Source organism: Flexivirga sp. B27 (assembly GCF_052905685.1).
On the sequence record NZ_JBPYUM010000005.1, the window covers coordinates 56,387 to 111,617 of the forward strand.

At 68.0% G+C, this 55,231-nt stretch carries 58 protein-coding genes and 2 tRNA genes (2 of these 60 cut by a window edge); 34 read left to right on the plus strand and 26 right to left on the minus strand.

From position 1 onward, the window contains the following. From dnaK to ACSZL9_RS17040, 5 genes are all read right to left on the minus strand, one after another. On the minus strand, nucleotides 1–747 hold the 5' end (the start) of the coding sequence (gene dnaK / locus ACSZL9_RS17020) for a molecular chaperone DnaK (RefSeq protein ID WP_446666711.1). The gene continues 1,146 nt to the left of window position 1, outside the view; only the first 747 of its 1,893 coding nucleotides appear in the window; its start codon is at nucleotides 745–747; the stop codon falls past the left edge of the window. Between the two features lie 312 nt (nucleotides 748–1,059). After that, a complete protein-coding gene (locus ACSZL9_RS17025; protein ID WP_446666712.1) occupies nucleotides 1,060–1,527 on the minus strand; it encodes an N-acetyltransferase family protein in 468 nt (155 codons plus the stop codon). Nucleotides 1,528–1,729: 202 nt separating this feature from the next. After that, nucleotides 1,730–2,197, minus strand: coding sequence for a hypothetical protein (locus tag ACSZL9_RS17030; protein ID WP_446666713.1), 468 nt, complete (start codon nucleotides 2,195–2,197; stop codon nucleotides 1,730–1,732). 39 nt (nucleotides 2,198–2,236) lie between these two features. After that, nucleotides 2,237–2,827, minus strand: coding sequence for a GNAT family N-acetyltransferase (locus ACSZL9_RS17035; RefSeq protein WP_446666714.1), 591 nt, complete (start codon nucleotides 2,825–2,827; stop codon nucleotides 2,237–2,239). Then, nucleotides 2,796–3,788 (minus strand): hypothetical protein, encoded by a 993-nt coding sequence (locus ACSZL9_RS17040; protein ID WP_446666715.1) that lies wholly within the window; start codon nucleotides 3,786–3,788, stop codon nucleotides 2,796–2,798. Before ACSZL9_RS17040 ends, ACSZL9_RS17035 begins: the two co-directional genes overlap by 32 nt. Nucleotides 3,789–4,004: 216 nt before the next feature. Between ACSZL9_RS17040 and ACSZL9_RS17045 the strand changes: the two genes are divergently transcribed. The 6 genes from ACSZL9_RS17045 (at nucleotide 4,005) to ACSZL9_RS17070 (ending at nucleotide 8,692) form a co-directional block, all read left to right on the plus strand. After that, nucleotides 4,005–4,610 carry a CDP-alcohol phosphatidyltransferase family protein gene (locus tag ACSZL9_RS17045; RefSeq protein WP_446666716.1) on the plus strand — a complete coding sequence of 202 codons (606 nt, stop codon included), beginning with the start codon at nucleotides 4,005–4,007 and terminating at the stop codon, nucleotides 4,608–4,610. Continuing rightward, nucleotides 4,607–5,539, plus strand: coding sequence for a phosphatidate cytidylyltransferase (locus tag ACSZL9_RS17050; RefSeq protein ID WP_446666717.1), 933 nt, complete (start codon nucleotides 4,607–4,609; stop codon nucleotides 5,537–5,539). Before ACSZL9_RS17045 ends, ACSZL9_RS17050 begins: the two co-directional genes overlap by 4 nt. 10 nt (nucleotides 5,540–5,549) lie before the next feature. Beyond that, a complete protein-coding gene (locus tag ACSZL9_RS17055) occupies nucleotides 5,550–6,719 on the plus strand; it encodes a 1-acyl-sn-glycerol-3-phosphate acyltransferase (RefSeq protein ID WP_446666718.1) in 1,170 nt (389 codons plus the stop codon). 113 nt (nucleotides 6,720–6,832) lie between these two features. After that, nucleotides 6,833–7,207: a YciI family protein gene (locus ACSZL9_RS17060; protein WP_446666719.1), complete on the plus strand. Its 375-nt coding sequence runs from the start codon at nucleotides 6,833–6,835 to the stop codon at nucleotides 7,205–7,207. A 16-nt stretch (nucleotides 7,208–7,223) separates the two neighbouring features. Continuing rightward, nucleotides 7,224–7,451, plus strand: coding sequence for a YciI family protein (locus ACSZL9_RS17065; RefSeq protein ID WP_446666720.1), 228 nt, complete (start codon nucleotides 7,224–7,226; stop codon nucleotides 7,449–7,451). After that, nucleotides 7,448–8,692, plus strand: a complete 1,245-nt coding sequence (locus ACSZL9_RS17070; RefSeq protein ID WP_446666721.1) for an RNA polymerase sigma factor — start codon at nucleotides 7,448–7,450, stop codon at nucleotides 8,690–8,692. The genes ACSZL9_RS17065 and ACSZL9_RS17070 overlap by 4 nt, the downstream gene beginning before the upstream one ends. Here the strand turns inward: ACSZL9_RS17070 and ACSZL9_RS17075 are convergent. From ACSZL9_RS17075 to erm, 4 genes are all read right to left on the minus strand, one after another. Then, nucleotides 8,661–9,446, minus strand: coding sequence for a M48 family metalloprotease (locus tag ACSZL9_RS17075; RefSeq protein WP_446666722.1), 786 nt, complete (start codon nucleotides 9,444–9,446; stop codon nucleotides 8,661–8,663). The two genes, ACSZL9_RS17070 and ACSZL9_RS17075, sit on opposite strands and share 32 nt — an antisense overlap. Beyond that, nucleotides 9,446–9,799: a BlaI/MecI/CopY family transcriptional regulator gene (locus ACSZL9_RS17080; protein ID WP_446666723.1), complete on the minus strand. Its 354-nt coding sequence runs from the start codon at nucleotides 9,797–9,799 to the stop codon at nucleotides 9,446–9,448. Before ACSZL9_RS17080 ends, ACSZL9_RS17075 begins: the two co-directional genes overlap by 1 nt. Nucleotides 9,800–9,850: 51 nt before the next feature. Further along, the gene (locus ACSZL9_RS17085; RefSeq protein WP_446666724.1) at nucleotides 9,851–11,185 is read right to left on the minus strand and encodes a D-arabinono-1,4-lactone oxidase; all 1,335 of its coding nucleotides are present in this window, start codon (nucleotides 11,183–11,185) and stop codon (nucleotides 9,851–9,853) included. 65 nt (nucleotides 11,186–11,250) lie between these two features. After that, nucleotides 11,251–12,036, minus strand: coding sequence for a 23S ribosomal RNA methyltransferase Erm (gene erm, locus ACSZL9_RS17090; RefSeq protein ID WP_446666725.1), 786 nt, complete (start codon nucleotides 12,034–12,036; stop codon nucleotides 11,251–11,253). Between the two features lie 216 nt (nucleotides 12,037–12,252). Between erm and ACSZL9_RS17095 the strand changes: the two genes are divergently transcribed. From ACSZL9_RS17095 to ACSZL9_RS17130, 8 genes are all read left to right on the plus strand, one after another. Then, complete coding sequence (locus ACSZL9_RS17095) at nucleotides 12,253–12,657, plus strand: nuclear transport factor 2 family protein (protein WP_446666726.1); 405 nt, start codon at nucleotides 12,253–12,255, stop codon at nucleotides 12,655–12,657. A 7-nt stretch (nucleotides 12,658–12,664) separates the two neighbouring features. After that, on the plus strand, nucleotides 12,665–13,102 hold the full coding sequence (locus ACSZL9_RS17100) for an AAA family ATPase (RefSeq protein WP_446666727.1): 438 nt from the start codon (nucleotides 12,665–12,667) through the stop codon (nucleotides 13,100–13,102). 183 nt (nucleotides 13,103–13,285) lie between these two features. After that, nucleotides 13,286–14,938, plus strand: coding sequence for a hypothetical protein (locus ACSZL9_RS17105; RefSeq protein ID WP_446666728.1), 1,653 nt, complete (start codon nucleotides 13,286–13,288; stop codon nucleotides 14,936–14,938). Between the two features lie 21 nt (nucleotides 14,939–14,959). Beyond that, nucleotides 14,960–15,496, plus strand: coding sequence for an NUDIX hydrolase (locus ACSZL9_RS17110; protein WP_446666729.1), 537 nt, complete (start codon nucleotides 14,960–14,962; stop codon nucleotides 15,494–15,496). Between the two features lie 245 nt (nucleotides 15,497–15,741). Beyond that, entirely contained in the window at nucleotides 15,742–16,152 is a 411-nt protein-coding gene (locus ACSZL9_RS17115; protein WP_446666730.1) for a YciI family protein, read from the plus strand. Between the two features lie 21 nt (nucleotides 16,153–16,173). After that, the gene (locus ACSZL9_RS17120) at nucleotides 16,174–17,316 is read left to right on the plus strand and encodes an RNA polymerase sigma factor (protein ID WP_446666731.1); all 1,143 of its coding nucleotides are present in this window, start codon (nucleotides 16,174–16,176) and stop codon (nucleotides 17,314–17,316) included. Between the two features lie 72 nt (nucleotides 17,317–17,388). Further along, nucleotides 17,389–18,093: a class I SAM-dependent methyltransferase gene (locus ACSZL9_RS17125; protein WP_446666732.1), complete on the plus strand. Its 705-nt coding sequence runs from the start codon at nucleotides 17,389–17,391 to the stop codon at nucleotides 18,091–18,093. 81 nt (nucleotides 18,094–18,174) lie between these two features. Continuing rightward, nucleotides 18,175–18,333, plus strand: a complete 159-nt coding sequence (locus tag ACSZL9_RS17130; protein WP_446666733.1) for a hypothetical protein — start codon at nucleotides 18,175–18,177, stop codon at nucleotides 18,331–18,333. 9 nt (nucleotides 18,334–18,342) lie between these two features. Here ACSZL9_RS17130 and tadA read toward each other — a convergent pair whose 3' ends face one another. Further along, the gene (gene tadA / locus ACSZL9_RS17135; protein WP_446666734.1) at nucleotides 18,343–18,837 is read right to left on the minus strand and encodes a tRNA adenosine(34) deaminase TadA; all 495 of its coding nucleotides are present in this window, start codon (nucleotides 18,835–18,837) and stop codon (nucleotides 18,343–18,345) included. Here tadA and upp point away from each other — a divergent pair. Continuing rightward, the gene (gene upp, locus ACSZL9_RS17140; protein WP_446666735.1) at nucleotides 18,836–19,474 is read left to right on the plus strand and encodes a uracil phosphoribosyltransferase; all 639 of its coding nucleotides are present in this window, start codon (nucleotides 18,836–18,838) and stop codon (nucleotides 19,472–19,474) included. The genes tadA and upp overlap by 2 nt on opposite strands. Nucleotides 19,475–19,480: 6 nt before the next feature. On the opposite strand, the gene ACSZL9_RS17145 is transcribed toward upp, so the two are convergent. The 3 genes from ACSZL9_RS17145 to ACSZL9_RS17155 form a co-directional block, all read right to left on the minus strand. Then, entirely contained in the window at nucleotides 19,481–20,731 is a 1,251-nt protein-coding gene (locus ACSZL9_RS17145; RefSeq protein ID WP_446666736.1) for an MFS transporter, read from the minus strand. Beyond that, nucleotides 20,728–21,315, minus strand: coding sequence for an ArsR/SmtB family transcription factor (locus tag ACSZL9_RS17150; RefSeq protein ID WP_446666737.1), 588 nt, complete (start codon nucleotides 21,313–21,315; stop codon nucleotides 20,728–20,730). Before ACSZL9_RS17150 ends, ACSZL9_RS17145 begins: the two co-directional genes overlap by 4 nt. Nucleotides 21,316–21,477: 162 nt before the next feature. Next, entirely contained in the window at nucleotides 21,478–22,374 is an 897-nt protein-coding gene (locus tag ACSZL9_RS17155; protein WP_446666738.1) for a small ribosomal subunit Rsm22 family protein, read from the minus strand. Nucleotides 22,375–22,674: 300 nt separating this feature from the next. On the opposite strand from ACSZL9_RS17155, the gene ACSZL9_RS17160 reads away from it, so the two are divergent. The 7 genes from ACSZL9_RS17160 to ACSZL9_RS17190 all read left to right on the plus strand — a co-directional run bounded on the left by ACSZL9_RS17160 (nucleotide 22,675) and on the right by ACSZL9_RS17190 (nucleotide 29,057). Then, a complete protein-coding gene (locus tag ACSZL9_RS17160; RefSeq protein ID WP_446666739.1) occupies nucleotides 22,675–22,851 on the plus strand; it encodes a hypothetical protein in 177 nt (58 codons plus the stop codon). Nucleotides 22,852–22,862: 11 nt separating this feature from the next. Next, complete coding sequence (locus ACSZL9_RS17165; RefSeq protein ID WP_446666740.1) at nucleotides 22,863–23,720, plus strand: PH domain-containing protein; 858 nt, start codon at nucleotides 22,863–22,865, stop codon at nucleotides 23,718–23,720. 90 nt (nucleotides 23,721–23,810) lie between these two features. Further along, the gene (def, locus tag ACSZL9_RS17170; RefSeq protein WP_446666741.1) at nucleotides 23,811–24,386 is read left to right on the plus strand and encodes a peptide deformylase; all 576 of its coding nucleotides are present in this window, start codon (nucleotides 23,811–23,813) and stop codon (nucleotides 24,384–24,386) included. 166 nt (nucleotides 24,387–24,552) lie between these two features. Next, nucleotides 24,553–25,422 (plus strand): SMP-30/gluconolactonase/LRE family protein, encoded by an 870-nt coding sequence (locus tag ACSZL9_RS17175; RefSeq protein ID WP_446666742.1) that lies wholly within the window; start codon nucleotides 24,553–24,555, stop codon nucleotides 25,420–25,422. A gap of 75 nt (nucleotides 25,423–25,497) precedes the next feature. After that, a tRNA-Arg gene (locus ACSZL9_RS17180) sits at nucleotides 25,498–25,570 on the plus strand. A 180-nt stretch (nucleotides 25,571–25,750) separates the two neighbouring features. Next, the gene (locus ACSZL9_RS17185) at nucleotides 25,751–26,149 is read left to right on the plus strand and encodes a (deoxy)nucleoside triphosphate pyrophosphohydrolase (protein ID WP_446666743.1); all 399 of its coding nucleotides are present in this window, start codon (nucleotides 25,751–25,753) and stop codon (nucleotides 26,147–26,149) included. A 13-nt stretch (nucleotides 26,150–26,162) separates the two neighbouring features. Continuing rightward, nucleotides 26,163–29,057 carry a DUF3427 domain-containing protein gene (locus ACSZL9_RS17190; RefSeq protein WP_446666744.1) on the plus strand — a complete coding sequence of 965 codons (2,895 nt, stop codon included), beginning with the start codon at nucleotides 26,163–26,165 and terminating at the stop codon, nucleotides 29,055–29,057. Nucleotides 29,058–29,096: 39 nt separating this feature from the next. Here ACSZL9_RS17190 and ACSZL9_RS17195 read toward each other — a convergent pair whose 3' ends face one another. Continuing rightward, nucleotides 29,097–30,242: an acyl-CoA dehydrogenase family protein gene (locus ACSZL9_RS17195; RefSeq protein WP_446666745.1), complete on the minus strand. Its 1,146-nt coding sequence runs from the start codon at nucleotides 30,240–30,242 to the stop codon at nucleotides 29,097–29,099. Nucleotides 30,243–30,321: 79 nt separating this feature from the next. Between ACSZL9_RS17195 and ACSZL9_RS17200 the strand changes: the two genes are divergently transcribed. The 4 genes from ACSZL9_RS17200 to ACSZL9_RS17215 are packed head-to-tail and all read left to right on the plus strand — an operon-like array spanning nucleotide 30,322 to nucleotide 36,341. Next, nucleotides 30,322–32,094 (plus strand): acyclic terpene utilization AtuA family protein, encoded by a 1,773-nt coding sequence (locus ACSZL9_RS17200; protein WP_446666746.1) that lies wholly within the window; start codon nucleotides 30,322–30,324, stop codon nucleotides 32,092–32,094. Next, nucleotides 32,091–33,689, plus strand: coding sequence for an acyl-CoA carboxylase subunit beta (locus ACSZL9_RS17205; RefSeq protein ID WP_446666747.1), 1,599 nt, complete (start codon nucleotides 32,091–32,093; stop codon nucleotides 33,687–33,689). Before ACSZL9_RS17200 ends, ACSZL9_RS17205 begins: the two co-directional genes overlap by 4 nt. Nucleotides 33,690–33,699: 10 nt before the next feature. Continuing rightward, nucleotides 33,700–35,736, plus strand: a complete 2,037-nt coding sequence (locus ACSZL9_RS17210; protein ID WP_446666748.1) for an ATP-binding protein — start codon at nucleotides 33,700–33,702, stop codon at nucleotides 35,734–35,736. Beyond that, entirely contained in the window at nucleotides 35,733–36,341 is a 609-nt protein-coding gene (locus ACSZL9_RS17215) for a TetR/AcrR family transcriptional regulator (protein WP_446666749.1), read from the plus strand. The genes ACSZL9_RS17210 and ACSZL9_RS17215 overlap by 4 nt, the downstream gene beginning before the upstream one ends. Nucleotides 36,342–36,347: 6 nt before the next feature. Here the strand turns inward: ACSZL9_RS17215 and ACSZL9_RS17220 are convergent, their stop codons facing one another. Further along, the gene (locus tag ACSZL9_RS17220; protein WP_446666750.1) at nucleotides 36,348–37,907 is read right to left on the minus strand and encodes an acyl-CoA synthetase; all 1,560 of its coding nucleotides are present in this window, start codon (nucleotides 37,905–37,907) and stop codon (nucleotides 36,348–36,350) included. Nucleotides 37,908–38,028: 121 nt separating this feature from the next. On the opposite strand from ACSZL9_RS17220, the gene ACSZL9_RS17225 reads away from it, so the two are divergent. The 3 genes from ACSZL9_RS17225 to ACSZL9_RS17235 all read left to right on the plus strand — a co-directional run bounded on the left by ACSZL9_RS17225 (nucleotide 38,029) and on the right by ACSZL9_RS17235 (nucleotide 40,989). Further along, on the plus strand, nucleotides 38,029–38,820 hold the full coding sequence (locus ACSZL9_RS17225) for a TIGR03084 family metal-binding protein (protein WP_446666751.1): 792 nt from the start codon (nucleotides 38,029–38,031) through the stop codon (nucleotides 38,818–38,820). Continuing rightward, nucleotides 38,817–39,986: an acyl-CoA dehydrogenase family protein gene (locus ACSZL9_RS17230; RefSeq protein WP_446666752.1), complete on the plus strand. Its 1,170-nt coding sequence runs from the start codon at nucleotides 38,817–38,819 to the stop codon at nucleotides 39,984–39,986. Before ACSZL9_RS17225 ends, ACSZL9_RS17230 begins: the two co-directional genes overlap by 4 nt. An 82-nt stretch (nucleotides 39,987–40,068) precedes the next feature. Further along, nucleotides 40,069–40,989, plus strand: coding sequence for a glutaminase (locus ACSZL9_RS17235; protein WP_446666753.1), 921 nt, complete (start codon nucleotides 40,069–40,071; stop codon nucleotides 40,987–40,989). A gap of 77 nt (nucleotides 40,990–41,066) precedes the next feature. On the opposite strand, the gene ACSZL9_RS17240 is transcribed toward ACSZL9_RS17235, so the two are convergent. Continuing rightward, nucleotides 41,067–41,153 (minus strand) — tRNA-Ser (locus tag ACSZL9_RS17240). 144 nt (nucleotides 41,154–41,297) lie between these two features. Here ACSZL9_RS17240 and ACSZL9_RS17245 point away from each other — a divergent pair. Further along, complete coding sequence (locus ACSZL9_RS17245) at nucleotides 41,298–41,696, plus strand: hypothetical protein (protein WP_446666754.1); 399 nt, start codon at nucleotides 41,298–41,300, stop codon at nucleotides 41,694–41,696. 186 nt (nucleotides 41,697–41,882) lie between these two features. After that, nucleotides 41,883–42,161 carry an HU family DNA-binding protein gene (locus tag ACSZL9_RS17250; RefSeq protein WP_188836899.1) on the plus strand — a complete coding sequence of 93 codons (279 nt, stop codon included), beginning with the start codon at nucleotides 41,883–41,885 and terminating at the stop codon, nucleotides 42,159–42,161. Between the two features lie 92 nt (nucleotides 42,162–42,253). Here ACSZL9_RS17250 and ACSZL9_RS17255 read toward each other — a convergent pair whose 3' ends face one another. After that, nucleotides 42,254–42,697, minus strand: coding sequence for an SPW repeat protein (locus tag ACSZL9_RS17255; protein ID WP_446666755.1), 444 nt, complete (start codon nucleotides 42,695–42,697; stop codon nucleotides 42,254–42,256). Between the two features lie 146 nt (nucleotides 42,698–42,843). Between ACSZL9_RS17255 and ACSZL9_RS17260 the strand changes: the two genes are divergently transcribed. Further along, nucleotides 42,844–43,137, plus strand: a complete 294-nt coding sequence (locus ACSZL9_RS17260; protein WP_446666756.1) for a DUF2087 domain-containing protein — start codon at nucleotides 42,844–42,846, stop codon at nucleotides 43,135–43,137. 4 nt (nucleotides 43,138–43,141) lie between these two features. On the opposite strand, the gene ACSZL9_RS17265 is transcribed toward ACSZL9_RS17260, so the two are convergent. From ACSZL9_RS17265 to cysK, 3 genes are all read right to left on the minus strand, one after another. Continuing rightward, nucleotides 43,142–43,906 carry an SDR family oxidoreductase gene (locus tag ACSZL9_RS17265; RefSeq protein ID WP_446666757.1) on the minus strand — a complete coding sequence of 255 codons (765 nt, stop codon included), beginning with the start codon at nucleotides 43,904–43,906 and terminating at the stop codon, nucleotides 43,142–43,144. Nucleotides 43,907–44,093: 187 nt separating this feature from the next. Then, nucleotides 44,094–44,714: a serine O-acetyltransferase EpsC gene (gene epsC, locus ACSZL9_RS17270; protein WP_446666920.1), complete on the minus strand. Its 621-nt coding sequence runs from the start codon at nucleotides 44,712–44,714 to the stop codon at nucleotides 44,094–44,096. A 159-nt stretch (nucleotides 44,715–44,873) separates the two neighbouring features. Next, nucleotides 44,874–45,806 carry a cysteine synthase A gene (gene cysK, locus ACSZL9_RS17275; RefSeq protein WP_446666921.1) on the minus strand — a complete coding sequence of 311 codons (933 nt, stop codon included), beginning with the start codon at nucleotides 45,804–45,806 and terminating at the stop codon, nucleotides 44,874–44,876. Between the two features lie 164 nt (nucleotides 45,807–45,970). Between cysK and ACSZL9_RS17280 the strand changes: the two genes are divergently transcribed. Then, the gene (locus tag ACSZL9_RS17280) at nucleotides 45,971–48,241 is read left to right on the plus strand and encodes a (Fe-S)-binding protein (RefSeq protein WP_446666758.1); all 2,271 of its coding nucleotides are present in this window, start codon (nucleotides 45,971–45,973) and stop codon (nucleotides 48,239–48,241) included. Between the two features lie 170 nt (nucleotides 48,242–48,411). Here ACSZL9_RS17280 and ACSZL9_RS17285 read toward each other — a convergent pair whose 3' ends face one another. From ACSZL9_RS17285 to ACSZL9_RS17305, 5 genes are all read right to left on the minus strand, one after another. Next, complete coding sequence (locus ACSZL9_RS17285; protein WP_446666759.1) at nucleotides 48,412–49,155, minus strand: amino acid ABC transporter ATP-binding protein; 744 nt, start codon at nucleotides 49,153–49,155, stop codon at nucleotides 48,412–48,414. A gap of 4 nt (nucleotides 49,156–49,159) precedes the next feature. After that, entirely contained in the window at nucleotides 49,160–50,254 is a 1,095-nt protein-coding gene (locus ACSZL9_RS17290; protein WP_446666760.1) for an amino acid ABC transporter permease, read from the minus strand. A gap of 49 nt (nucleotides 50,255–50,303) precedes the next feature. Next, nucleotides 50,304–51,179: an ABC transporter substrate-binding protein gene (locus tag ACSZL9_RS17295; protein ID WP_446666761.1), complete on the minus strand. Its 876-nt coding sequence runs from the start codon at nucleotides 51,177–51,179 to the stop codon at nucleotides 50,304–50,306. Between the two features lie 126 nt (nucleotides 51,180–51,305). After that, on the minus strand, nucleotides 51,306–52,370 hold the full coding sequence (locus ACSZL9_RS17300; RefSeq protein ID WP_446666762.1) for a tellurite resistance/C4-dicarboxylate transporter family protein: 1,065 nt from the start codon (nucleotides 52,368–52,370) through the stop codon (nucleotides 51,306–51,308). Nucleotides 52,371–52,399: 29 nt separating this feature from the next. Continuing rightward, entirely contained in the window at nucleotides 52,400–52,972 is a 573-nt protein-coding gene (locus ACSZL9_RS17305; RefSeq protein ID WP_446666763.1) for a hypothetical protein, read from the minus strand. A gap of 156 nt (nucleotides 52,973–53,128) precedes the next feature. Between ACSZL9_RS17305 and ACSZL9_RS17310 the strand changes: the two genes are divergently transcribed. After that, nucleotides 53,129–55,168 (plus strand): vWA domain-containing protein, encoded by a 2,040-nt coding sequence (locus ACSZL9_RS17310; RefSeq protein ID WP_446666764.1) that lies wholly within the window; start codon nucleotides 53,129–53,131, stop codon nucleotides 55,166–55,168. Between the two features lie 3 nt (nucleotides 55,169–55,171). Here the strand turns inward: ACSZL9_RS17310 and ACSZL9_RS17315 are convergent, their stop codons facing one another. Continuing rightward, nucleotides 55,172–55,231, minus strand: partial view of a serine/threonine-protein kinase gene (locus tag ACSZL9_RS17315; protein ID WP_446666765.1) — the 3' end only. 921 nt of this gene lie beyond the right edge of the window; 60 of the gene's 981 nt are visible here — the last part of the coding sequence; its start codon lies off the right edge, out of view; the stop codon is at nucleotides 55,172–55,174.

Genomic DNA, 55,231 nt, shown 5'->3' on the forward strand with positions numbered 1-55,231 from the left:
CTTCTTGGCCTGCTCACCGGCGTCCTGCAGACGCTGCATGGCGATCTTGTCCTTGGACAGGTCGACACCGGTCTGGTTCTTCACCTGCTGGACCAGGTGGTTGACGATGCGCTGGTCCCAGTCGTCACCACCGAGCTTGTTGTCACCGCTGGTGGCGCGGACCTGGATGGTGGAGAAGCCGTCCTCCGGGTCCTTGCCGACCTCGAGGAGGGACACGTCGAAAGTGCCGCCACCGAGGTCGAAGACCAGGATGAGCTCGTCCTCCTTGCCCTTGTCGAGGCCGTAGGCCAGCGCCGCAGCAGTCGGCTCGTTGATGATGCGGAGCACGTTGAGGCCCGCGATCTCGCCGGCCTCCTTGGTGGCCTGGCGCTCGGCGTCGTCGAAGTATGCCGGCACGGTGATGACCGCGTCGGTGACGTCCTCACCGAGGTAGGACTCGGCGTCGCGCTTCAGCTTCTGCAGGATGCGGGCCGAAATCTCCTGCGGGGTGTATTTCTTGCCGTCGACCTCGGTGCTCCAGTCGGTGCCCATGTGGCGCTTGACCGAGCGGACCGTGCGGTCGACGTTGGTGACGGCCTGGCGCTTGGCGATGTCGCCGGCGAGCACGTCACCGTTCTTGGCGAACGCCACGACGGACGGCGTCGTGCGCCCGCCCTCGGCGTTGGCGATGATTTCGGGGTCGTTGCCCTCCAGGACCGCGACCGCGGAGTTGGTGGTGCCGAGGTCGATACCTACCGCACGTCCCATGTTCGTTTCTCCCTTGGTTGATGGTGCGTATGTCGTGTCACGCCGGACACAGAGCAGCCCCGCGTCATACCCGCGAAGTTGACTGGATCCGACTCAACTCCGGCGTCGCGGCCATGTCAAACCGACGACTCCAAAGTTGCGCTCACTAGACTCAACTTTCAACCTGGTCGAATGATTCCCGGGTGGCGGAAATTTTCCGGCGGGCTCGTCACCTGCCGTCGTTCCGCGGAAATCCGTGTGCCGATCGCGTTCCGTTCCCGGATTCCGATGCCAAACGGGAGTCAGAGCTCCCGGTTGGCATCGGCGAAACGCTCACTTGCCGCGGCGGTCGGTGCGTGCGGACCGATGAAGCAGTTGACGAGTCGAGGCGAAGCCGAGCCGCTGGTACATCGGAACCGCTCTGTGCCCCGAGTTGACCGTCACGCGTATGGCGCCGGCGCGCTCTGCGCACCGTGCGGCTGCGTCGACCAGAGCCGAACCGAGACCGCAGCCTCGATGCTGCGGCTCGACATACACCGTTTGGATGTCCGCTGCCAGGCGGTTCGTATCCCCGGGGCGAGGGATACGGGGCACGACCGCGACCCACGCCATCCCGACGATCTGCTCTCCATCTTCAGCAATGAAGGCATGATGAGTGTGCCGGTGGGCTGCCCACCATGCGGTGAGTTCGCTGGTGAACGCGGCGGCCGGTCCCGAGTCCGGAATTTTGCCCACAGTGTCGAGCCACAGCAGCCTGGCCAAACCTTCGATGTCGGCGTCGGTCGCCTCTCGGATCTTCACGGCGACGAGTATCGCAACCTGTGCCAAGGCTGCATGGCCGCCGGCTACTCATCGGTCGCGGGCGCCGGACCAATCATCGAAGTCTGAGCTGCGCGTGCGAGATTCGTGAACGCGGTTGCCGGAGGGCCAGACGTCTCGACAGAGCATTCGGTATGGCGCGCGATGTGCAGGGCCAAGTGCTCCGGCAACTTCTACCCTCGTTCTACCCTCGCAGTGCGCTGACGATCTCGTCGGCGGTGCGCGCGGTCGGCTTCCGGTTGAGCAACCCCTCTTTGCCGTATGTCCGCACCGACGGCAGCTGCGGCTGATGACGCCCGACCGCCACGTCGGCAACCACATGCTGCAGGCCGGTCCGGCCCAGCGGTATGACAACTCGCAGGATCGGCTCGTCAGCGGCAAGTGCGAACGCCCGAGGGAACGCTGCGCTGATCGCCGCCCACGCAGTCTCCTTGTCGACCGGGGCAACACCGGCCCGATCCGCGACAACGGTGCGCATTCGTGCGGCAGTCCGCGACCCGCCACTGGCTCCGCCACGCCTTCCACCTGCCGCACCGGCACCGCCGCCACCGATCGCGCCGCCGATGGAGCCACCCATCGCGCCGGCATCCGCGATGGACCCGACCAGATAGTCCTCGACCTCAGCCGGGACACGAGGATCCTGTTTGCGCATGGCCGCACTCTACGACGCGACCTGTGCGTCGGACCGGTGTCAGCTCCGAGCCGGCTCGAGTCGCACCACACGCCGCCGCAGGGTCGGCGAGGCGACCACCTCGTAGCCCGCCTCGAGGAAGACCTGTAGCAGCCCGACGGACGCCTCGTCCCAGATCACCTTCTTGCCCGGGGGCGGCTCCATCGGATAACCCTCCAGCACGCGGGCGCCGACCTGTCGGCCGTATTCGACTGTCGCCGCAGCGAGCTCATAGGTCAGACCCAGTTTGCGGTGACCCTTGGCCACGACGAAACACGTCACGGACCAGACACCTTCGAGCTCGGGGTCCATCCGCATCCACGGCTGCTTCCGCTGCCAGATGCGCGGGTAGTTCTCCCGCGGCTCGACCGCAACCCAGCCCGCGGGCTCGCCGTCGACATACCCGATCAGCCCGGACGTCGGGCCGTCCGTGACGCACGCGGTCTGCTCCAGCAACGCGGCGTCCCGCTGCTCCTGTGTGCTGTCCCGCCAGATCCAGCCGGGCACCTTCAGCGCCTGGCAGCGGCACTTGCGCGCGCCGCCCGCGGCGAAGACCGCCTCGACGTCGTCGGGCGTCGCGTCATTCGCCGGGAGCCACGTGAACTCGGGCATGCATTCGACCGTAGCGGCAGGCACGGACACCGGGCGCCGAAATCGGCCGGCTTGCCGTGCTGCCGCGCAGCACAGACCAGCCGAACGCGGCTGCAGCCGGCGGGGCGACGCATCCCAGCACGACCATCGCCACGGAGGGCTGTCCATGGTTGGCCAGCAGTACCTCGGTCGGGCCCTGCAGCGCCGCGGTGGTGCACCCGGTCCAGACCGCGAGCCAGGTTGCACGCGGACGACGGGTCGCGAACCGACGCAGCAGCGGGGCGGCATACCCGATGGCCACGAGGACGCCGGTGACTGCGACAGCGAGCCGCTGCGCGACCTCCTGCATCTGCGGCGGCCCGTCAGTGCCCGGGCCGAACACACCCCACCCGAGCATCGCGCCCGCGAAGGGCAGCATGCCGACGGCGCCGACCGCGACGACCCACGCCTGCGGACGGCGGGGGGCCCGCTGCAACACCTCACCCCATCGGATGAGGAAGTAGCGCCACGCGAGCACCGCGATCACGACGGCCAGCAGGCCGAAGCCGCCATACACCAAAGCGAAGACCCACCAGGCCATCTCGTCCATGCCGCTGGTGTGCAGGTTGCCGTCAAGCGCGACCTGCAGGATCCCACCGGCCGGCAGTCCCAGCAGGATCGGCGCGAGCAGTCCGGTCGCTCCGCCCGCGAGACCCAGCACGATCCAGGCGGGTGCCCGCCTGCCCCACGGTCGTGTAAGCCCGACCACCAGGAGGATGGCAAGCGCCTCGAGTCCGATGGTGACGCCGTTGCCGATGACCATCCGAGTGCTGTGCAGCTCGTCCGTCGCAGCGGTGGTCCGCAGGCCGATCGTGGAGCCGCCGAGCCACAGCAACTTCAGCGTGATGTATGGCGCCACAGCGGCGGCCGCGATCCAGAGAGCGACCGGCCGGCTGCGCGGCTCCATGCGCGATGCCGAACGCGATTCGATGCGCGAGTGCATGACGTTCCTTCGATGTGGTGTGACCCCGGAGGTCCGGGCGTGCATCGAAGCTAGAAGCATCGGCATTCGGGCGATTCCCCCTCAGGTGGGAATCGGCTCCCTCCAGCGGTTGAGACCGAAATCGGCACCCCGGGTGCCGAATTGGGCGAAACTTGTCGCTTCGTCGTCACGTCATACCCGTCACGTATGGCGGACGATCGACCGAGGGAGGGCGCTGTGCAAGGGCTCTATGCGCTGAAACCGTGGTACAGCCGTCGGCTGGGCCGCATCGTCACCTGGGCGGTCGACAAGGGCATCTCACCCGACGTCTTCACCCTTGTCGGCATCGGCGGCGCCGTGCTCGCGGCCGGTGCGGTCGCGCTCGGCTGGTGGCTGCCGGCGCTGCTACTGCTCGGAGTCCGGCTGGGCGGTGCCAACCTCGACGGAGCTGTAGCGCGTGCTCGGGGCGTCAGCCGGCCGTGGGGCTTCGTCCTCAACGAGATCGGCGATCGCTCCTCGGACCTGATCGTCTTCGGCGGGCTCTTCGCGCTCGCCGCCCGCACTGACGGTATGACGAGCACGCCCGCGCTGCTGGTGGTCGTCACTGCGGCCGCCGCGACCCTCCCGACGTTCGCCTCCCTGGCGGCTGCCGGAGCCGGCGCGACCCGTCGGAACGGCGGACCGTTCGGCAAGACCGAGCGCTGCCTGGCGATGGTCGTCGCGACCGCGCTGCCCGGGATCCTCGGCTGGGTGTGCGCCGTCGTGATCGCCGGCTCGCTGCTGACTGCCGCACTGCGGCTGCGTGCCGCGCACGCTGAGCTCACCGAGGGGGTCGCGGCATGAGCGACTCGCTCCCCCACGAGCTGGTCGACGCCTACCTGCGGATCCTGCATCTGGACCGCCGGTCGATGCGCCTGGACCTCGACGTGTGGTTCGTGCACCTGCACATCACCGGCCGTGGTGTGTTCTTCTTCTGGGTGACGCTGAGCATCCTCGCGTTGGCCGGTATCGCTGTATTCGCCTCTCGCAAGAAGGAACTCGTCACCAAATGGGTGACCTGGGTGATGATCCTGCCGGTCGTCGGCATCCCGATCTGGATCGGCCGCGGACCCACCGCCGTCCTGTGCATCGTGCTCTCGTTGATCGCCGTCCGCGAATACACCCGGCTGATCGACCTGCCACCGATCGACACCGCGATCCTCTACGCCCTCTCGATCGCCTACCCGCTCGCGGCGTGGCAGCGACCGGAGTTGCTGCACCTCGTGCCGGTCCTGGTGTTGTTGTGCGCACTGCCGTCGGTGCTGGCCGGCGATCTGGAGCACGGCATTCGGCGCGCGGCGTTCACCGGCTTCGGCTCGGTGTGGATCTGCTGGTCGCTCGCGAGCATGGTGCTCATCTGGCGGGACGCCTTCCTCGTCTGCTTCGCAGCAGCGGCCACCGATGTCGCGGCGTGGTGTGGTGGCAAGGGTTTTCGGCGGTTCGGTTGGGCGCGCCGACCGCTGTCGCCACTCAGCCCGAACAAGACCGTCGGCGGCCTGGCCGGTGCGGTGATCGGAGCGTTCGTCGTGCTGACCCTGCTCGGCACGATCTCGGCCGGGCTGCTCCTGGCAGTCGCCCTCGGTGGCGTGCTCGGCGACCTGCTGGAGTCCATGTTCAAGCGGCAGGCGGGCGTCAAGGATGCCGGCGAATGGCTGCCCGGCTTCGGCGGTCTGCTGGACCGCATCGACTCGCTGCTGCTGGTGCTGCCGCTGGCCGCCGTGGCACTGACCTAGGAGGGACTTGATGGCATCGATGAACGGTTTTCGACGTAGCCTCTGGCGCGCCGTGTGCTCGCTCGCGGGCGGGCTGACCGTCACCGGTCAGTGGCGGTCCGGTGGCGGCAGGGTCCTGGTCGCCAACCATGCGTCGCACGCGGACACGGCGGCGCTGCTGGCCGCCATACCGGCGCGCAGCGGTCCGGTCTTCGCGGCTGCTGCGGACTACTGGTTCGACGTGTGGTGGCGCCGCGCGTTGATCTCCGGTCTCGCCGGCGGCCTGCCGGTCCGCCGGGGTGAGCACGGTGGGTATGCCGAGCTGGTGGAGGCCGCCCGCCCGGCTCTCGAAGCGGGTCGCACGGTGGTCATCTACCCGGAAGGAACGCGCAGCACCGACGGGTCGGTCGGTGAATTTCACTCCGGCGCAGCGCGACTCGCCCGTGACTGCGGTGTGCCGATCGTGCCGGTCGGCATGCTCGGGACGGGCGACGTCCTCGCCAAACACGGCCAATTCCGGGCCACCCCGATGGAGGTCCGGTTCGGCACACCGATCGGTGCCTCGGAGGTGCTTGACGCAGCGCAGCTGCGGCAAGCGGTCACCGACCTGCTCGACGCCGGGCCGGTCGCGGTCCGGCGGTCACCGACCTGGCAGGCCGTGCGGCGGCTGATCTCCGGAAACCGTTGCATCGCCATCGGATTCGCCTGGGGCTTCGCCGAGGCGATCAGCTGGCCGATCATGGCGGAGATGGTGCTCGTCTTCTTCGGCGTCGCCGAGCCTCGTCGCATCCCGACGCTCGCCGCATCGATCACCGCCGGGTCGGTGTGCGGCGTGCTGGTCACCTCGGCACTCGCTCGCCGCGGTGTGCGCGCACCCGCCCCGCTCACCACCCCGCGGATGCACGCTGCCGCCCGAAAACACCTGCGCTCCGGAGCATCCGGCATCTGGCACCAGGCGCTCGGCGGCATACCGGTGAAGGTCTACGGCCGTGCTGCCGGCGAGCTGGACCTGCCGCCCGTCCGTCTCGCCGCAGCGACCCTTGCCGAGCGCGGTGCTCGTATGGCGGGCTGCGCCGCCGGCATCCTGGTCGCCGAGCGGCCGCTGCGGCCCGTCATACGCCGGCTCTACGGGCCCTACCTGGGAGTCACCGCAACGGTTTTCACGGTCACGCTGCGCAAGATCGTGCGAGCCTGGAGGTGAGCGCGGCGACGGTCGCCTGAAGAATTTTTCCGGCGGGTGTCGTATCAAGAGCTTCGCGTTCGTGGCGTTGACAGCACCGCCACCCGGGCGGTCCTGACCGAGAGGAGACGGCCGTGCCGCAATACTTGATCGCATTCAACGACGAGTGGGTCGGCGACCACACCATCGAGCAGTTGCGCGCGAAGAGCGCGTCATCGATGCGCGTGGTCGACGACATGAAGCGCGAGGGTGTGTTCGTCTTCAGCGACGGCGGCATCGGCGCGGACACCGCGCTGTGCAGCGTGGAGTCGAGGAACGGGGAGGCCGTCTTCACCGACGGACCGTACGTCGAGACGAAGGAACACCTCGGCGGATTCTGTGTCGTCCAGGTCGCCGACGACGAGGCGGCCCGTCACTGGGCCGGACGGCTTGCGGTCGCGCTCGAGTGGCCGCAGGAAGTGCACCGCTTCCCCAGCCGAGAAGAAATCCTGCAACTGGACGACAACTGAAGGACGACTGAGTGACATGCCCAAGTACATGCTGTCGGTCGACGGCACGGGCGACAAGCCGGTGGTGACCGACGGCCCCCACCTGGAGGCCAAGGAACACCTCGGCGGCTTCTGGGTCATCGAGGCCGCCGACCTCGACGAGGCACTCGCCCTCGCCGCCGAAGGCTCGAAAGCGTGCCGCGGGAAGGTCGAGGTGCGTCCCTACCACACCGCCCGGGACATCCAGGCGCTGCTGGACTCGTGACCGCACCGTCGGCCGACAACGCGATCGCCCGGGTCCACCACGAGGAGTGGGCCCGGGTGGTCGCCGGACTTGCGCGACGTTTCGGCGACCTCGACATCGCGGAGGACGCGGCAGCGGAGGCCTTCGCCTCGGCCGTCGAGCGGTGGCCGCGGGACGGGATACCCGCGAACCCGGGCGGGTGGCTCACCACCACCGCCGCCCGCAAGGCGATCGACCGGTTGCGACGCGAGTCGCGACGCGACGCCAAGCACCAGGCGGCATACCTGATGTATGACGAAACACCTTCTCCCCCAACAGGTCCCGTGGAGGACGACCGGCTCCGCCTCATTTTCACCTGCTGCCACCCCGCGCTGTCCATGGAGGCACGGGTCGCCCTCACCCTGCGGCTGCTCGGCGGCCTGACCGTGGCCGAGATCGCGCGCGCGTTCCTGGTGCAGGAGACGACGATGGCCCAGCGGATCACCCGCGCCAAGGCGAAGATCAAGGCGGCCCACATCCCCTACCGCGTGCCGTCGACGACAGACATCGGGGAGCGGCTGACGGGCGTTCTCGCCGTGGTCTACCTGGTCTTCAACGAGGGCTACCTGGCCGGCGACGGCGAGGACGCGTTGCGCCGCGACCTGACCGACGAGGCCATCCGCCTGGGCCGACTGCTGCACGACCTGCGGCCGGACGACGGCGAGACGACCGGGCTGCTGGCGTTGATGCTCCTGACCGATGCGCGGCGAGCGGCACGCGTCTCACGCACCGGCGAGCTCGTGACGCTGGACGAGCAGGATCGCGGCGCATGGGATCGCGCACTGATCGACGAGGGGCACACGCTGGTGCGCGAGCGACTGGCCGCTGTTGCGGCCGGTGGCCGACCGCCGGGCCGCTACCAGCTGCTCGCAGCGATCAACGCGGTGCACACCTACGCGCCGTCGGCACGCGACACAGACTGGTCACAGATCGTCACGCTCTACGACCGTATGACGAGGATCGACCCCTCTCCGCTGGTGCGGCTGAATCGCGCCGTCGCGGTCGCGGAGCTCGACGGGCCGGAGGTCGCGCTGGCCGAAATATCCCGGATTGCAACGGAACTCGACGGTTACCACGCGATGCACGCGGCACGCGCGGACCTCCTGCGACGGCTCGGTCGCAGCGCCGAGTCGCGGGCGGCATACGACCGGGCGATCGAGCTGGCCGGCAACCCTGCCGCGCGGAAGTACCTCACCCGGCGACGGGACCAGCTCGCCGGCTGAGGCGCTGCGCGCGCAGCGACGGGCCAGGTGCTCCCGTCATGTCGGAAACGGTGCGCAGGGCGGATGCAGTGACGTCCACACCGCATCTGGAGGCTGCGTGATCGTCCGCGGCCAACTCGGTCAGCAGGTGCACAGTGTGCGCAAAGTCCTTGCCACAGCGTGCTTTCGGGGCGATCGCACTGGCCACCAAGGACACAGTCCGCAGCATCGCGTGCCCGCCACGCAAGTGGCCCGCCTCGTGCTCGACCACCGCACGGAGCTCGTCCGCCGACAACGCGGCCTCCAGCGGCCGTGACACGACGATGTCGACGTCGCAGCCACGCCCCGCGACCGCGAACGCGGTTGGTGCCTCGACCACGCACACCTGGGAGCCGGCAACCATGGTGCGCCGGATCTCGTCGCGAGCGACGAGGACCAGCAGCGACAGCCCACCGGATCGGCGGCCCTCGACGACCGGACCGGCGTGGTGGCCGACCAGGCCGATGGACGCGCCGAGCGCCAGGAGGAAAAGCCAACCGCTGAGCACCGCGGACGTCGCCGCGACCCCTCCCGAGCGTTCACTCGCCGTGGTCGCCAGGACGATCGCAACGACGACGCTGCCCAGCAGTGCGGCAAGGCCGGCGGCGAAGAGGCCGAACCACAGCCGCAGCGCCACTGCGGGACGCGCCACCTGCCATTTCATCCCGCGCAGCAGCCACGGCCCCGCGGTCGCGCAGAGGATGCCGGCCGTCATACAGGCCAGGAGGGCGAGCATCAGTCGTCGAGGGCGTCCCGCAACGCCTGCAGGTCGCGCCCGGACAAGCCGCCGGCGAATTGCTGCAGCACCGCCCGCCGGTCGGCCGCGGCGCCGAGCACCTCGGTCATCCGGTCGGCGAAGTGCTCGGCCTGCGGTCGGGTCGCGGCGAACACCGAGCCGCGTCCCTGCTGCTCGCGGTGCACCAGGTCCTCTGCTTCGAGTCGGCTGAGCACGGTCAACAGCGTTGTCAGCGCTGGGCGTTCGGCGATAGGGAAGCTGTCACGCAAGGCATTGGCGGTGAGCGGTGTCTCTGCCGCCCACAGCCGACGCAACACGTCCGCGCGCAGTGCACCTCGCTCCCGCTTGCTCATGGCCGGATTCTACGTGATGTCGAACTCGAGGCCGGCGAACCCGGCACGGGGCTAGGGTCTGAGCACCCGGTCAAGGAACGGATTGGCAAACGTCCGGTCCGGGTCGTGCTGGTCGCGCAGCGCGACGAAGTCGTCGAACCGCGGGTAGAGCCCGCGCAACTCCTCCGCGGTGTGGTCCATTTCCTTGCCCCAGTGCGGGCGGGCGCCCAACTCCCGCATGTGCCGCCAGAACTCCTCGAAGTAGCGGTCCCGGTGCGACAGCACCGCCGTGTAGGCGCCGAGCTGGACGACATCTGCGCCATACGCAGGGCTCAGCCAGCCGTCGTCGCCCTTGACGAAGCGCAACTCGGTGATGAAGTTGACGTGAGCGCCGCACGCGTCAACCGTGCGCACTGCGGCATCCCAGGCGGCTCCGCCGCTCTCGAGCGGCACCGCCGCTTCGGTCTCGGTATGCCGCACCGGCATCGGCGTGGAGAAGATCATCGGGCTCGGCCCGACTCGACTTGGCTTGTGCAGCGTGCGTCCGGCAACGCGATTCCAGCTGGGGACCCAGCCGGACCGCCGGTCCTGGACCGCGTAGACAGCGGGCAGCAGCCCGCCGTGCATGAGCTTCTCATCGACGAACCGGTCGAGCACGGTGGGCAGAATGGTGCGCGGAGCGGCGACCCGGTCGTAACGGAACACCAGCGCCCGAGCGGTGTGCGGCATCCACCAGACCTTCGCGAACTCCGCGCTGCCCGCGATCTCCGGCAACGCGTCCGCGATCTCGTCGACCGGAAGCCAGTCGATGCGCTCGCGCAGGTGGAACGCCGGGACGACACGCACGCGCACCCGGGTGACGACGCCCAGCGCACCGATGGACACCCTTGCGGCGTCAAGAGATTCGTCGCCCTCGGCATAGTCGCGGACCTCGCCAGTGCCGTCGACCAGCCGCATGCCGGTGACGAGGCCGGCGAGGTTGCGGTGCTGCAGGCTCGACCCGTGGGTGCCGGTGGCGATCGCGCCCGCGACCGACTGGTCCGCGATCGACCCGAGGATCGGCAGCGCCAGCCCGCGCTGGGCGAGCGCCGCGTTGAGGTCGCGCAGGCGGGTGCCCGCGAGGACGGTGACGGTGGAGTCGTCATACGCCACGATGCCGCGGAGCTTGTCGAGCGACATCGCGATGTCGCTCGGCGCCGCGATGCCGTTGAACGAGTGGCCGGCTCCGACGCACCGGACCCGGCGCTGGTCGGCGTGCGCCTGACGGACGATCGTTGCGACCTCCTCCTCGGTCGCCGGCAACACCCACCGTGCGGGTGTCGAGCTCTCGGTGCGCGCCCAATTGGCGAAACTGCCGTCTCGCGACGTGGGCGGGCGGCGCCAGCGTGGAGTGTGGGATCGCGCCATACAGCGACCCTACCGAACAGTAACCTCGGCTTGGCCCTGGTCGGCGCGGCTCTCTCGGATGGCAGTCATCGGGGCCTGCACACGCTCGCGAACGCAGCGGCCCACTCCTCGGCCCCGAGGTCACGCGGCAAGGGCGCGCGTCGACCGCGTGGCAGCCCGGCGACGATCCGGGTGGCTGCCTCGGGCGGGACCCCGCTGCGCGTGAGGATCTCGCGCAGTGCGCGCCCGCGACCGCTGAAGACGGAGCCGACCCAGCGTTGGTATGCCGCTCGCCGGCGCGCGACGACGAGCGGTCTCGCGCGACGATCGATCGCCAGGAGCCCTGCGTCGACCGATGGCCGGGGACGGAACGAGGACGCTGGAATCCGTTGCACCAACTGGAAATCGAACCACGGCCACCACTGCGCCGTCAGCTGCGTCGCGCCGCCGACACCCGCCCGCTTGCGGGCAACCTCCCACTGCAGGACGAGGACGGCGCTGCGCCACTCGGGCTGCCCGAGCAGGTGTCGAAGGACGGGCGTGCTCAGGTGGAAGGGCACGTTCGAGACGACGATCGACCCGGCCGGTGGCGCGTGACGCAGGATGTCGCCCGCCCGGACACACACAGGCGGCCCGAGGCGCCGGTGGAGCTGCGCGGCCCGGCGTCGGTCGATCTCGATGCCGTCGATCCGGCGACCGAGGAGTGTGAGTCGTTCGGTGATGGCGCCGTCGCCGGTGCCCCACTCGACGATCGGGCCTGGTGCCTGGCGGAGTCTGTCATCGACGAGTTCGACGACACGGCCGATCACGCGTCGATCGGCGAGGAAGTTCTGGCCGAGTTCGTGCCGGCCCGGACGCGGTTGTGCACACATGTGCGGCTCCTTCGGATGGCGAAAGGGAGCCGGGCAGCATGAAGCGCCGCCCGGCGGAATTGCCGGAAGGCGGCGCGAATGCGGTTGCTACTGAAGTGGATCCGCGCCGCTAACTGCGACGGGTCCGAATGATCGTCGTGAAGCAATTCATGGCGGGCAGGCTAGGACGGCCACTTTCGGGGCGCAACGGGTTTTCGATGGCCTACCGTGTGCCGCATGCGTGAGTTCCGAGCAGCCGTCGAGGCGCGTGACGATCAGGCGATGGAGGCGCTGCTCGCCGACGACGTGCGGTTCACCAGCCCTGTCGCATTCAAGCCGTATGACGGCAAGCCCATCACCGCTGCGATCCTGCGAGGAGTGCTGCGGGTCTTCGAGGACTTCCGCTATGTGCGAGAGATTCACAGCGCCGACGGCCGCGACCACGCGCTGGTCTTCGAGGCGACGATCGGCGGCACGACCGTCAACGGGTGCGACTTCCTGCACCTCAACGACGACGGCCTGATCGACGACTTCACGGTGATGGTGCGCCCACTGTCCGGTGCGAAGGCACTGGCCGAGGCGATGGGTGCGCAGTTCGAGCGGATCGCGGCAGAGGCGAGCGCGGCGCCGGAGCCACGCTGAGCAGCTCATGGCGCGGGTGCTGATCACCGGGATGTCCGGCGCCGGGAAGACAACGCTGCTCGATGAGCTGAGTCAGCGCGAATTCCCCACTGTCGATACGGATTACGACGGGTGGGAGTTGCCTGGCGCACTGTGGGATGTCCCTCGCATGACGGAACTCCTCTCCAGCCACGACACGATCGCTGTCAGCGGGACGGTCCGCAACCAGGGCGACTTCGACTTCGATCACGTGGTCCTGCTCAGCGCGCCGTTGGAGGTGCTGCTGGCGCGAGTCGCCATACGCACGAACAATCCGTACGGCCGGACTGCGGCTCAACGTGCCGAGATCGCCGGGTATGTCGAGACGGTCGAGCCGTTGTTGCGAGCGGCCGCGACCCTCGAGCTCGACGGCCGGCGCCCGGTGCGTGATCTGGCGGACGACGTGGAAGCGTTGCTCCGCGAGTAGGCGGTGCGGCGCCATACCGCTTCGCCCTTCCGCAGGAGTAGCGCGCCCCAACTTTCCGTATCCACCGCTCCGGTCTGATGATCCACCGCCGGAGGACCGTCGAATCGCTTGAAATAGCGTGCTTTCAACAGTTTTATGCGATGATGTCTTGCGCTGGTTATCGAACACACGTATCATTATGGTATGGCAACCAAGCTTCTCCCGACCCGCGAGGAGCTGACACGCGCCAGCAGTGCTGACCTGCTCGATGCAGCGTTGACTCTGGCTGCGACGGCGTTCGACAGCGCACGCACCGACCGCGATCCGTTGACCAAGGACGAATTGCTGGCACAGGTCGCAGCCAGCCAGCAGGTCGCCAATTCGGCGCTGGCGACGCAGGCCGTCCGGGTCGCACAAGCTGCTGCACACCAAGACGTCTTCGACCCGAAGATCGCTGACACCAGGACGATTCGGCATCACCTGGGTTTCGCCGACGAGTGGATCGACACCGAGATCGCGCCGCTGCTCGGCCTCGGCACGCGGCAGGCGAGCACATGCGTCCAACACGCACTCGACGCCGTGACGCGCGCTCCGCGACTGCTCACCGAAGCCGGCACCGGCAGCCTCGATCCGACCAAGATCGGCGTCGTCACCGACCAACTCGCCGGCGCCGGCCGTCGCACATATCGCGAGGCCGAGCGCGCCATGCTCGATCAGGGCATCGCAGGTCTGACCACCACACAGCTGCGACGCCGCTTGACCAAGCTGCTGGCATCCCTTGAGCCGGCTGCCGTCACACCCGCCGCCGAGAAGCGCCGCCGCGATCAGATCGGTGTCTTCACCCGGCCGCACCACGAGCCGGGGCTGGCCGAGCTGGTCGCCATACTCCCGACCGGGGACGTCGCGGCAGCCCAGCGCGCCATCGACGAGCACGCGCGTCAGTTGCACGCCGACTCGACCACCGACAAGACGCTCGCCGAGTGCCGCGCGGACGCCTTCATCGATCTGTTGCTGCGCAACGCCAGTGTCGAGACCACCGTTGTGTTCCACCTGCCGGTGCGCCCCGACGGCTGCGAAAGCCCTACGGATCCGGGCACATTCGGTGAACGTTCGACCGGTCCAGGCGACCCGATCGATGACGAGCTCAACGCACTGCTGGACGGTGTGCTCGGGCGCTGCCCCTCGCCCGACGACCCTGCCACGTATGTCGATGCCGATGCGCCGTGGGACACCTCGTGGCTGCTCGAGGCCGAGCGGCCCGGCGACCTGGATGATTACGACGAATTGTTCCCCGACGTCGACTGGGACCGACTGCTGTGCGAAGCCCGCCGCCAGTCCTCGGCGCTCGATCGCGGTGGGACCGCGGTCGCCACCAAACCTCCCACAGCCGATACGCGACCACTCGGCGACAGCTTCTTCCGAAAAGCCAATGCCGACAGCTGCTTCGACGATGTGGTCGTGCCCGGCGTGGGCGTCATACCGGCCGCGGAGGTTGCGCAACTCACCCGCGCCGTCGGCACCCGGGTGACCAGAGTGTTGACCGACCCCACCACCGGCACGACTCTGGCAACGACGACCCGCAAATATCGACCGACCGCGGCTATTCGGCACTTCGTGACGACCCGCGACCAGCACTGCCGGTTCCCCGGCTGCAGCGTGCCAGCGGCTCGCTGCGATCTGGACCACGTCGAGCCATGGCCGCTCGGGAGCACCACGCCCACCAACCTGCACTGTCTGTGCCGCCATCACCATCGCGCGAAGCACGAGACCGGGTGGTCCGTGGCGATGACGCCCGACGGCGTGTGCACCTGGACCAGCCCGTCCGGCCGCACCTATCGCACATCGCCCGGCGACTGACTCGCTTGCTAGCGTCCAGGCATGGGGACACCGCAGGGCTTTGAGTCGCTCTTCGAGAGTGCGTACGTCGACTACGCGAACGCAGACGTCGTCGGCACCTTCGACTCGCCACCACCGAACTTGGTCCACCGCATCCACCTGGTCGCCGTGCCCGAGGCGGGCATCGTGACTGTGTGCGAGTCCATCGAAGGCTGGCGATTCCTCCCCGGCGGCCGACTCGAACCAGGCGAGAGTCTCGAATCCGCCGCAGCCCGAGAGCTGTACGAAGAGGCCGGGTCGAGACCCACCGGCCCGATGCAGACCTTCTTCAGCCACGTGGCACACAGCCGCAACGCGGCGCCATACATGGAGCACGTGCCGCACCCGGTGATGTGGTGGGTGTTCGCCGTCGTGCCGACCGAGGTCATCGACGCACCGCCGACCGGTGTCGACGGCGCCGAGCAGATCACTGCGGTCAAGCATCTGCCGGTCCGGGAGGCAATCGCCTGGCTGACCGACTCCGTCGACGACACCAGCGCCGGCGTGCTGCGGCTGGCCGCGCACCTCGGCCTCGTCTGACGAGCCGCCGCACACGTCGGTCGAGTAGCCGAGCCCCCAAGGGCGAGGCGTATCGAGACCACGTGTCTCGGCACGTGGTCTCGATACGCCTGTCCGGCCACGCTGGCCTCGATACACCTCCCCCGCTCCGGCACTCGACCAGCTGGCTGCAATGAATTTCGGCGCACGATGTCGAGAACTCGCCAACGGCTCCGTCCCCTGCATATCGCGACCACAATGGTCCGAGTTGAGGAAAGGGAACGACCATGGCCAAATACCTACTGCTGAAGCACTACCGCGGCGCGCCGGCCCCGACCAACGACGTCCCGATGGACCAGTGGACTCCGGAGGAGGTCGACGCGCACATGAAGTACATGGACGATTTCGCCGTCGAGCTGCAGCGCTCCGGTGAGTTCGTGTATGGCGACGCACTCGCCGAGGACGGCATGTGGGTCCGGTATGACGGGGAGGGCAAGCCGCCGGCGACCGACGGCCCGTTCGCCGAGACCAAGGACCTCATCGCCGGCTGGATGATCGTCGACGTCGACAGCAAGGAGCGCGCGCTCGAGCTGGCCGGCCGCCTGTCCGCCGCTCCCGGCAAGAACGGGAAACCGCTCGGCGAGTGGCTCGAGTTCCGGCCCGTCTACGGCTGGGAGCCGGAAGCGACCACCGAATAGTCCCGGCCGCACGGACCGACCATGGACGACGAGCTGCTCCGGGAGCTGGTGCCCGCAGCGATCAGTGCCCTCTGCCGACGCGGAGCCGACTTCGCGTCGGCGGAGGACGCTGTGCAGGAAGCACTGATCAAAGCCATTGACAGCTGGGCGGATTCGCCTCCGCGTGACCCGCTGGCCTGGCTGATCACCGCGGCCTGGCGACAGTTCCTCGACCAGCTCCGGTCGACCGATTCGCGCCGGGCGCGCGAGCTGCGGGTCGTCGAGCAGCCGCAGCCCGGCACCGCACCAGCCAGCGATGACACGCTGCAGCTCTACTTCCTGTGCGCGAACCCCGCACTCACCAGCACCTCCGCCGTCGCGCTCACCCTGCGCGCGGTCGGCGGCCTCACGACCAAACAGATCGCCGAGGCCTACCTGGTGCCCGAAGCGACCATGGCGCAACGGATCAGCCGCGCCAAACGGCAGCTGCGCGACACCCGACTCGACACCCCCGGCGACCTCGCCACCGTGCTGCGGGTGCTCTACCTCGTCTTCAACGAAGGGTATGGCGGCGAGCTCGACCTCACCGCGGAAGCGATCCGCCTGACCCGCCAACTCGCTTCCCTCACAACGGAACCCGAGGTTCGTGGGCTGCTCGCGCTGATGATGCTGCACCACGCCCGTCGCCCCTCCCGCATCGACGACAACGGCCGGCTCGTGCCGCTCCGCGCGCAGGACCGCAGCCGGTGGGACACCCGTCAGATCGCGCAGGCGGTCGGCATGCTGCAGGAGGCACTCGCCGCCGATCGAGTCGGCGAATACCAGGCGCAGGCCGCCATCGCCGCGCTGCACGCCGACGCACAGACCGTCGAGGAGACCGACTGGGTGCAGATCGTCAGTTGGTATGACGAACTGCTCGCACTCACCAAATCCCCTGTCGTGCAACTGAATCGAGCGGTAGCCCTCGGCGAGGCGGATGGCCCAGCAGTCGGTCTTGCCGCCTTGGCCGAGGTCGATTCGTCGGTGCCGCGCCACACCGCGGCATCGGCATACCTCCACGAGAAGGCCGGCGACCGCACCGAAGCCGCACGGCTCTACGCCGACGCCGCACGGCTGGCCACGAACAATCTCGAGCGCAAGCACCTGCTGGGCGAGGCCGCCCGACTGCGGCACCACGCACCGTGACCACCGTGATTCAGCAGGCCCCGTCGCCGTCCGCCGTGTCCACGCCCGGCGCCACCACTTAGATTTAGTGGTATGACGAGCGAGTCCCCCTCCGATGCCCCGGACCTGTCGGCATACAGCAGCAGCCAGGTCGCAGCGGCATACAACGCAGTTGCCGCGGAGTATGCCGAGGCGATGCGCGACGAGCTGGCCGGCAAGCCACTCGATCGCGCACTGCTCGCGGCAATGGTGGAGATGTGCGAGGGCGGCCGGATCGCCGACATCGGTTGCGGTCCCGGACATGTGGCGGGGCATCTGGCGTCCATCGGCGCCAACCCGATCGGGATCGACATCTCACCGGCGATGATCGAGATCGCGCGAGCCGAGAACCCCGGTGTCGACTTCCGCGTCGAGTCGATGACAGACCTCACCGAGCTCGACCAGAGCCTGGCCGGCGTCGTGATGTTCTACGCGATCATCAACCTCAGCCCGACCGAGCGCGCCCGGGCATTCGCCCAGGTCTTCCGCGCGCTGCAACCCGGCGGCATCGCGCTGGTCTCGTTCCACATCCGCAGCGAGGAGTTCGCCGCCGGCCAGACCCAGCACCTGGAGACGTGGTTCGGGCACACCGTCGACATCACCGGACACTTCCTGGAGCCGGACCAGGTGATCGACGAGATCGCCGAAGCCGGTCTCGACATCGTCTCGGTCACCACCCGGCTGCCGCACCCCGGCGTCGAGATCCCGACCGAGCGTGCCTACGTCCTCGCGCAACGCCCGCGGCTCCAGGACGACTGAGCGATTGCCGATCTCGTTGGACAGCAATGCTGTTCACGGTCGGTGTGCGAGACTTGAGGCAGCATCCACCAAGGAGTCCCCATGAGTGACTGGCCCACCTCGGCGAAGGTCGTCGTCGTTCTGCTGATCCTGTTGATCGTCGTGCCCGCGATCTTCAAGCTGGTCTGGCTCGCCGTCACTGCCGCAATCGTGCTCGGTGTCGGTTACGTCGCCATCCAGGCGATCGGCCGGAAGCGCTGACCCTCCGCGTCACTCGACCCGCTTGGCCCGCCGCGCCCGGAAGAAGTCGGTCAGCAACTGCGCACACTCCTGCTCCCGTATGCCGCCGACCGCCGCCAACCGATGCGGACTCGTGTTGTCCGCCACGACGTCCCACGCGCTGCCGCACGCTCCCGCCTTCGGATCCCACGCGCCGAAGACGATGCGGGTGATCCGGGACTGCATGATCGCGCCCGCGCACATCAGACACGGCTCGAGCGTGACCACCATCGTGCAGTCGTCCAGCCGGTAGTGCCCGAAGGTCTCCGCGGCGGAGCGGATCGCGACGATCTCGGCGTGCGCGAGCGGGTCACTGTCGGCGACCCGGCGGTTCGGCGCCGCGCCCACGACTGCGCCGGCGGAGTCCAGCACCACTGCACCGACCGGCACGTCGTCGGTGGCGGGCGCCATACGCGCCTGCTCGAGGGCGAGGGACATCCATTGGTCGTGAGCATCGGGCGTCGGCACGACTAGAGTTTGCGCCATGCGTGTCGAGCTGGCCAACCACCCCCTCATCGCCCACAAGCTGACCTACCTGCGTGACAGGCGCACCGACAGCCCGACATTCCGGCGGCTCGCCGAGGAGTTGGTGACGCTGCTGGCCTATGAGGCGACCCGTGACGTGCGGGTCGAGCCCTTCGAGATCGAGACGCCGGTCGCGCCGACGACCGGCATCAAGCTGTCCTCCCCCAAGCCACTCGTCGTGCCGATCCTGCGCGCCGGCCTGGGCATGCTCGAGGGCATGGTCCGCCTGCTGCCCAGCGCCGAGGTCGGTTTCCTGGGCATGCAGCGCAACGAGGAGACGCTCGAGGCCATCACCTACGCCAACCGCCTACCCGACGATCTGTCGGGCCGGCAGTGCTACGTGCTCGATCCCATGCTCGCGACCGGCGGCACGCTCGCGATGGCCATCCGCTACCTCGCCGAGCGCGGTGCCGACGACATCACCGCAGTGACCCTGCTGTCCGCTCCCGAAGGCATCAAGGCGGTCGAGGACCAGCTGTCCGACCTGAACATCCCGGTCACCCTCGTCACCGGAGCGATCGACGAGCGCCTCAACGAGCACGGCTACATCGTGCCCGGCCTGGGCGACGCCGGCGACCGGCTCTACGGCGTGGTCTGAGCCGACTCAGGCCGCGATCACGATCTCGTCCTCCTCGTCCTCGACCCTGCCGAGGCGTCGGATCGACGGCACGAGCAGCGTGAGCAGGGCGAGCGCGACATACACGCTCCCGGCCGTCACCAGCACCGTCTCGACGTCCACGTTGGTCGCCAGCCAGCCGAACATCAGGCTGCCGATCGGTATGGCGACGAATGACCCCAACATGTCGTAGCTCGAGACCCGCGACAGCACCTCGCTCGGGATGCGTTCCATCATTGCGACTGTCCAGCCCGTGCTGAACGTCTGCGAACCCATCCCGCTGACGAACGCCACCACCATCAGCGGCACCGTCGCCGGGTGAATCCCCAACAACAACACCGGGATTGCGAAGCACGCCATACCAACCATGCCGGCACGAAGTGGACGCTTCAACCGCCAGCGCAGCAGGATGACGGACATCACGAGCATCCCCACGGCCTCGGATCCGACGACGAATCCCCACCCCTGGATGCCCACGGCGTCGTTGTTCTTGGCGATGACCGGCCCGATCACCACCCACGCACCGACGTGTATGACGTTGAGCACGCCGAAGACAGCAACAACCACCCAGAGCCAGGTTCGCGAAGTGAATTCGCCCCACCCGTCACGCAATTCGGTCAGTATCGAAGTGCTCGGACCGGCGATCTTCTCCGGAAGCGCGACCTTCGCCAGCATCACCGCGGCGACCATGAAGGCGCATCCGTCGATCGCGAGCGCCAATGCCGGGCCCGTGACGACCACCAGCGTCGTGCCGATCACCGGACCGATGAACGTCGCGCCATTGCGGACGAACGCCATCAGCGAATCCGCCTGCTGCAACTGCGATTTCGGCACCAGCTGAGGGATGAGACCCTGCTGCGCCGGCATCGAGAAGGCGCTCACCCCACCGGACAGCGCGGCCAGGACGACCATCAGCGGGACCGTCGCCCACCCGAAGTCCAACCCGATGGCCATCGTCACCTGGACCGCAGCCATGGCCAGATAGCACGCCTGCATCACCGCGCGACGCGGTAACCGATCGGCGATCACGCCACCGAAGAGCAGGCAGAGCACGTTCGCGCCGAGTTGCGCGGCCAGCACGACGCCGAGCGACTCCGCGGAGTTGTCGATGTGCAGCACCGCGAAGGCGATCGTCACCGGCGTCATCATGCTGCCGACGATGTTGACCGACCGGGACAGGAAGAACCAGCGGAAGTCCTTGAGCCGCAACACTTCCAACGCGCTGGGTGTGCTGCTCATTGCTCGTCCTCCGGCTCATCCTTGCGGTCGCGCATCGGGAACAACTCGGCCTGGAAGTTGACGTGCACGGTGCCCGGCGCATGCGGCCGAACGGCGTGTCCGTGGACGAGGTCCGACGCCTCCATCACCAACTCGCGCACGCGGCGCCATACGTCCGGGTCGAGCCAGACCTCGGCATCGCTACTCATCCCCGGCCCCGCGGTGCGGTGCGCCGCACGGCGGATCAGCTCGTGGTGCAATGCCTCGAGATATTGCCGGAAGTCGGCATCGGTATCGGCATCAGTGACCGCGTCGGACGCCTCGGGCGCGTTGCGCGGCGACGGCTTCGGGACGCGGGCCTCGGCGAAGCAGTAGCGGTATTTTTTCGCCCGGCCCCCACGCACCGACTCGGTCTCGGTGACCTCGACCTGGCCGGCCTTGGCGAGAGTGCGCAGGTGATAGCTGGCGTTCGCCTGAGTGATGTCCAGCTCCCGTGCCAGCTCCGCGGCACTCATCGCCGCGCCGGTCAGCAACGACAGCATGCGCAGCCGCACCGGGTGTGCGGTCGCCCGCAGATCGTTGAGCGCTTCATCCTCCAAAGACATGTTTGGAAGTATGGCGCGCCGCGACCTCCACTGTCAAAGACTTATTTGGTGGTCGTGAGGTCGGCAGTCCTCTCCTTGACCGAGAGGCGTACATAGTGACCGAGAGGCGTACTAGGAATGCCGATTTTTCTCGTCCTCTCGGTCGTTTGGTGCGCCTCTCGATCAGGGGGACTGCCAGATGTCGCCCCAGCGCACACCCCGAGCCTGTTTGTATGCCGGCCCCTGCCGCTTGGTCACGATCGCACGCCCGGCGGTGCCGTCCGGTCGACACAGCTGCAGCTCGACCAGTCCCTTGCGCTTCACCGGATGTCGCAGGATCCGGGCTTCCGCTTCTCCCACGACGACGTCGCTCCCAGGCGGCACCGCCACGACATACGAGAACTTCTCGTCCTCGTGCCCGAGCTCGCCGCCCTTGAGCTGCCGATGGATCGACGATCGCTCGACACGAGCACTGAAGTGACACCAATCGGGTTGCCGCACAGGGCAGTCCGCCTGGTGCGGACACGGAGCGACAAGCTGCCAGCCGGCCTCCAGGAGCAGCGTCCGCGCCGCCAGGATCCGCTGGTGACCGGTGGGCGTGCCGGGCTCGATGACGGCGACCGCGCGCCGCGCCGCATCCATGGCGGACTTCACGAGAGTGGCCTGCGCGCGCTCGTCCAACTCGGACAGGACATACGAGACGGTGACCAGATCGGCGGCCTGCACTGCCGAACCCACCTGCCATTGCACGAAATTCACCGTGTCCTTCACCATGTCGCCCTCGTCCGCGCGCAATGCCCGGCCAAGCCGCAACGCGTCAGCGACCTGGTCACGGACTTCGATCCGTGCGCCCGGCCACTGCTCGCAGGCGGCCCACGCGGCCGCACCGGTGCCGCCGCCCAGGTCGGCGACCGAGGTGATCTCCGGCAGTCGCGCCGCACTCTGCGCCAGCATCGCCGAGCACGCCGCGAGCGTCGCGGGCATGCGATAGAGCGCATACGCCAGCACGTCGGTCGGGCCGGCGAGGATGGGTGCCGACGCTGCTCCGCCGCGGCGGTAACGCTCGATCAGTCGCTCCACCGACGCGGCGAGCGCCGGACGCGACGCCCCCGCTGCGGCCGCGTCGAGGGCGTCACGCAGCCGCAGGCCGGTCGGACGCGACGAGTCGGGGATGGCGGGACCTCACGGGGTGCGACATACAGGAACGGCCCACATCGTAGGCCAGCGCGACGGCCACGGACGCAGTACCGTGGACGGGCCGTTGGCGCCATACGACACACCCGATGGGCACCAACGCCCAGTCACAACAGTCACATCTGTCACAATCAGACTCAACGCACGTGTGCCCACCGCACGCCGTATCCCAACGAGGCCGGAGGAATGATGGCCCTGGACAAGGTCCGCAAGGTCGTGATCTGGCTGGTCGTCGCCTTCATCGCCTACGCGATCTTCACGTCGCCGAGTCGGTCAGCCGACATCGTCCACAACATCTGGTCGATCATCACCAACGGCTTCGACCAGATCGGCAAGTTCTTCGACACCATCCTCAACGGCTAGGCCGAGCGGCGATGGATCGAGTCGATCCAGGCGCCGAGTCGGCGATGGCGCGTTTCCTGCTCGACGACGAGACCCTGGTCGTCGCGCAGCGTCAGCACTGGGCCGCCGTCGCGCAGCCGGTCGCGATGGCCGTCGCCGGCTTCTTCCTGGCACTGCTGGCCGGCTTCACCGCACCCCCGAAGCTCGGCGTGCTGACCGACCTCGCCTGGAAGCTGTGGTTCATCCTGCTGGCGTATGCCGCCATCCGCATCGTCATGTGGCGCTTCGACTGGTTCGTGGCCACCGACAAGCGGCTGCTGATGATGTATGGCGTGATCAAGCGACGCGTCGCGATGATGCCGCTGGCCAAGGTCACCGACATGTCGTTCAACCGGACCCTGCTGGGACAGGTGCTGGGCTACGGACAGTTCGTGCTGGAGAGCGCTGGGCGCGAGCAGGCGTTGCGCCGGATCGACTTCATCCAGGACGCGAAGGGGACCTACCTGGCGATCGTCGGGGAGATCTTCGGCGAGAACGACCCGGACGCGGAAGCCGACGAGGACGAGGACGGCGATCGCGAGGACGACACCGACCCCTTCCTGCACCTGCAACTCGCCGGCGCCCGCCGGGCCTATCAGCAAGTGGGCCTGCCCGACCCGACCGGTGAGTCCGGCGACGACGCCGCCCACGACCCGACCGACATCCCGGTGCGGCCGATCGGCAGCTTCCTGCCACGCCCCGAACGCGCCCGCCGCAACGGACTGCGCGGCCGTATCCTGCGCCGTGCCAAGGAAACTCCGCCACAGGCCTATGGCCACGAGGGCGATGTCGGCTGGGAGCAGGACGAACCCGTCCGACGTCGCAAACCACGCGACCTGCGCGACGACTGAGCTGCTCACCCACTCTCCCGAAGTCGTGACGCACGGCACCGGCGGATAATCTTCGTGGTCAAGTCAGTCCGTGCGGCAGGAGTTGAAGTTATGGCAGTCCGACCGATTACGGTCATCGGGCACAAGGCGTTGCACCAGCCGACCAAGAAGGTCAAGGAGGTCACGCCGGAGATCCGCACCCTGGTGCAGGACATGTTCGACACCCTCGACGCCGCCAACGGCGCCGGCCTGGCTGCCAACCAGGTCGGTGTGCGGTTGCGCATCTTCGTCTACGACTGCGCCGACGGCTCGGACGTCGCACAACGCGGCGTCGTCATCAACCCAACGCTCGAGAAGGGCACCGTCCCTGCCGGCGACCCCTCGCCCGAGGACGGCGCCGAGGGTTGCCTGTCGGTGCCGGGTGAGTGGTTCCCGACACCCCGCTCCGACTGGGCGAAGGTCACCGGCACGGACCTGGACGGCAACGAGGTCGTCGTCGAAGCGACGGGTGGCACCCTGGCCCGCTGCCTGCAGCACGAGACCGATCACCTCGACGGCAAGCTGTATGTCGAGAGGCTGACCCCGACATACCGCGGCAAGGCCCGTGAGGCGATGAAGGCCCGCGGCTGGGCCGCCGCTCACGTCACCAAGTGGGATCCCGAGACCCAGGAAGCCGAGAAGGTCTAGACCACCTCTCCGACCCCACAGGCACACGCCGGACCGACGCCGCAACCCATTCGCCGAGAGGCACCCCGTTCACCGAGAGGACCGCGGATTCGGGCCGGATTCGGCCCGAATCCGCGGTCCTCTCGATCATTGGGGGGCCTGTCGGCGAATGAAATAGTCTTGGGCCATGCGCGCCGAACCGATCGCGAAACCGCACGCCTTCCACGCCGAAGGGCCTGTCTGGTGGCCCGAGTGGTCACTCGAGGGCCCGGGCGAGCTCCGGTATGTCGACATGATGGCCGGTGACGTGCTCATCGCGCGCGGTGAGGACGTCGAGCGCATCCACGTCGGCACGGTTGCCGCTGCCATCCGCCCGCGGGGCGCCGGCGGTGCGTTGGTCGCGGTCGAGCGCGGTTTCGCCCTGTCGCAGAGCAACGACCTGTCCGATCTGCAGGTCATGCAACCGATCTGGGACGACCCGTCGGTGCGGTTCAACGACGGCGGCTGCGACCCGATGGGCAACTTCTACTGCGGCACGATGGCCTACGACCAGCATCAGGGCGGCGGGTCGCTCTACCTGCTCAGTGTCGAAGGTATGGCGAAACCCGTGCTGCACGACCTCACGATCGCCAACGGCATCGGTTGGTCACCGGACGGGACGACGGCATACTTCAACGACACTCCGACCAGGACGATCTGGGCGTTCGACTGGGAGCCGAAGACCGGGCTGACCGAGCGCCGTCCCTGGGTGCACCTGCCCGATGACGTGGCCGGCAGCCCGGACGGCCTCTGGGTCGACCAGGAGGGTGGCGTCTGGGTCGCGCTGTATGGCGGCTCGGCCGTGCACCGCTACGTCAACCGTGAGCTCAGCGAGGTCGTCGAGGTGCCGGGCGTGACCAATGTGACCGCGTGCACGTTCGGTGGCGACATGTTGCAGACGCTCTACATCACCACCACCCGGGAGAACGTCCCGCAGGGAGAGCAACCGCTCGCCGGAGCGGTATTCGCCGTCGAGCCCGGCGTCGGCGGGCTGCCGGTCGCGCCGTTCGGGGCCTGACGACCCAGTCGATTTCGCACCTGGGCACCCGCTCGGGTAGAGTAACTCCGCGTTGTGCAGGCGACTGCACACCAAGCACCCGTAGCTCAACGGATAGAGCATCTGACTACGGATCAGAAGGTTTGGGGTTCGAATCCCTACGGGTGCACGTACTGAGCCAAAGACAGTGCACAAGACCCCGATCGGATGCGATCGGGGTTTTCTCATGTCGGTCGCTCCATCGCGTCACGCACCCTGTTCGACCGCACACGTGCGCGTCGGCCCGACCGCACGACGGCCGGGCGCCATACACTGCCGGCACACCGGTCATCTCAGGGGAAAGGCAGTCATGGCCAAGCAGATCAATGTCGTCGGAGCGGTTCTGGTGCGTGACGGCACGGTCTTGGCGGCCCAGCGCGGGCCCGGTATGGCGCTGGCCGGCCACTGGGAGTTCCCCGGCGGCAAGATCGAGGTCGGTGAGTCGCCGCAAGAAGCCCTGGAGCGCGAGCTCCAGGAAGAATTGCTGTGCACCGTGAAGGTCGGTGATCACGTCGAAACCACTTCGTACGAATACGACTTCGGCGTTGTCACCCTCACGACATACTTCGCGACCCTGACATCGGGCGAGCCGCGCGCGACCGAGCACTCCGAGCTGCGCTGGATCCCGGTCGCAGACCTGCGCAGCGTCGAGTGGGCGCCCGCCGACATACCGGCGGTCGAGCGCACCATCCAGACGCTGACCGACTGACCACGAGCCGATCGTGCACCCCGTCACCAAGCAGCTTCGCGATGACACCGCGTTCGGCTTCCTCGACAAGAGCCTGGCCGCCGACCAGCTCTTCCACCCACTGCTGGTCTCCAACCGGGACGGCAACACCATGGTGCGCGCAATCCAGGCAGAGTTGCAGCGATCGAGCAGCTTCACGTTCTCGGTCGCGTTCGTCACGCCGTATGCCGTGGCGATCCTCAAGCAGGCCCTTCTCGACTTTGCCGGGACCGGCAGGATCATCACCTCGACCTACCAGAACTTCAATTCCCCCGCGGCGTTCCGGGAGTTGCTCAACCTCCCCGGCGTCGACGTCCACCTACATCCGTCGGGACGGTCGGGGTTCCACGCCAAGGGCTACATCTTCGATCAAGGCGCCAACACCACTGCCATCGTTGGCAGTTCGAACCTCACCAAGAATGCACTGCTGCTCAACTCCGAGTGGAACCTCCGGTTCTCCGCGCTCCCGGACGGCGATGTCGTCGAGCAACTCGGCCAGGCCGTCGAGGCGCAACTCGCGCAGTCCGAGCCGCTCACCCACGAGTGGATCGATGCGTATGCCGAGACCTGGCGGCCGCCGCCCCGTCGCTACGCACTGGAGCCGGACCCCGAGACGCTCCAGCAGCCCGGTGAAGTTGTTCCCAACCGGATGCAGGTGGACGCATTGGATCGGATCGCACAACTGCGGACGGCAGGTGAACGTCGTGGGATCGTCGTGTCGGCCACCGGGACCGGCAAGACCATCCTCGCCGCGTTGGACGTGCGAGCCGTCAACCCCGAGCGGATGCTCTTCGTCGTGCACCGGGAGCAGATCCTGGATCGTGCCATCGAGGAATTTCGCCGGGTCCTGGACGCCCCAGCATCGGACTTCGGGAAGTTCGCCGGAGCGACCCGCGAGCTAGATCGCAAGTATGTCTTCGCAACCGTCCAATCCCTCACTCGGGCAGACACTTTGGGCAGCATCGCCCCTGACGCGTTCGACTACGTTCTGCTCGACGAAGTGCATCGTGCGGGCGCGGCGTCATACCGCCGACTCATCGATCACCTCGACCCACACTTCTTCCTCGGCCTGACTGCCACACCCGAGCGCACCGACGGCTTCAACGTCTTCGAGCTCTTCGACTTCAACCTGGCCTACGAGATCCGTCTGCAGCAGGCGCTCGAGGACGACATGCTCGCGCCGTTCCACTACTACGGCGTCACCGACTTCGAGAAGGACGGCGAGGTCGTCGACGACACCACGCAACTCGAACTGCTCGCGTCCGACGAGCGCGCCGACCATCTCGTGCGTGCCCTGGAGACCTACGGCCATGCAGGCACGCCCGTCCGCGGGCTGATGTTCTGCAGCCGGACCGCCGAGGCGCACCGTCTGTCGCAACTCCTCAACGGGCGCACTGTCCACGGTCGTGCGCTGCGCACCGCCGTGCTCACCGGGGAGGATCCGATCACGTTGCGCGAGACGGTTGTTCAGCGACTCGAGCAGGGATCTCTCGACTACATCCTCACGGTCGACGTCTTCAACGAAGGCATTGACATCCCGTCCGTCAATCAGGTGGTGATGCTCCGGCAGACCGAGTCCAGCATCGTCTTCACCCAACAGCTGGGTCGCGGGTTGCGCAAGGCGGCCGGCAAGGACTACCTCGTGGTCATCGACTTCATCGGCAACTACGCGAACAACTACCTGATCCCGATCGCGCTCTTCGGGGACAGCTCGCTCAATAAGGACTCCATCCGGCGACGGATCATCGACGCGCAGGAGGCCGGTTCGATCGCCGGGCTCTCCAGCGTGAACTTCGACAAGATCTCTCGCGAGCGCGTCTTCGCGTCATTGGCACAGACAAAGCTCGACAGCATGGCGAACCTCAAGAAGACGGTCATCGAGCTGTCCCACCGCCTGGGTACGACCCCGGCATTGCTCGACTTCGCACGGTTCGACACTGCCGATCCCGTCGTTCTGGCCGGCAAGCAGGACAACTATTGGAATCTGCTGCGACGCATCAAGCTGGTCGACCACGTCCCGACGCCTGCGGCGAATGCCTTGCTGAGTTTCCTCACGCTCGAGCTGCTGAACGGCAAACGCCCGCACGAATTGCTGCTCCTGCAAAGGCTTTTCAGCCACGGCAGCGTGTCCCGCGCGGATCTCCCCGACTTCTTCGCACGAGAGGGATGCGCAGCGGACGAGCGGACGATCGACTCGACGGTGCGGCTGCTCTCGCTCGACTTCTTCACCGAGGCCGAGCGGACAAGGTATGGCGCGCCGCCCGTCCTCCTCGCGGATGACCGGATCGAACTCAACCCGACAGTGAGGGACCTGGTTGATGCCGACGCCACGCTCGCTCACCACGTGGACGATGTGATCCGGACGGGACTGTTCCTCGCCCGCCACCGCTACCGGTGGACCGGCGGCCTCGAGGTCGGCAAACGCTATTCGCGCAAGGATGTGTGCCGGCTGCTCAACTGGGCACGGAACGAGCAGAGCACCATGTACGGCTACAAGGTCGACCACGCCTCGGACTCATGCCCGATCTTCATCACGTACCACAAGCACGAGGATGTGTCGGCGAGCACGGCGTACGGCGATGCTTTCATCAACGAGTCTGCCTTGCACTGGTTCACCCGCAGCCGCAGGACGTTGGAAAGCACCGAGGTCAAGACGATCACGCAGAACGCCGTGCCGCTCTATCTCTTCGCCAAGAAGGATGACGCAGAGGGGACCGACTTCTACTACCTCGGCCGTGCACGATCCTCGGAGCCTCGCCAGACGACCATGCCCATCGCGGACAAGGAGTTGGACGTGGTCACCATGACGCTCGGCATGGAGTCTCCGATCGAGCGCAGCCTCTACGAATACCTGGTCTCGGAGGGCATCGACCCGCCACCGGCACCCTGACCCTCGCCCCACCGAGACGACGAGCTTGTCGAGCTCCCGTCAGGCGGGCAGGCCGTCGAGACGGGCGAGGACCTGCAGCATGACCTCGTCCGCGCCGCCGCCGATCGATCCAATCCGCGCGTCCCGGAAGAAGCGGCTGGTCCAGGTCTCCTCGATGTAGCCCATGCCGCCGTGGAACTGCAGGCACGTGTCGGCGACCTCGCGCGCGAGCCGGCCGGCGGTCAGCTTGGCGACCGATGCCATCCGGGTGATGTCCTCCCCCGCCATACGCGCCTCACACGTCTCGCGGTTGTGACTGCGCAACAGGTCCACCTGGGCCTGCAGTTCGGTCAGTCGGAAGGCGACGTACTGCTTGGAGGCGAGCGTGCCGCCGAAGACCGACCGCTCGGCGACGAACTGCCGCGTCTGCTCGAGAGCCTTGTCGCACTGGCCGACCGCGGCATACGCAGCAAACATCCGCTCGACGACGAACTGCACCATCTGCTGCTGAAATCCGCGGCCGGCCTCACCGATGGTGTTCGCGACCGGGACCCGGACGTCGTCGAAGACGAGCTCGGCCGTGTCGGAGGAGCGGTTGCCGAGTTTGTCCAGGGTCCGACTCACCGAGAAGCCAGGGGTCTTCGTCGGGACGAGGATCTGCGAGATGCCCCGGTAGCCGCCTTCGTCCGAGGTGCGGGCGAGCAAGCAGATCCAGTCGGCCTGAGCACCGTTGGTGATGAACATCTTTCGTCCGGAGATGACCCAGTCGTCGCCGTCGCGTCGAGCCCGGGTCCGCAGCCGGGCGACATCCGACCCGGTGTCCGGCTCGGTGACCGCGATCGCCGCGACGGCCGTGCCGGCGATGGCCGGCGCGAGGAACTCCGCCTTCTGCTCCGGTGTCCCGTGCGTTGCGAGTGACGGTGTCGCCATCATCGACTGCACGCCGAGCGCCATACTCACCCCGGCCGAGTTCATCCGGCCGAATTCCTCGCAGGCGATCATCTGGAAGGCGTGGTCCGCACCGAGACCGCCGTATGCCGGGTCGTATTCGATGCCCAACAGCCCCTGCTCGCCTGCCTTCGCGAAGACCTCGTGCGCCGGGAAAGCACCCTGCCTCTCCCACTCGTCGGCGAACGGATTGACCGCCGTGTCAACGAAATGCCGGACGCTGGCGCGAAAGTCGTCATGGTCGTCGGTGAACCGCATGATCCGACGCTAATGACCCGGTCGAGATAAAACAAGCACACTTGCTTGTTTTAGGGTGGTCGTGCCAGTCTGCGGTGTCATGAGCCCCACCACTGCCAGAGCACCCGAGCCCGACGTGCTGCGGATCGGGAACTGCTCCGGCTTCTACGGTGACCGTCTCGCGGCGATGCGCGAGATGCTCGAGGGTGGCCCGCTCGACGTCCTCACCGGCGACTACCTCGCCGAGCTGACGATGCTGATCCTCGGGCGCGACCGTGCGAAGGACCCCGGCCTGGGCTATGCACGCACGTTCCTGCGCCAGCTCGAGGACTGCCTCGGGCTCGCGCTGGACAAGGGAGTGCGCATCGTCGCCAACGCCGGCGGCCTCAACCCGCAGGGCTGCGCGAGCGCGGTGCACGATCTCGCGCAGCGGCTCGGCCTGACTGCAACCGTCGCCGTGGTGGACGGCGACGACCTCACCGACCGGGTCGCCGAGCTCGGCCTCGGCTCACCCCTCGCCGCCAACGCCTACCTCGGCGCCTTCGGCATTGCCGACGCCTGCCGGGCCGATGCGGACATCGTCATCACCGGCAGGGTCACCGACGCCTCCGTGGTCGTTGGCCCGGCGATCGCTCACTTCGACTGGGCGGCAACCGAATTCGACGCCATCGCCGGCGCCATGGCCGCAGGTCACGTCATCGAGTGCGGCACCCAGGCGACCGGCGGCAACTTCGCATTCTTCGGCGAGGTCCCCGACCTCACCCGGCCCGGTTTCCCGATCGCCGAGATCCGCCCCGACGGCTCGTCCATCATCACCAAGCACCCGGGCACCGGCGGCGCGGTCACCGTGGACACCGTCACGTCCCAGCTGCTCTACGAGGTCCAGGATGCGCGGTATGCCGGACCGGACGCAGTCCTGCGCCTCGACTCGGTGGCGCTCGAGCAGGACGGTCCCGACCGAGTGCTGCTCAGCGGTGCGCGCGGCGAAGCTCCTCCCCCGGAGCTGAAGGTGTCCTGCACCCGGGTCGGCGGCTTCCGCAACGAGATGACCTTCGTGCTGACCGGCCTGGACATCGACGCCAAGGCCGAACTCACCCGCCGACAGGTCGAATCCGCGCTGCCGGTGCGGCCGGCCGAGCTCGCCTGGACGCTCGCTCGGACCGACCACGACGACCCCGACACCCAGGAGCGAGCCGCCGCGACGTTGACCGTCGTGGCCCGCGACCCCGACGAGGCGAAGGTCGGCCGTGCGTTCTCCGGCGCCGCGGTCGAGATCGCGCTCGGCAGCTACCCCGGGTGCTTCCTGACCAGCCCGCCCGGGCGCGGCAATGCCTACGGCGTCTACGAGCCGCGCCACGTGCCGCAGGACGTCCCCACCCACACCGTGACGCTGCCCGACGGCACCCGACACCTCGTCGCCGCGCCGCCGACGACGCAGTCGCTCGAGCCCCTGCACGACACCGCGCAGCCGGTGACCGACCCCGGCCCGGTCGGGGACGGACGCACGGTGCACGTCCCGCTCGGCACCGTCGCCGGCGCCCGATCGGGCGACAAGGGCGGCAACGCAAATATCGGTGTCTGGGTGCGCTCGGATGCCGAATTCGCCTGGCTGGAGAGCTTTCTCACCGTCGAGCGACTGCGCGAGCTGTTGCCCGAGACCCGTGACCTCACCATCACGCGGACCCGCCTGCCCCGCTTGCGCGCCCTCAACTTCGTCGTCGAGGGTCTGCTCGGCGAGGGCGTCGCGTATGCCGCTCGGTTCGACCCGCAGGCCAAGGCACTCGGCGAGTGGCTGCGGGCGCGACACGTCGACATACCCGCCGAGATTTTCGCCGGATTCGTCTCGCACGCAACGAAGGAAACCCGTTCATGACCACCGTGCGCAGCACCTTCGACCCGACCACCGAAGAGGCGCGCGCCAACGCCGACGCGATGGTCGAGCAACTCGCCCAGCTCGACGAACAACTCGCCCTGGCCGTCGCCGGAGGCGGTGAGCGCTCCGTGGCCCGGCATCGTGCCCGCGGCAAGCTCACCGCCCGCGAACGCATCGACCTGCTGCTCGACCGCGACGCGCCGTTCCTCGAGCTGGCACCCGTCGCGGGCTACGGCAGCAAGTTCACGGTCGGCGGCAGCGTCGTCGCAGGCATCGGCGTCGTCGAGGGCGTCGAGTGCATGATCATCGCGAACGACCCCACGGTCAAAGGCGGTTCGAGCAACCCCTCCTCGGTGCGAAAGACCCTGCGGATGCAGGAGATCGCCCGCCTCAACCGGCTCCCGGTGATCAGTCTGGTCGAGTCCGGCGGCGCGGACCTGCCGACACAGAAGGACATCTTCATCCCCGGCGGTGCGACCTTCAAGAACCTCACCCGGCTGTCCGCTGCGGGCATCCCGACGATCGCGATCGTCTTCGGCAACTCGACCGCAGGCGGCGCCTACCTGCCGGGCATGAGCGACCACGTCGTGATGATCGAGGAACGCTCCAAGGTGTTCCTGGCCGGACCGCCGCTGGTCAAGGCCGCGACCGGTGAGGAGTCCGACGACGAGTCCCTCGGCGGCGCGTCGATGCACGCCCGGACCTCCGGCCTGGCCGACTACTACGCACTCGACGAGCAGGACGCGATGCGGATCGGCCGACGGATCGTGGCCCGCCTCAACTGGCGCAAGGCCGGCCACCCGACCACTACGGCACCGTTGCCGCCGCGCTATTCCCCGGACGAGCTGCTCGGGATCGTCCCGGCCGACCTGAAGAACCCGTTCGACCCGCGGGAGATCATCGCCCGCGTCGTCGACGACTCCGACTTCGACGAGTTCAAGCCGCTCTACGGCAGCTCGTTGGTCACCGGCTGGGCACAGCTGCACGGCTTCCCGATCGGCATCCTGGCCAACGCACGCGGTGTGCTCTTCAGCGAAGAGGCCCAGAAGGCAGCGCAATTCATCCAACTGGCCAACCAGACCGACACGCCCTTGCTCTTCCTGCACAACACGACCGGCTTCATGGTCGGCAAGGAGTACGAGCAGGGCGGCATCATCAAGCACGGAGCGCTGATGATCAACGCGGTCTCCAACTCGACGGTCCCGCACATCTCCCTGCTCGTCGGCAACTCCTACGGCGCCGGGCACTACGGCATGTGCGGGCGCGCCTACGACCCGCGGTTCGTCTTCGCCTGGCCGAGCGCGCGCAGCTCCGTGATGGGCGCGCAGCAACTCGCCGAGGTCACCTACTCGGTCTCGAAAGCCTCCGCGCTCGCCCAGGGCAAGCCCTTCGACGAGGAGGGCGCACTCGCCATACGGGCAGCGATCGAGGATCAGATCACCGCCGAGTCCCTGCCGCTCGTGCTGTCCGGCCTCGTGTATGACGACGGGATCATCGACCCCCGCGACACCCGCTCCGTGCTGGGCATCGCGTTGTCCGCGATCCACAACGCACCCGTCGAGGGGACGTCCTCGTTCGGCGTCTTCCGGATGTGAGGAAGTGCAGATGACAACCGCTCGACCCATCACCAGCGTCCTGGTCGCCAACCGCGGCGAGATCGCGCGCCGAGTCTTCGCGACCTGTCGGCGACGCGGCATCGCGACCGTGGCCGTCTACTCCGACGCCGACAGCGCCAGTCCCCATGTGACAGAAGCGGATTCGGCCGTCCGGCTGCCGGGCGCAACTCCTGCCGAGACCTATCTGCGTCGCGACCTGATCATCGAGGCCGCCCGGCGCGCAGGTGCGGACGCCATCCACCCCGGCTACGGCTTCCTGTCCGAGGATGCCGACTTCGCAGCGGCTGTCCAGGACGCCGGACTGACCTGGATCGGCCCGGATGCCAACGCAATTCGGCTGATGGGCTCCAAGGTCGAGTCGAAGCAGCGGATGGCCGGTGCCGGCGTCCCCGTGCTCGACCGACTCGATCCCGACGCCATCACCGAGGCCGAGCTGCCGATCCTGGTGAAGGCGTCGTCCGGCGGTGGCGGGCGCGGCATGCGAGTCGTCCGTGACCTGGCCGACGTGTCCGAAGCGGTCGAGAGCGCCTCCCGCGAAGCTGCGAGCGCCTTCGGCGACCCGACGGTGTTCTGCGAGCGCTATCTCGAGGCCGGGCACCACATCGAGGTGCAGGTCATGGCCGACGCGCACGGGACGGTGTGGGCGATCGGTGAGCGCGAGTGCTCGCTGCAGCGGCGTCATCAGAAGGTCATCGAGGAGGCGCCGGCACCGCTGGTCGAGCGACTCGGCGGCGACCTGCGCGAGCGCCTCCTCACCGCAGCCCGCAACGCCGCGGCCGCCGTCGACTACCGCGGCGCCGGCACCGTGGAGTTCCTCGCCGACGAGCGGGGCGGCTTCTGGTTCCTGGAGATGAACACCCGCCTGCAGGTCGAGCACCCGGTCACCGAGTCGGTCACCGGCCTCGACCTCGTCGGGCTGCAACTGGACGTCGCGGCCGGTGCGCCGCTCGAGGGCCCCGAGCCGACGATGAGCGGGCACTCCATCGAGGCGCGCTTGTATGCCGAGGACCCCGCCCACGACTGGCAGCCGCAGACCGGCACCTTGCACGTCCTCGACGTGCCCGGCGTCTCGGCCGAGTTCACCGTCGCGCCGACGCACGGGATCCGGCTCGACTCCGGAGTGGGCGACGGCAGCGTGGTGGGTGCGAACTACGACGCGATGCTGGCCAAGGTCATCTCCCGCGCGCCGACCCGGGCCGAAGCCGCCCGCGAGCTCGCGACCGCGCTGCACCGGGCGCGCATCCACGGGCTGACCACCAACCGGGACCTGCTCGTGGCGAGCCTGCGGCACCCGGACTTCCTGGCCGGAACCGCCGACACCCGCTTCTACACCGAGCACGACCCGTCGGAGCTGACCCGCGACGCGGTGCTGGATCCTGAGCTCGCCGCCGTCGTCGCGGCCGTCGCGGACGCGGCCGACGAACGCGGTCGGGCGGTCGCGCTGAGCGACATACCCAGTGGGTTCCGCAATGTTCCCAGTGGTTTTCAGCGGCGCACGTATGCCGGGGGAGATCGCGAACTGCCGGTCGGTTACCACCTCACGCGTAGCGGTCCGGAGCTCGAACAGTTGCCCGCCGGGGTGGAGCACTTGGCTCTGTTGTCCGCCGAGCCGACGGAGGTCGTGCTCGAGATCGACGGCGTACGACGCGGCTATCGCGTCGGCCGCTTCACCGCGGACGGGGGGCGAGGCGACTCCGTCGTCGTGGAGGGCGCGGACGGCAGCAGCACGCTGACCGCAGTCCCTCGATTCGTCGACCCGTCGACGCAACTGCACACCGGCGCGCTCGTCGCCCCGATGCCCGGCACCGTGGTCCGCGTCGCCGTCAAGGAAGGCGCCCGGGTGGCGGCCGGCCAGAACCTGTTGTGGCTCGAGGCGATGAAGATGGAGCACGCGGTGACCGCGCCGACGGCGGGCGTCGTGACGCAGCTGCCGGTGGTGGTCGGCCGGCAGGTTGAGCAGGGTGCGGTGCTCGCGGTCGTGGAAGACAGCACGGAAGACAGCACGGAAGACGCTCCCGCACAATGAGTTCGGCACCCGCTCCCAAGCAGGACCGCGCCCGGGTCACGCGGCAACGCATCCTGGAAGCTGCCGTCGAGTCGCTGGCCGTCCGCGGTTGGGACGCGTCGACGGTCTCGGTCATCGCCGCGGACGCCGGCACGAGCCGGGGCGCGCTGCAGCATCACTTCCCGACCCGGGAGGACCTCATCATCGCCGCGCTGGACCACATGTTCGAGAAGCGCGCAGCGCAGATGAGCGGTCTCGTCATACCCGATGTGACCGGGGAGACGCGGGTTGCCGCGGTCGTCCGCACCGTGGTCGACCTCTACCTCGGCTCACTCTTCCGGGCATCGCTGCAGGCGTGGAACGCCGCCGCCACGGATTCCGCGCTGCGCGACCGGATCCGGCCGCTGGAGCAGAAATTCGGCAGCGGTGTCCACGAGCTGACCGTGCACCTGCTCGACGTCGACGACACCGATCCGCACGTGCGCTCGCTCATCCAAGCCACGCTCGACATGGCACGCGGCCTCGCGCTGGCGGACGTGCTGACCGACGACTCGCGCAGGCGGCGGAGAGTGGTCGACGCGTGGGCCGCGCAGCTGGCCGCCGCGCTCGCGACACCGGAGGGCTGAGGTGCGTCAGCGGGAGACCTGACCGGCCGTCCCGCCCCACGTCTGCCGGAGAGTGCGCTTGAGGATCTTCCCGGTCGCGTTCCGTGGCAACTCCTCGACGAGGTGGATCTGCTTCGGCGCCTTGAACCTCGCGACCCGCTCACGGGTCCAGTCGCGCAGCTCGTCGGCGGTGACGCTCCCGCCGTCGCGGAGCACGACGACTGCGGCGACGCTCTCGCCCCACTGCTCGTCCGGGACGCCGATGACCGCCACCTCGGTGACGTCGGGGTGCTCGTAGATCACCTGCTCGACCTCGATCGGGTAGACGTTCTCGCCGCCGGTGATGATCATGTCCCGCTTGCGGTCGACCAGGGTGTAGTAGCCGTCGGCGTCGACCGTTGCCATGTCACCGGTGTGGAACCACCCTCCGCGCAATGCGTCGGCCGTCTCCGCAGGCCGATCCCAATATCCGGCAAAGACATTCGCGCCTTGGACACACAGCTCGCCGACGGCACCGACCGGCACCTCGCGGTCCTCCTCGTCGACGATCTTGAACTCGTTGAAGTTGACGGGCCGGCCGATCGACCCTGCGTGGTCGACCACGTCCTCGGGGGCGAGGCAGGCGGCGATGGGCGAGGTCTCGGTCAGCCCGAAGCCCTCGGTGAACTGCATCCCCTGCCCCTGCAGCGAACGTATGACGGGGATCGGGCACGGAGCACCGCCGGAGACGGCGAAGGTCAACGCGGACAGGTCGTGGTCGGACCCGGGCATGACCTGCGCGATCGCCGCCCACATGGCGGGAACGTTGAATGCCTTGGTGATCCGGTACTTCTCGGCCGCCTCGATCCACTCCTTGGGCACGAAACTCTCGGTGATCGCGACGCACGCGCCGATGAACAGGAACGGCATGGTGTGCACGCCCAGTGCACCGATGTGGAAGAGCGGGGCAGCGGTGAGGGTGACGTCCTCGCGCCCCAGTCCGGAGCCGAACCCGAAGAGATTGACGGCGTTGTAGAAGAAGTTGCGGTGCGTCAGCATGGCGCCCTTGGGCCGCCCGGTCGTGCCCGAGGTGTACATGATCACGCAGGTGTCCGTCTCCCGCACGTCGCGCACGACCCGGTCGGGGGCACCGCTCTCGATCAACTCCTCGTAGTCGGCGCCCACGCCCGCGGCACGCTCGGCCGCCATCGCGATCTGCAGGTGATGGCGCACGGACGGGCTCTGCGCCATTGCCTCGGCGGCTGTCGCAGCGAGAGCTGTGGAGGAGAAGAGGACGATCGCGCCGGAGTCGTTCAGCACATAGGCGACCTCCCGCGCGGACAGCCGGGCGTTCACCGGGACGCTGATCGCGCCGAGTTTGGCGACCGCGAAGTAGAGCTCCATCATCTGCGGGCTGTTCAGCGTCAGCATCGCGACACGATCACCAGGCCGAACACCCTTGTGGCTCAACGCATCCGCCAACCGATTGGTGCGCGCTTCGAGCTCCCGATAGGTGGTCACGGCATCGCTCGTGACGTCGATGAGTGCGGGGCGGTCGCCATTGCGGAGAGCGTGCACCGTCACCCAGTTGCCGAAGCCGTTGTCCATGTCTGGTCTCCCATGCTCGGAATGCCGCGCGCACCGGCCGGTGCAGTGGACCTTAATCCGCGCCTTCTGACAAAACAAGCACTCTTGCTTGTTTTTCCGCGGTGTGCCACGCTGCATTGCCATGGGTGACGCCGTGCGCGAGACCGTGCAGTCCTATCTGGACGAGAGTCGGGAGCTCGACCGACTGGTCGCAGGGCTGACGGATGACGATTGGGAGCTGGCCACGCCCGCGCCCGGTTGGACGATCGCGCACCAGATCGCCCACCTGCACTGGACGGATCGAGCCGCACTTCTCGCCGCAACCGACCCCGCCGGGTTCGACCGCCTCCTCACGGACGCCGGGCGCGCCCCGCTGGAGTTCGTCGATCAGGCAGCGTCGGCGGGCGCCATACGTCCGTATGCCGAGCTGCTCGCGCAGTGGCGGTCCGGCCGGGACGAGCTGGCGCGCGCGCTGCGCAACGTCGACCCGGCCGGCAAACTGCCGTGGTTCGGGCCACCGATGAGTCCGCGTTCCATGGCCACGGCGCGACTGATGGAGACCTGGGCGCACGGCCAGGACGTCGCGGATGCCTTGGGCGTACGCCGGGAGCCGACGAACCGGCTGCGGGACGTGTGCCATCTCGGAGTGCGCACCCGCGACTTCGCATACCGGATCAACGGATTCGAGCCTCCCGCCGACGAATTCCGGATCGAGCTGACCGGGCCGGACGGCCGGCAGTGGAGCTGGGGACCCGCCGATGCGACCGAGCGCGTGAGCGGATCCGCGGAGGACTTCTGCCTGGTGGTCGCGCAACGCCGAGAGCCGACGGACACCGACCTGGTCGCGACGGCGGAGGCACGCCGTTGGCTGGAGTTCGCCCAGGTCTTCGCCGGCGCCCCGAAGAGCGCGGTCCGTGGGCGGGAGCAGCGATGAGCCACGAGCTGTGGCAGGCGCCGGAGCTGCAGTCGTTGCGGGCGACCGTGAGCGAGTTCGTCCGGCGTGAGGTGCTCCCTCACCAGGACGAGTGGGAAGACGCCGGAGAATTGCCACGTGCTCTGTCCCGCACGGCCGGTCAGCTGGGACTACTCGGTGTCGGCTTCCCGGAGCACGCCGGTGGCGGTGGTGCCGGCCAACGTGCGGCGGTCACGGTCTGTGAGGCGTTCCACGAGACCGGGGGCGCCGGTGGCGCGTATGCGTCCTTGTTCACCGCGGGCATCGCGTGCCCGCACATCGTGGCGGCCGGAGACCGTGCGCAGGTCGACCGCTGGGTCCGACCAGCGCTGGAGGGTATGGCGATCGGCTCGCTCGCGATCACCGAACCCAGCGGCGGGTCGGACGTCGGCGCCATACGGACCACCGCCCGCCGGGACGGCGACGAGTACGTCGTGAACGGATCGAAGACCTTCATCACCTCCGGCTGCCGGGCCGACTTCGTCACCACCGCCGTGCGGACCGGCGGTTCGGACCTGCGCGGCGCGCGCGGGATCTCCCTGCTGGTCGTCGAGCGCGGAACACCGGGCTTCGAGGTGTCGCGCAAGCTCGACAAGATGGGCTGGCACTCCTCGGACACGGCGGAGCTGTCGTTCACGGACGTCCGGGTGCCGGCGAGTCACCTGGTCGGTCCGGAGAACGCGGGGTTCGCGCTCATCGGCGCGGCCTTCCTGTCCGAGCGGATCGCCCTTGCGGCACAGGCGTATTCGCAGGCCCAACGGTGCCTGGACCTCGCCGTCGAGTGGTGCCGGCAGCGCACGACGTTCGGCGAGCCGCTCATCGCCAGGCAGTCGGTGCAGGACACGCTCGCGCGGATGGCCGCCCGCGTCGACGTCGCCCGCACCTATACGCGCGCGCTCGTCGATCGACACGACGCGGGCGAGCCGGTGCCGGACCTCATCCCGCAGGTCTGCTTCGCCAAGAACACCGCCACCGAGTGCGGCGAATGGGTCGCTCGCGAAGCCGTCCAACTCTTCGGCGGGATGGGCTACATGACCGAGAGCGAGGTCGAGCGGCAGTATCGCGACATACGCATCCTCGGCATCGGCGGCGGCACGGTCGAGATCCTCTATCAGCTGGCCGGACGGCGGCTGGGCCTGACGCCCTGAGGGCTGCTCCGGAGCGGCGCCGGGCTTGCGCCGCCGGAGGCGACCGGCGGCCGGGCAGGACGGCAGCACTTGCTCTGTCATCATGGCCGCTGTGGACATGGATCAGCTGCTCGCACAGGTCACCCGTGAGATCGAGCCGCAGATCGGCACCGGCACGGTCGCCGACTACATCCCCGCTCTCGGTGCGGTCGATCCGAACCAGTTCGGGATCGCGGTCGCGCTGCCCGACGGCACCTGTCACGGCTCGGGGCAATGGACCGAACCCTTTTCGCTGCAAAGCATTTCGAAGATCTTCACGCTCGCCCTCGCTCTCGCGCAGAACGACGAGGACATCTGGTGGCGGGTCGGACGCGAGCCGTCCGGCACGGCCTTCAACTCACTGGTGCAGCTGGAGTACGAGAACGGCATACCCCGCAACCCGTTCATCAATGCCGGGGCGCTGGTGGTCACCGACCAGTTGGCCGGAGTCGTCGGCGACGCCACCGAGGCGGTGCTGGACTTCCTGCGCGCCGAATCCGGCAACCCCGACATCCGGTGCGACGAGGTCGTCGCGGCGTCGGAAGAGGACCACGGCGACCGCATCCTCGCGCTCACGCACTTCCTCGCGTCATACGGGAACATCCACGGTGATGTCCGGGACATCGTGCGGCAGTACGTCCGGCACTGCTCGATCGCCATCAACTGTCGCGACCTGGCACTGTCCGGGCTCTTCCTCGCGCGGCACGGACTGCTGCGGGACGGGTCGCGGATGCTGGCGCACAACCACACCAAGCGCATCAACGCCGTCATGCTCACCTGCGGCACGTATGACGCTGCCGGTGAATTCGCCTACCGCGTCGGCATACCCGGCAAGAGCGGTGTCGGCGGCGGCATCCTGGCAATCGTGCCCGGTCGCTGCTCGATCGCGGTCTGGGGTCCTGGCCTGGACCGACGTGGCAACTCGGTGTCCGGCGTCGCAGCGCTGGACAGGTTCACCGCGCTGACCGACTGGTCGGTGTTCTGAGGCGCAGGCCTTCACGCCGGCCTGCGGATGGTGCGGCCGAGCGCACGATCTGCAGGATTGAAGCTCTGGCGTCGGAGCGGAGGGCGTGGGATTCGAACCCACGATGGGCGTACACCCATAGCGGTTTTCAAGACCGCCGCACTAGGCCACTATGCGAGCCCTCCTCGCCCGGGCGGCGAGACCGCCACGAGCGCGCACCATCCTAAGGGCGGGCGGCCCGCACACCAATCGGCAGCACCCACCCGGAGGCCACGCACGCGCCATACCGTGGCAGGTAGGGTCGGACGAAATCGACGAAAGGAACCTCGATGGGCAAGCTGGCATTCGTCGTCGGCATCGCCGCGGGCTACGTGATCGGCGCGCGCGCCGGGCGCGACCGCTATGAGCAGATCAAGCAAGTCAGCGGACGCGCCTGGAACCACCCTGCGGTGGTCGAACAACGTGCCAGGACCACCGAGCAGATCAAGCAACGTGGCCCCGAAGTCGCCGCAGCCGCCGGCCAGGCCGCGGTCAAGGGAGTCGGCCAGGCCGCGAAAAGCGCTGCTACTGCTGGGTTTCAGGCTGCGGTCGGACACCGCTCGGGTCCGGTCGTCGACGGCTCGCTGGCCGGTCCGGCCACACCCGACCCGGCCGCGAACGGACCGGCGACGACTCCCGTCCCCGACCCGAACGCACCCGCCCCGGAGGCCTCCGAAACGACGCGCTGACGGGGTGTCGTGGACCTTGTCGCAGTCTGCGTCTAACGTGGTGCGCGGGCCACACCCTTGCAATGGCGCGGAATATCCGGGTTTTTGCACGTGCTGACCCACTGGCTCGCCGATCCCTCGACGGGCCAGCCACGATCGACGGATCGGCTTCGCACCGGTCCCCGAGACAAGGAACAGGACCCATTCATGAACCGCACTGACCTTGCCAGCACCATCGCTCAGCGCACCGGAGTGAGCGTCAAGGACGCCAACGCCGTCATCGGCGGCTTCAACGACGTCATCCTCGAGGCGATCGGCCGCGGCGAGAAGGTCCAGCTGCCGGGCCTGCTCACCATCGAGCGCGTCGACCGGGCAGCCCGCACCGGCCGCAACCCGCGCACGCGCGAGGAGATCCAGATCCCGGCTTCGAAGGCCGCCAAGGTGACCGTCGGCTCCAAGCTGAAGGCTGCCGCCAAGGGCGAGTGACACTGCTCGACCCGCAACACACTTCAAGGGGCTCGGCGACCGACAGGTCACCGAGCCCCTTGGTGTATGCCGCGCTGCTACGCGGCACCCGATCAGGTCTGCTCGGGTTTCATCGTGGTGACGCCCATGACTGCGGCGCCGAGGACCAGCACGCACGCGCCGACGATGATGTTGCTGATCATCGTGCCGGTGGCCGGATTGATGCCGTTCATGAGCCAGTTCGCGACGATGAGCCACACGCCCATCACCGGCGCCACCCAAGCCATGCCGTACATGCGGCCGCGAGAGTCCGCGCAGACGAGCGTCATCACCATGATCGCGACACCGACGATCAGGTCGTTGATCGCCAGCGGCGTGGTGGTGCCGCTGAAGCCGATGACCCAGGGTGAGATCGCTGCGTACCCGCCGGCGACGACCATCAAGCCCTCGGCCACCTGGGCACGTGGAGTCCCCGCCGCCCGGTCAAAGCGGTCCCGCAGGGCCACGATGTCCGGGTGGTGCGCCATCGACGTGTCGAAACTGTGTTGCGTTGCCATGACCCACCTCCAATGTGGGGGAGTAGTTGCACTTCCATTGTGCTCCTGGTGCGACGAAATAGCGCCTGCCGAATTTGCATCGGGCACAACGGAACTCCCGAGAAATTCGATGTCCGCGCCCGGCACCGGCGTGCTCTACTCGGATCATGACGACACCGTTGGAGAACATCGTGCACCGCGAACCCCGACTGGCTTGGTTCGTGCATGATGGGGCGCTGACCCGCATCCCTCGTCGACCGGCCGTCGCCGCGAAGTTGTATGCCGCAGCCGCTACCGAGCTCCCCTCCGGTGTCACCCTGTCGGAGACCGAGGTGAACAACCTGCTGCGGCCCATCTGGCCCGACGTCTCGACGCTGCGCCGCGCATTGGTCGACCACGGTCACCTGCGCCGCTCCCCCGATGGCACCCGCTACGAGCGAACCGCCGCTCCCACGCCCTAGGAGATCAGCCGCGACCGACGAACGGCATGTCCGGTGCCGCGACAGTCAGGTCGAAGACGGCCGCGTCGTCGGGCATGGTCGCCATGAGCACGACCGCGCGAACCACGGACTGCACGTCCATGGTCGGCTCCGGACGGGTCGAACGGTCGGCCTGCAGCATCCCTGCCGCCATACCGGCCGTCATCGCGGACGCCGCGTTGCCGATGTCGATCTGCCCGCAGCGGACCTTGTGCGGCCGCCCGTCGAGCGCGATCTGCTTGGTCAAACCGGTCACCGCATGCTTGCTGACGGTGTATGGCGCCGCGTCCGGCCGCGGCACGTGCGCGGAGATCGAACCGTTGTTGATGATCGTGCCACCGACCGGCTGCTGAGCCCGCATCCGCCGGAACGCCTCACGGGCGCACAGGAACATCCCGCTCACGTTGACGTCCATGACGGCCTGCCAGTCGTCGAGCGTGATCTCGTCGAACGGCGCAGCGAAGGAGGAGACGCCGGCATTGTTGAAGAGCACGTCGACCCGGCCGAAACGTTGCACCGTCCGGTCGAAAAGCGTTGTCACTGCTGACTCGTCGGTGACGTCGGTCGGGACCGCCATACAGGCATCGGTGATCGCGGCGGCTGTCTCGTCCAATGCATCCGCACGCCGCCCGGCGAGCACGATGTCGAAGTCGGCCTTGGCGAGGCCCTGCGCGACGGCGCGGCCGATGCCACTGCCGGCGCCCGTCACGACGGCCACCTGGCGGTTGGTGAGCTCCGGCTGATCGGTCATGGAGCGAGCCTAGAGCGACACAAGTCGCTACTGTCGCGAGTTATTCGCCCGGACCTGCGGAAAGCCCCGACATATCCGCGACTGTCGCGAGTTATTCGCCCGAACTGGCCAAAACCCCCGACACACCCGCGACTGTCGCGAGTTATTCGCCAGGAGCCCCAGCACCCGCCGAAACCGGCGGAGCGTCTCAGATGAAGAGCGCGGGATCCGCCCAGGGGTCGGGCTGCACGGCCGCCGGCTGCGTGGAGCGCACCCGGGCCGGCACACCCACTGCCACGCTGTATGACGGAACGTCTCGCACGACGACGGCGTTGGCGCCGACCTGCGACTCCTCGCCGACCGTAACCGGGCCGAGCAACCGGGCGCCGGCTCCGATGGTCACGTTGTTGCCGACCGTCGGATGCCGCTTGACCCGGTCCATCGAACGACCGCCGAGGGTGACGCCGTGATAGATCATCACGTCGTCACCGACCTCGGCGGTCTCGCCGATGACCACGCCCATGCCGTGGTCGATGAAGAAGCGCTTGCCGATCTGCGCACCGGGGTGGATCTCCACTCCGGTGGCAGTGCGAGCAGCCTGCGACACCAGGCGGGCAGGCAGCCGCCAGCGGCCGCCGCGCTGCCACATTCGGTGGGCGACCCGGTGCACCCAGATCGCGTGCAGTCCGGGCGAGGCGAGGAACATCTCCAGGCGCGACGTCGTCGCCGGGTCGCGCAACATCGCAGCATCGATGTCTTCGCGCATGGCTGCGATGTCCTCGCGCACCGAAGCGATGTCCCCCCGGACGGACCCGACGCCGCCCCGCATCGTCCGCACGGCACTACGCACCGATTGCGTCACCGGCTTGGCTCGGTGACCTGTCGTCAACAGCGTGCTGTGCGCCATGGCTCCTCAGTTGTCCGGCCGCAGATCGGCCATCGTGGATTTTCAGACCGCGGTCGAAACCGGGCCTTCGTCAATCAAACCTCAGTCAACCAGTCCCTCGAAGAGCGCAGTCGACAGGTAGCGCTCGCCGAAGCTCGGGATGATGACGACGATGGTCTTGCCGGCCGACTCGGGACGGGCAGCGACCTCGGCAGCAGCAGCGAGCGCGGCGCCGGAGGAGATGCCGACCAGCAGGCCCTCCTGGGTGGCGGCCTTGCGGGCCCACTCGATGGACTGCTCGAAGTTGATGTCGACGACCTCGTCATAGACGTTCGTGTCGAGCACCTCGGGGACGAAGTTGGCGCCCAGACCCTGGATCTTGTGCGGGCCGGGCTTGCCGCCGTTGAGGATCGGCGACTCTGCCGGCTCCACCGCGACGACCTTCACGTCGGACTTGCGCTCCTTGAGGACCTGGCCGACGCCGGTGATCGTGCCGCCGGTGCCGATGCCCGAAACCAAAACGTCGACGTTGCCGTCGGTGTCGCGCCAAATCTCCTCGGCGGTGGTCTCGCGGTGCACCCGGGAGTTGGCCTCGTTGGCGAACTGCCGTGCCAGCACACCGCCGCGCTCCTGGGCGATCTGCTCGGCCTTCTCGACCGCACCCTTCATGCCGCCCGCCGGGTCGGTCAGCACCAGCTCCGCGCCGAACGCACGCAGCAGCGCCCGCCGCTCCTTGCTCGCACTCTCCGGCATCGCGAGCACGACGTCATACCCCTTGGCCGCGCCGACCATCGCCAGCGCGATGCCGGTGTTGCCGCTGGTGGCCTCGACGATCGTGCCGCCCTCCTTCAGCTCGCCGGACTGCTCGGCAGCCTCGACGATGGCGGCGCCGATGCGGTCCTTGACCGACGCACCCGGGTTGTTGAACTCGAGCTTCGCCGCGACCGTCGTGCCCTCCGGGGCATCGATGATGCGGTTGATCCGCACGAGCGGAGTGTTGCCGATGGCCTTGGTGACGTCGTCGAAAATGGGCACGTTGCTGCCTTTCACTGGGCTGAAGGGTGCAGGCTCGCGCCCGCAGTCGGTCCAACACCTGGACTGGTTATACATATTCCAACAAGTCGTTATTCGCATGCAACTGCGGCCCAACCGCCGATACTCGAAGTTACTGGCCAGTAATAGGTAGTTAGACTCTCGGCATGACAGCCCTGCAGATCGTGGCCGCGATCATCACCCTGGCGATCACCGCCGTGGGCATCGCGCTCGCCGTCCCCGCCGTCCAAGGCTTCGTCCGCACCTTCCGCCTCGGCCGCCCGGAGGACCGCGGCGACCGGAAGGGCCGCCGCACCGCGACCCTGGTCCGGGAGATCTTCGGGCACACCCGTATGTCGCGCCTGCCGATCGTCGCGATGGCGCACTGGGTCACGATGATCTCCTTCATCGTGCTGTCCCTGGCCGTGCTCACGTCGTACTTCCAGGTGTGGGACCCGACCTTCGCGCTGCCGATCATCGGCCACTTCGTGCTCTACGAGTGGATCGTCGAATTCCTCGGCTGGACAGGCCTGGTCGGCATCTGCTGGCTGATCTGGAACCGCCGCGACAAGCACCCGGCGCGCTCCGCCGGCGAGGACGGCCGTCGCTCCCGCTTCTTCGGGTCGACCTTCTGGCAGGCCTACTTCGTCGAGATCGTCATCCTGGTCGAGATCATCTGCGTGCTCGCCCTGCGCGGGCTGGAGTACGCCATCGGCAAGCACGAGGGCGAGGGCTCGGCCAGCGGCCTGCACTACCCGCTCACCGCCTGGTATGGCGGGTGGCTGCACAACCTCGACGTCGACACCGTCAAGGCGCTCATCGTCGTCATCTCCACGATCAAGATCGTCACCGCGATGACCTGGCTGATCGTGCTGGCCCGCAACATCACCATGGGTGTGGCGTGGCACCGCTTCCTGGCGTTCTTCAACATCTTCTTCAAGCGGCACGCCGACGGCCGCACCTCCCTCGGTGCACTGCAGCCGATGCAGGTCGACGGCGAGCCGGTGACCATGGAGTCGCTGGAAGACATGGACGAGGACACCACCTTCGGTGTCGGCAACGTCGAGGAGTTCACCTGGAAGGGCCTGCTGGACTTCTCCACCTGTACCGAGTGCGGTCGCTGCCAGTCCCAGTGCCCGGCCTGGAACACCGACAAGCCGCTGTCCCCCAAGCTGCTGATGATGACGTTGCGCGACCACGCGCAGGCACGCGCGCCATACCTCCAGGCGGCGGAAGCCGCCAAGGGCACCGGCCCGGCCACCCCCGACAACCCGATCATGGAGATCCCGCTCATCGGCTCCACCGGGTATGACGTGGACTCGCCCCTGACGGCATACAACCCGCTGGGCGACGCCGGCGCCATCGTCGACGAGGACGTGCTGTGGTCCTGCACCACCTGCGGTGCCTGCGTCGAGCAGTGCCCGGTCGACATCGAGCACGTCGACCACATCGTCGACATGCGCCGCTACCAGACGCTGATCGAGTCGGCCTTCCCGAGCGAGCTCGGCGGCCTCTTCAAGAACCTTGAGGGCAAGCAGAACCCGTGGGGTATGGCGGCTCGCGCCCGCCTCGACTGGGCCAAGGGCCTCCCCTTCGACGTCAAGGTCTTCGGCCAGGACGTGGAGAAGCTCGACGAGGTCGACTACCTCTTCTGGGTCGGCTGCGCCGGCGCCTACGAGGACCGCGCCAAGAAGACCACCCGTGCAGTCGCCGAACTCCTTGACACTGCTGGAGTTTCGTTCGCGGTGCTCGGTGACGGCGAGGCGTGCACCGGTGACCCGGCACGTCGTGCGGGCAACGAGATGCTCTTCCAGGCGCTCGCGTCGCAGAACGTCGAGACGCTCAACGAGGCCGGCGCGACCAAGATCGTCGTGACCTGCGCGCACTGCTTCAACACGTTGAAGAACGAATACCCGCAGCTGGGCGGCGACTACGAGGTGCTGCACCACACGCAGCTGCTCAACAAGCTGGTGCGCGACAAGCGCCTGGTGCCGGTCGCCCGTCCGGAGGACGCCGAGATCACCAGCAGCGCCGCGTCGACCGGCAAGTCGGTCACCTACCATGACCCGTGCTACCTGGGCCGGCACAACGGTGTCTACGCACCGCCGCGCGAGCTGATCGGTGCGCTGCCGGGTGTGGAGTACCGCGAGATGGAGCGGTCCAAGGAGAAGTCCTTCTGCTGCGGCGCCGGCGGCGCCCGCATGTGGATGGAGGAGAAGCTCGGCTCGCGCATCAACCTCAACCGCACCCAGGAGGCCGTCGCGACCGGTGCCGACCGGATCGCGATCGGCTGCCCGTTCTGCCGGGTGATGATGACTGACGGCCTGACCGCCGAGCAGTCCGACGGCAACGCCCGCGAGGAGGTCGAGGTCGTCGACGTCGCAAACATGCTGCTCGCCGCCGTCAACCGCGGCAAGGAGAACACGCTGGTCGAGTAGCGACGAAGGAGCGTATCGAGACCGCGTTCTCACCGAGAGGCCCACATAAGCATCGAGAGGCCCAGCAATTCACCTCGAATTGCTGGGCCTCTCGATGTCTTTCTGAGCCTCTCGGTGGGGTTTCGATACGCTCCCCCGCTGCGCTCCTCCGCTACTCAACCAGCTTGGATTTACAGGCGGCCGGACTTCACCACCCGGCTGAGGAACTGCTGGGTGCGCTCCTCGCGAGGGTTCTCGAAGATCTGCTGCGGCGGCCCCTTCTCCAGGATCGAGCCCTGGTCGAGGAAGCACACCTGCGTCGCGACTTCCTTCGCGAAGCCCATCTCGTGGGTGGCGAGCAGCATCGTCAACCCGTCGTGCGCGAGCTCGCGGACGATCTCCAGCACATCACCGACGAGCTCGGGGTCGAGCGCCGCGGTGATCTCGTCGAGCAGCATGATGCGCGGCTCCATCGCGAGCGCGCGCACGATCGCGACGCGTTGTTGCTGGCCACCGGAGAGCATGTCGGGGTAGGCGTTCGCCTTCTCCGCCATACCGACCGACTCCAGCAGAGCCATCGCCTTGTCCTTGGCTTCCTTGTCCTTGGTGCCGGCCACCATCGTCGGCGCCAGCATGATGTTCTTCAGCACCGACATGTGCGGGAAGAGGTTGTAGCTCTGGAAGACGATGCCGACGTCGCGCCGCAACCGGTTGAGGTCGACACCGGCACCGGTGACGGTGTCGCCCTCGATGAGGATCTCGCCGCCGTTGACCTCCTCCAGCTGATTGACACAGCGCAGCAGGGTCGACTTGCCCGACCCCGAAGCACCGATCAGGCAGATGACCTCGTGCCGCTCGACGTCGATCGACACGCCCTTGAGGACCTCGTTGTGGCCGTACGACTTGCGCACGTCCTTGATCTCCAGGAATGCCATGTGCTCAACCACCCGCTCGCTTGGCCGTATCCCGGTTGATCAGGAAGTCGACGAATCGAGCCTGCGGGATGGTGATGACGATGAAGAAGAACGCGACCATGGTGATCGGCGCGAGCGTGTAGAGCTTCGCCTCCCACAACTTGCTGACCGCGAGCGCCTCCATGACACCTGCGACGGACAGCAGTGCGGTGTCCTTCTGCAGGCTGATGAAGTCGTTCAGCAGCGGCGGCACCATCCGGCGCACCGCCTGCGGCACGAGCACGGCGCGCAAGGTCTGCCCGTAGCTCAGGCCGAGCGACCGCGATGCCGCCGTCTGGCTCGGGTGGATCGAGGCGAGCCCGGCGCGGTAGACCTCCGCGACGTATGCCGAGTAGGTCAACGTCAACGCCACCACGCCGAAGTAGGCGAGGTTCCACTCCTGGGTGAAGGAGAAGGCCAGCGGTATGCCGTAGGCCACCAGCATGACGGTGACAATCGCCGGGATGGCCCGGAACACGTCGCAGTAGACCGTTGCGATCAGCCGCAGCGGGGCGCCCGCCCGGCCGGGCAGCATGCGCATGATCGCCAGGACCAGCCCGAAGATCAGCACCAGGATGAACGAGACGACCGCCACCCAGATGTTGATCCAGAAGGCGTGGATCACCTCGTCGAACGACTGGCGCCACGCGTCGACACGCAGGAACGTGTCGGCGACGGCACCGGAGTTGGTCAGCACCAGCAGCATGACCGCGGCGATGATGATGACCGCCGCGCCATACCCGATGCCGATCGCAGCGTCCTCGCGACCACGGGCCGCGGCCCGGCGGGCCGGGACCAGCTTGCCGTCGCCGAGCAGGCGGGCCCGCTTGCTCGCACCCAGGAAGCCCTGGATCGTCGCCCACAGCGGTCCGAGCGAGGCCACCACCAGGATGACCATCACGATCGTCGAGATGGCGTTGCCGTGGTTGTAGTCACGCAGCAACGTGCCTGCGTAGAACATCAACGCGATGCCGACGATGTCGACGACCAACGCGACGATCGCAGCGAGCATCACCTTGTGCGGTGGGCTCGGGTCGGGTGCGGACTGGATGTCGTCGCGCACCAGCGCTTGTTGACTCATCTGCTCCACTCCCCGGATGGTCGTCCTGTCAGCGAAGGAGAGTGCGCGGTCACTTCACTGACCACACCGGGACGGCCGACGGGTCGCCACCGAAGGCCGGCCCGAGGTAGTCCTTGGACAGCTTCTTCAGCGTGCCGTCGTCCTTCAGCGTGGTGATGCCCTTGTCGAACGCCTTCTCGTTGGCCGAGCCCTTGGGGTAGATCGCGCCGTACTTCTCGCCGGTCTTGTACTGGCCGGGCACCTCGAGCTTGTCGCCGGTCTGCTTGGCCTCGGCGAGCACGATCGCGGTGTCGAGCAGCGCGACGTCCGACTGCCCGGACAGCACGCTCTGGTAGAGCGTCTGGCTGTCGGGGTAGACGTGCTGCGTCTTGCACTTCAGCTTGGTCTTCAGGAACTGCACCGAGGTGGTGCCGGAGTATGCCGCGCAACGCTTGCTCTTGATGTTGTCGGCGGTCACCCCCGCGCCCTTCTTGGTCAGCACCCCGATGTTGGAGTCGAAGTAGGGCTTGGAGAAGTCGACGACCTTGGCACGCTCCGGCGTGATCGAGGCCTCCGCGAGAGCGATGTCGAACTTGTGGGTGCGGGCCGCAACGAGCTGGTCGAAGGAGACGTTCTTGATCACGAGCTTCTTCAGGCCGGCCATGTTGGCCAACTCGGCGGCCATGCAGTATTCGTAGCCGTCCTTGATCGATGACGCGGTTGTGCCGTTCCACCAGCCCTGTGCCGGCAGGGTGGTCTCGACGGTCAGCGTGTCCTTGACCACTGGCTTGACCTTGATCGTGTTGGGCTTACTGGTGATCTTGCAGTTGCCGTATTTGCCGGACCCCCCGTCCGACGAACCGCCGCTGGAGCTCGAGCCGCAGGCCGCGAGCGAGCCGGCCAGAGCAACAGCTCCGACGATGCTGAGAGTGCGAGTGAATGCCATGACGGGAATCCTTCCGGCAGTGACGGCGTGCCCCAGGGGAGGGCTGACGAGAATGTCTCGGTCGTATGCCGCAACACACTATGTCCGAGTGCCGCTCGATGCCGGGATTTCCCGAACACGTTCCCGTTACGTGACCTGCTGGTCCGCCACACCCCTGGCCCGACTCGTCAGCACTGTGCCGAAGATCCGGCGGAGGAACCCCACGAAGACGACACACCAGATCGCGAACGCCAGCCACAACTCCACGCGCCCGATGTGCTCCACCCAGGGCAGCTCCTCGACCTCCCCGAGGTGCACCGACGCCACGGCATACATGCCCAGCGGGAAGACCATGCTCCACAGGGCACTGTCGTAACCGAGCGGAACGTGCCGGATGAAATGCCGCCAGCAGAAGGCCAGGATGAGCATCGGCAGCAGCCAGGAGGCGAACGACCAGAACATCAGCGTCGCCGCATCGAGGATCGGCGCGACATTGGCGACGACCGTCGACCCCTGCGAGTCCAGGATCTCCGCCCCGGCCAGCACGGTGATCGACGCAGCTCCCATGCAGACCCAGTAGGACGGGGCGAAGTCGGCGTCATACATCATCTCGCGCAAGGCGATCAGCATGCTCTCCGCGCCGTAGAGGAAAACGCCCACGGACCACGCGACAACCGCGATCATCGCGAAGAGATGCTGCGCCGCATGCAGGTGCCGCTCGAGTATGGCGGCCATCGTGGCGACCGATTGGCTGGACACGACCCACAGGAACCACGAGCCGTTGGCGCCGCGCACCGTCGGGTGGTGCGACCGGTCGAGCATCGTCGCCCACGGTATGGCGTAGCCGAGCAGCAGCCACGCGGCGAAGCCGGCGATGAAGAGCACCAGCGCGAGCGTGATCATCCCGTGAGCCGAAACGCCGCTGGCGAGAACACCGGCCGCGGCGACCGACGTGAAGTAGCCGAACGCCAGTTGCGGGTCGAAGAAGTCCGTGACCGCCCGGGAACGGAACGCCACCAGGCGCCATACGTTGAGGACGACGAGGCCGACGAAGGCCACTCCGGCGACGACGAGCAGCACGTCGGCCAGCACCGTCGCCCCATCCAGGCGCAACCCGGATGACACGATGCCGGTGGCCATCACGAGCGCGAAATAGCCCGGCGACAGCCGTTCGACGGCGTCACGCGTCCGGCCGAGCACTCCCGCGGTCACGCAGAGACGCTATCGCGTCGGGAGGTCGGTCACTCGCCGACGACGCGCTTCCAGTGCTCCTGGGCGGTCGCGGTGCGGGAGGCACCGTAGGTGCGCAGCACCTCGGCGATCTGCGGGTGCTCGGCCTCCAGCCGCTCGGCCGCGGCCAGCCAGTCGGCGGCGTCCGCGACCCCACGGAAGAGGTCCTGGATCGCGTGCACGATCGCGTCCGGCCCGGGGCCGGCGGGAGGCGGGGTGGCCGCGCCGGTGGCAACCGGTGCCGGCAGCGCGTTGTCGGACAGCGCGTGCGAGGTGGTCCAGCTGTCGTTGCTCGCCGCGATCTGCGGCACGACCGTCTCCGCCTGCTCCGCGGTGAGCCGCCCGGTCTGGACGTCGGACGCGAGCGCACGCAGCTGCAGCAGGCGGGTGTGTGCCATCGGGTTGCCGATCTTGACCCGGCGGGCGCTGACCAGGTGCGACAACATCGGCGCCGACACCCCCAGCACCTGCGCGATCCGGCCCTGGGTCAGCCCGAGGCTGCCGCCGATGCTCTCGATGATCGCGCTGAGCGGCTCGCCATACAGCTCGGCCTGGCTGGCGCGACGCGCCTCGACATCGTCCATCAGTCCTCCATCACCGCTCGATCACCGCTCTGTCACCACAACTTTCCGCAGTCCATCCGGGCAAGCCTAAAGATTCTGCTTGACAGCAGGAAACCATCGGGTCACTGTTTACGTCAGTAAACATGTAAGTTACGGACGTAAATATTGGGAGGACCCATGCGACACCTACGGACAGCTGCAGCCGCAGTGGGGGTGTGCGCGCTCACGACGAGCCTGGCCAGTATCGCAGCGCCGTCGGCCCACGCCACCTCACCCGACGTCAACGGCAAGCTCGAGATCGTGCTGGACGCGTCGGGATCGATGGCCGATCCCGACGCGGACGGCACTCCCAAGATCGACACGGCGCGCTCGTCGCTGACCACGATGGTCAACAGTCTGGACCCGCACCTGCAGGTCGGCATGCGCGTGTATGGCGCCACAGCTCCTCCCGGGAAGGACACCAAACAGGCCTGTTCCGACAGCAGGCAGGTCGTGCCCGTCAAGAAGCTGGACCGGCCGGCGCTGCGGTCCGCCATCAAGCGCTATGAGCCGAAGGGGCAGACGCCCACGGCATACGCGCTGCAGAAGGCGGCCAAGGACCTGGGCACCACGGGGCAGCGATCGATCGTGCTGGTGTCCGACGGCGAGTCGACCTGCTCCCCCGACCCGTGCGACACCGCCAAGGCGCTCGCTGCCAAGGGTATCGACCTGCGGGTCGACGTCATCGGCTTCAAGGTCGACAAGAAGGCCCGCTCGCAGTTGAGCTGCATCTCCTCGGTCACCAACGGCAAATACTTCGACGCCGACGACAGCAAGGCGTTGACCTCGGCGCTGCAGACGGTGAAAACCCGTGCCAGCCAACCCTTCTCGATCTCCGGTAAGGCCGTTGAAGGCGCGCCGACCAGCAGCGACGCACCGACCATCGAAGCCGGTCGCTGGACCGACTCGGTGCCCGCGGACGGGCAGACCGCGAAGTACTACAAGCTGCACCACACGATGGCCGGGAGCAGTTTCATGGTGGGCGTAACGTCCCGTCCCAAGGCGGCCGACAGCCAGCTCGACCTGTCGGTCACGACCGCGGACGGCACCCGCTGTGGCTCGGACTCCCCCCAGGTGTTCGGCTTCGCCAAGGCCTCCCGCGACCTGCTCACCGGAGTGCTGTCGACAGCGCCGCGCTTCGACTCGGACAAGGCGTGCAACTCGCAGGACCTGTTCTTGAAGGTCGAGCAGAGCGACTGGGGCGACGACGTCGCCGGCACTCCGATGCAGATCGACGTCGTCGAGACTCCGGCACCGACCAACCCGTCGATCCTCAAGCGCGACACCAAGCGCGACGCGAGCTGGCAGGACATGCCTGCGCAGACCTCCTCCGGCACGGCGGTCGGCGGCTCGGGCCTGGCGACGGCGACCCGGCTGAAGCCCGGCACGAAGACCATCGAGCTGATGCCCGGCGAGTTCAAGTTCTTCAAGGTGTCGGCCGGCTGGGGTCAGCAGGTGCAGACGATGGCCACCGCGGAGCAGAACCCGGCATACGACGCCTCGACCAGCTTCCGGCGACTGTCGACCGACATCCTCTCCCCCGCCGGCGGTGTCGCCAATGACATCTCTCCGGACAACATGCCCGAGGGTGAGTCCGGCAAGCTCGACCACTCGGAGCTGATCGACGACGAGGGCGGCCGAGTGGGCGCAGTGACCAACCCGATCCGGCTGGCGAACCGCACCGCCTACACCGACAGCAAGGTCGCCGGCTCCGTCGCGGGCGACTACTACGTGGTGGTGGGGCTCAGCACGCGCGCCGACGGCAAGGACACGGTGCGCACCCCGCTGAAGGTCTCCCTGCAGGTCGCGACGCCCGGCAGCGCGGACGCTGACACCCCGCGCTTCGCCAAGGGCGAGCACATCAAGGGTGCCGGCACGACGCCGACCGGGACCGCGGCGAACGGCACGGCACAGATCGGCCAGTCGAAGTCGGACGAGAAGTCGGACAAGAAGACAGACGAGTCGAAGGCACCGAAGAAGTCGTCGGCGTCGTCCGAAGGTGACTCCGGTTCGACCCACCAGGCGGCAGGCGCGGCACAGACCGTCGCGGCCGACAAGGGCGGGATGACCGGCACCACCGACACCAACTGGAAACTCATCGGTGGCCTGACCGGTGGCGCGGGCCTGCTCGCGGTCGTCGGTGCCGGTGCGGCGCTGGCACTGCGCCGCCGCGGCTGACGGTCAGCGCAACAACAACACCAGCACGACCACCAGGAGGATGGCCGCGAGCGTGAAGCTCGC

Coding starts and splice junctions, on each gene's coding strand:
- ACSZL9_RS17295 (WP_446666761.1), bottom strand. CDS start 51,179: ATGGCATTCACTCGCACTCTCAGCATCGTCGGAGCTGTTGCTCTGGCC.
- ACSZL9_RS17145 (WP_446666736.1), bottom strand. CDS start 20,731: ATGAGCAGCACACCCAGCGCGTTGGAAGTGTTGCGGCTCAAGGACTTC.
- ACSZL9_RS17080 (WP_446666723.1), bottom strand. CDS start 9,799: ATGAGCAAGCGGGAGCGAGGTGCACTGCGCGCGGACGTGTTGCGTCGG.
- ACSZL9_RS17235 (WP_446666753.1), top strand. CDS start 40,069: ATGGCCGCTGTGGACATGGATCAGCTGCTCGCACAGGTCACCCGTGAG.
- ACSZL9_RS17110 (WP_446666729.1), top strand. CDS start 14,960: ATGGGGACACCGCAGGGCTTTGAGTCGCTCTTCGAGAGTGCGTACGTC.
- ACSZL9_RS17175 (WP_446666742.1), top strand. CDS start 24,553: ATGCGCGCCGAACCGATCGCGAAACCGCACGCCTTCCACGCCGAAGGG.
- ACSZL9_RS17280 (WP_446666758.1), top strand. CDS start 45,971: ATGACAGCCCTGCAGATCGTGGCCGCGATCATCACCCTGGCGATCACC.
- ACSZL9_RS17095 (WP_446666726.1), top strand. CDS start 12,253: ATGCGTGAGTTCCGAGCAGCCGTCGAGGCGCGTGACGATCAGGCGATG.
- ACSZL9_RS17100 (WP_446666727.1), top strand. CDS start 12,665: ATGGCGCGGGTGCTGATCACCGGGATGTCCGGCGCCGGGAAGACAACG.
- tadA (WP_446666734.1), bottom strand. CDS start 18,837: ATGGCGCAAACTCTAGTCGTGCCGACGCCCGATGCTCACGACCAATGG.
- ACSZL9_RS17035 (WP_446666714.1), bottom strand. CDS start 2,827: ATGCCCGAGTTCACGTGGCTCCCGGCGAATGACGCGACGCCCGACGAC.
- erm (WP_446666725.1), bottom strand. CDS start 12,036: ATGTGTGCACAACCGCGTCCGGGCCGGCACGAACTCGGCCAGAACTTC.
- ACSZL9_RS17120 (WP_446666731.1), top strand. CDS start 16,174: ATGGACGACGAGCTGCTCCGGGAGCTGGTGCCCGCAGCGATCAGTGCC.
- ACSZL9_RS17245 (WP_446666754.1), top strand. CDS start 41,298: ATGGGCAAGCTGGCATTCGTCGTCGGCATCGCCGCGGGCTACGTGATC.
- ACSZL9_RS17165 (WP_446666740.1), top strand. CDS start 22,863: ATGGATCGAGTCGATCCAGGCGCCGAGTCGGCGATGGCGCGTTTCCTG.
- ACSZL9_RS17310 (WP_446666764.1), top strand. CDS start 53,129: ATGCGACACCTACGGACAGCTGCAGCCGCAGTGGGGGTGTGCGCGCTC.
- ACSZL9_RS17055 (WP_446666718.1), top strand. CDS start 5,550: ATGGCATCGATGAACGGTTTTCGACGTAGCCTCTGGCGCGCCGTGTGC.
- ACSZL9_RS17200 (WP_446666746.1), top strand. CDS start 30,322: ATGAGCCCCACCACTGCCAGAGCACCCGAGCCCGACGTGCTGCGGATC.
- ACSZL9_RS17050 (WP_446666717.1), top strand. CDS start 4,607: ATGAGCGACTCGCTCCCCCACGAGCTGGTCGACGCCTACCTGCGGATC.
- ACSZL9_RS17290 (WP_446666760.1), bottom strand. CDS start 50,254: ATGAGTCAACAAGCGCTGGTGCGCGACGACATCCAGTCCGCACCCGAC.
- ACSZL9_RS17285 (WP_446666759.1), bottom strand. CDS start 49,155: ATGGCATTCCTGGAGATCAAGGACGTGCGCAAGTCGTACGGCCACAAC.
- ACSZL9_RS17220 (WP_446666750.1), bottom strand. CDS start 37,907: ATGGACAACGGCTTCGGCAACTGGGTGACGGTGCACGCTCTCCGCAAT.
- ACSZL9_RS17185 (WP_446666743.1), top strand. CDS start 25,751: ATGGCCAAGCAGATCAATGTCGTCGGAGCGGTTCTGGTGCGTGACGGC.
- ACSZL9_RS17030 (WP_446666713.1), bottom strand. CDS start 2,197: ATGCGCAAACAGGATCCTCGTGTCCCGGCTGAGGTCGAGGACTATCTG.
- ACSZL9_RS17130 (WP_446666733.1), top strand. CDS start 18,175: ATGAGTGACTGGCCCACCTCGGCGAAGGTCGTCGTCGTTCTGCTGATC.
- ACSZL9_RS17305 (WP_446666763.1), bottom strand. CDS start 52,972: ATGGACGATGTCGAGGCGCGTCGCGCCAGCCAGGCCGAGCTGTATGGC.
- ACSZL9_RS17265 (WP_446666757.1), bottom strand. CDS start 43,906: ATGACCGATCAGCCGGAGCTCACCAACCGCCAGGTGGCCGTCGTGACG.
- ACSZL9_RS17160 (WP_446666739.1), top strand. CDS start 22,675: ATGATGGCCCTGGACAAGGTCCGCAAGGTCGTGATCTGGCTGGTCGTC.
- ACSZL9_RS17250 (WP_188836899.1), top strand. CDS start 41,883: ATGAACCGCACTGACCTTGCCAGCACCATCGCTCAGCGCACCGGAGTG.
- ACSZL9_RS17210 (WP_446666748.1), top strand. CDS start 33,700: ATGACAACCGCTCGACCCATCACCAGCGTCCTGGTCGCCAACCGCGGC.
- ACSZL9_RS17075 (WP_446666722.1), bottom strand. CDS start 9,446: ATGCTCGCCCTCCTGGCCTGTATGACGGCCGGCATCCTCTGCGCGACC.
- ACSZL9_RS17255 (WP_446666755.1), bottom strand. CDS start 42,697: ATGGCAACGCAACACAGTTTCGACACGTCGATGGCGCACCACCCGGAC.
- ACSZL9_RS17125 (WP_446666732.1), top strand. CDS start 17,389: ATGACGAGCGAGTCCCCCTCCGATGCCCCGGACCTGTCGGCATACAGC.
- upp (WP_446666735.1), top strand. CDS start 18,836: ATGCGTGTCGAGCTGGCCAACCACCCCCTCATCGCCCACAAGCTGACC.
- ACSZL9_RS17150 (WP_446666737.1), bottom strand. CDS start 21,315: ATGTCTTTGGAGGATGAAGCGCTCAACGATCTGCGGGCGACCGCACAC.
- ACSZL9_RS17260 (WP_446666756.1), top strand. CDS start 42,844: ATGACGACACCGTTGGAGAACATCGTGCACCGCGAACCCCGACTGGCT.
- ACSZL9_RS17115 (WP_446666730.1), top strand. CDS start 15,742: ATGGCCAAATACCTACTGCTGAAGCACTACCGCGGCGCGCCGGCCCCG.
- ACSZL9_RS17195 (WP_446666745.1), bottom strand. CDS start 30,242: ATGCGGTTCACCGACGACCATGACGACTTTCGCGCCAGCGTCCGGCAT.
- ACSZL9_RS17040 (WP_446666715.1), bottom strand. CDS start 3,788: ATGCACTCGCGCATCGAATCGCGTTCGGCATCGCGCATGGAGCCGCGC.
- ACSZL9_RS17105 (WP_446666728.1), top strand. CDS start 13,286: ATGGCAACCAAGCTTCTCCCGACCCGCGAGGAGCTGACACGCGCCAGC.
- ACSZL9_RS17065 (WP_446666720.1), top strand. CDS start 7,224: ATGCCCAAGTACATGCTGTCGGTCGACGGCACGGGCGACAAGCCGGTG.
- epsC (WP_446666920.1), bottom strand. CDS start 44,714: ATGCGGGGCGGCGTCGGGTCCGTCCGGGGGGACATCGCTTCGGTGCGC.
- ACSZL9_RS17085 (WP_446666724.1), bottom strand. CDS start 11,185: ATGGCGCGATCCCACACTCCACGCTGGCGCCGCCCGCCCACGTCGCGA.
- ACSZL9_RS17215 (WP_446666749.1), top strand. CDS start 35,733: ATGAGTTCGGCACCCGCTCCCAAGCAGGACCGCGCCCGGGTCACGCGG.
- ACSZL9_RS17230 (WP_446666752.1), top strand. CDS start 38,817: ATGAGCCACGAGCTGTGGCAGGCGCCGGAGCTGCAGTCGTTGCGGGCG.
- ACSZL9_RS17225 (WP_446666751.1), top strand. CDS start 38,029: ATGGGTGACGCCGTGCGCGAGACCGTGCAGTCCTATCTGGACGAGAGT.
- ACSZL9_RS17205 (WP_446666747.1), top strand. CDS start 32,091: ATGACCACCGTGCGCAGCACCTTCGACCCGACCACCGAAGAGGCGCGC.
- def (WP_446666741.1), top strand. CDS start 23,811: ATGGCAGTCCGACCGATTACGGTCATCGGGCACAAGGCGTTGCACCAG.